The organism is Rhizobium sp. P38BS-XIX, assembly GCF_012641435.1.
GTDB lineage: Bacteria > Pseudomonadota > Alphaproteobacteria > Rhizobiales > Rhizobiaceae > Rhizobium.
This window is the reverse complement of sequence record NZ_JABAIJ010000007.1, coordinates 283600-339359: the sequence shown is the minus strand read 5'-3', so window position 1 is coordinate 339359 and position 55760 is coordinate 283600. Positions and strand designations below refer to the sequence as shown.

Genomic DNA, 55760 nt, shown 5'->3' with positions numbered 1-55760 from the left:
CCTGGGCATCGGCTTCGGCCTGCACTCGTACGGCGTCGGCCTGCGCCTGCGCATCGGCACGACGGGCATCCGCCGCAGCCTGCGCCTGGGTCACTGTAATCTGCGCCTGCACCTTCTCGCGCTCGGCATTCTGGCGCAGCTTCTGCACCTCGACCTCCGCCAGCATGCGCTGCTCGATGCTGTTTTCGTAGACATCCGAGAAGTCGATGTTCTCGACCTGAACGCTGTCGATCTGAACCGGGCCCTGAATGCCCGCCTCGATCGCCGCCTGGACGTCGGTATTGAATTGCGCCCGGTTCTGGATAACCGAGGCAGCGGTGAACTTGCCGAACACGGTCTTCACATCCTGCGGCGCTCGCCGCGCAATCAAGCGAGACTCCAGATTGCCGAGCGAGCCGAACTCCGAATAGACATGCTCCACCGCATCCGCCGGCACATGCCATGAAATCGTCACCCGCATATCGGCCGGCTGCTGGTCCTGCGAATAGGCCTGCATCTGCTGATGTTCGTTGGCCTGGCAGCTCGCACCGTTCTGGCAGGTCCAATAGGTCACCTGCTGCGTCACCGGAATCTTGACGACGGTCTCGATCCACGGGAGCTTGAAATGCAGGCCCGGCTCAGCCGTCCCGACCATGGCGCCGGTGCGCAGAATGACGCCGCGCTCGCCCTGATCGATCGTGTACCATGAGCTCAACACAAGCAGCACGACAGCGATAATGGCGACAACGCCGATGAGCGCCGTCGCACGGCTCTTGTTCGCTATGGACGTTAAGTCGATTTCCCGGTTTGCCATCGATATCCTCACCATTCTCCGATCGCCAAGAAATAGATGAGTCGAATTCAAAATGCACTCGCAACCCTGCGACGCAGGTGCACCATCATCTCATCGACCGACCGCAACGGATATCCGGAAGGCGGAGTGAGGTCAGGCTTCTTCATCTTCCCCAGGCATTCCGACGGAAAAGGCGCAGATGCGTGAGAGATAGGTGAGCGGCAGTTTCGTCTCCGAATGCTAGGCATTGAACTGGTCCTGGATCAGCCGCATGTCCTTCTTGCCCGGCTTGCTCTCCGAGATCGGCAATCCGGAGAGCCGAAGGCAGACGAGAACATCGTGGCTCATGACGAAGCTGTCCCGGCTGATAGCCCGCAGGAAATATTGGCCGCTCATGCCGCCAAGCCGGTCGGCCCGTTTGTCCAGGACGGCAAGCAGGCCGATATGGTCCTCCAGCGGCCAATCCGCGAAGAAACGACCCGCGCTTCCATGCTCGTCGGCAAGCTGACGGATGAATTGCGCATTCGCGCGCACCGACATGATCTTTGCGCCATTGCGCACCACGCGCGCATCCGAGGTCAGGTCATGCCAGTAATCGTCGGGCGCGAGATTGAGAAAGGACGGATCGAAGCCGGAGAAGGCAGCCTCGAACCCGGGCCATTTGGAATCGATGATGTTGCGCACGAAGCCGGCATAGAAGACATAGCGCGTCATCTCCGCCAGCAAGCGGTCGTCCGGCAACGCGCGCAAGGTATCATGGTCGGGCACCTTCGGCATCAGGGCCTGAAGGGCTGCAGCACCTCCCTTGCGCTTTTCCGCCCGCTCCTTGATCTCGGCAAAGCTGCCCATGCGCCCTCTCCTTCAGCTACGTTGTGCGACCAAGCTTTTATGATCCGGCGCCGTCATGCAAGGACCTGCATTCAACACGCGGGCGCAAGAGAACACGACCACGGGCGTTACGACTCTAAAGTTGAAAAAAACTATGGCCTGATTCAGCCTCAGGGCGATTGAAACAGTTCGAAACTGCTCCAGATATCGCCGTTAAATGAACTTGAGATTTCGCGCACCGTGAGGTTAATTCCGGCGGCGTTGGATCGGAGCCTCGTATCATGAGCAATCAGGACTGGAATTATCCCGTCATGGTCAACTGTAAGCGGACCGGAAAGGTCTACACGGTTGCCAACACGAAAGAGGCGCTGGATATGCTGCTCAACGCTTGGCCGGTGGCGGAAGGCAAGGCGTTTCTGATCGCGTTGCAGATCTGTGCCGACGTGGAAAATGGCATTGGACAGGCCATCGACGCGCGCAGCAGCTTCATGGCGGCAGCCGTGGAGGCCGGCGTCCCGCTGGAAGCGCCCGTCGTTCAATAAAATGAGCATCATGGCGTCAACCAAATCGCTGACGCGTCCAGCTCCATGATCGTTGCACTGCTTATCGTGGTTGCGCTCGCCATCGTATTGCGCGGCCTGCTGCGGGCAGTCTTCGCAGGACTGGCGGTTCTGCTGCTATGCGTTCTCGTGGCAATCGCGCTGTAAAGGCTCGCTCCCCGAATAAGGGCTTTCTGTTGCCCTTGAGAATCCACCCAAAAATGGAGCCGCAAGCCGCCTTGTTCTGACGACGGCGCAATATATACCAAGGGCTCCTAAGTCATTTGGGTTTCGGGGATCTGAACATGAAGAAGAATATCCGCGCGGCTCTCGCCGCAGCATTGATTTCGTGCGCCTTCGCCTCATCGGCGCTGGCTTTCGGCGCAATCGCCGTCGACGATGAGCAGGGCATGTCCGCACGCGATGCTGGCTACGGCCTCGGTTGGGGCTCCACCCGCGCGGAAGCCGAGCGCAATGCCATCAAGGAATGCCGCTCGGCGGGCAACGACTCCTGCAAGTCGGCCGTGTGGTTTGAGACCTGTGGCGCCTATGTCGGCGACCGCGTCAACTACGGCATCGGCTATGGCAGGACGAAGCGCGAAGCCGAACACATGGCGCTGGACAATTGCCCCAACTGCAAGGTCGTCGTATCCGACTGCCAATAATCTCGGTCTGAGACCGTCTAACAGCTCAAGATTGCTCGCCGCCGGTAGGGCGAAAACCGTCGGCGGGCACTCCTTTGGATGCTCCAATCAATTTTCCGAAAAGTTTCGAAACTTTTTCCCCCGGCGGGAGTTTCGGTACCGATGTTTGGAGCACCACCGAAATGAACATGATTGTGAGAACCAGCGATGCTCGCTGGCCTGAGCCCGTGTACCTGCGTATCGGCTATGGCATGCCGGAAAAAATAAGAAACCCTCAGGATGCTCTGAACCACCTGCTTTTCCGATGGCCCGCCATGCGCGGCGACAAATACCGGTCAGCAACGGATATTTGCAGCGCCGCAAGCGGAGATCCGCTTCTCTTCGATCGGGCGAGGACGATCTTCATCGAAGCCTGTGTCGAAGCAGAGGTGCTGGACTGAATTGACGGGAAAGAGCCGGCAACGTGTTCCCGCCTGCAGGGTGAGGCAAACGCCCCGGCAAAGCCGCGAGAATGAGCGGCGTTTTGCTCGTGCACCACGCGACCTCAAGCGACATCGCAAATCGATCTGCCGGACCTTCCGGCAAAAGGATTTTGCCTTCAGACCAAGTCGGGCGCCGGCCACGAGAGAGTGGCCGCTTGCGATGATGCCTTCATGGACGCAACTTGAAGAAAATAACGGCGCAAGGACCGGGCGCCTGTCATACGGAATGCTTTTTGCAAGGTTACCGAAGCATTTACGTTGCGGAGGTAATGCGTATTGAAACGAAACACTTTGCGACCTTTTCCGGCCGTCACGCTCGTTCTCGATGAGAGCGGCGATTATCGCCGTGTCAATTCGGTGCATCAGGTTGCTGAGCTCTTGCTTGAACACTGGCCGGTGGAAAACGGCGAGGAATATGTTGCTGCGGTCCGCGTTTGCCTTGAGGCCATGCTGGGAGCGGCGGCGCCCGAGGCCGCAAGGGATGCATTGATCAAGGCTGCGCGGGAGGCCGGCATCGCCGTCATGCAGTGACGGATTCATTCTACTCTGCAAGCGTTTGGAATCTCACAGGAAGCAATTCACCTTTTATGAACCACTGACAGCGATTGTGCCAACAAAGGCAAGGCGATTCGCCTCGCTAATGACGGAGAGATTATGTCGCTTTTAGCATTCCCCGCCGACAGACGGACCAGCGAGATCAGGCGGTGTGCCAACGCCCTGCTGCAGCTTCATGGCGAAGCTGCCAATCGTTTCTGGCGCTCGGAGATGGCGAGCCTTGCAACCGCACTGAAAAGCCAGGGAATGGACGAGAGCGAAATCTCGCGACAGGCAGCCCTTTTCATGCATGCGGTCCAGATGGAACTGCAGCTTGCGTTTGAAGCGGAAGACGTAAACGCCTCCGCCTAAAACGGGACGCAGTTCACACCTGCTATTTCGGCAACCTGCAGGAGGCGATCGACTTATCGCCGCTGGTCGGGGATTTGATCTGCACGGTCCACGCGCCGCCGGGGAAATGATAGCCCTTGGAGGATGCGACACCCACGATCTGGGTACAAGCCTTCCTCGCATCGGCAACCGGCAAATCGATTGTCGCCGTGACGGCGTATTTTCGACTGGAAACCTGGCACGCCGCGGTGAACAAGCCAGTATTGTCGATCATGCGGCAGACGCGGAACGCATTATTTGCGGCATCGTCGGCAGCCATTGCAGAATTGGCGGCCACCAAGACAGTAGCCACCGCTAAAAATAGTTTCATTGAAAACCCCGTTCCCCTGCTGCTGCACGGTGCCAGAGCGTGTTTCGTCTTGCAAGACATGTTCATCGAATTCACGTTGACTGTTTGAAAATACAACGCAAATGAAGGCAACTTGTTCGCCGGCAGACTAAACATCCAGTGTCGATAAAGATGCTGGCTCAACTGATATCAGGGAGGCCGATCATCGCGATGCAAGCGGTTCGGCATCTGCAGCAAGCAGATCGTCATTCGGCACTTCTTGCAAGGGCCACCTTCTGTCTCGTACGGGCCTTTCGAATGTCCGAAAGTCGCTTGGCAGCGGCAAATTAACCTCTTCGATATTAGAATATTTGAAATTAGAAAAAGAGAACTCAGGGGCGATGTGATGACTGAAGTTCGAGCATCCGCACGAAAGCGAACGCTTCTCGGAGCCAAGATCATCTTCAACGACGGACGCTCGATCTTTGATTGCCTCGTCAGAAACCTCTCCGACACCGGCGCGATGATCCAGATTGAAAATCCGCTTGCGGCACCCGACAGCTTTTCGCTGCAGCTCTCGGACCATCGACTGATGGCTTGCAAAGTTCGCTGGCGGAAAATCAACAGCATGGGCATTGAATTCGTGTGACGCCACCCGCACGTCGAAGCTCCCGATGACGGCCCGGTTTAAAAAGCCGACGAGGCGCTCGATCGACCCGCTCAAGCCTGGCACAAGCTGAAAAACCTAGCTTCCGGCCTGAGGGCTAGGGGTCGGAAATGCGTTCGGGCGAGGCAAGTGTTCAGCCAGACGGAAATGCGCTCCACAGCCAGCATCCATTTGCAGGATTGCATCGAAATGCAGTCCCGGGATCTAGGCGCAAGCGCGGCAGCGCTGGGGAACACGACGTGAATACAGCTCCGAACTCCAATCAATTCACTCAGTATCTTATCGGCGCGCCCAATGGACAGACCAGCACGGCGGCCTTCACTCCCGCTCCGCCGCCGGCCGAACCGGCGCGCCCGCTCCCCTCCGTCAGGACGTTCGACGTATTTGACACGCTCATCGCACGCCGGTGCGTCGAGCCTTCCAGGGTGTTCGAGATCGTCGCAAAACGCGCCAACCTGCCCGCCTTTGCCGCAGCACGCAAAGCCGCCGAGGCGAAGATCGCCCAGTACCCCTATAATCTCGACATGATCTACGACGAGCTGAAGATCGCCTTGCAGCTCGACCCGCTTCAGGTCGCAGGTCTGAAAGCGATGGAAATCGATGTCGAGCTGGAACAGGTGATCCCCATCGCCGAAAACATGGCGCGCGTGCGCCACGGCGACGTGTTGATCTCAGACATGTATCTCGGCGCCGATATCATCCGCCGGCTGCTCGACAAGGCGGGCCTTAACAAAAAGGTGAGCCTGATCGTCAGCTCCGATGGCAAGCGTTCGGGCACCATTTGGCCCCAGGTACAGGCAAACCTTGCGGTCGAGGAACATCTTGGCGACAACGCCCACTCCGACGTGGACATGCCACGCCGCTTCAATATTCCCAATCGCCACACCAACACCTTCAGCCCGACCCAGGTCGAGGGTGTGCTCATGCAGATCGGCCTGCGGCAGCTCGCGGAGCTTTGCCGCGAGACCCGCCTGTCTACATGGTCGGCCAATGCACAGACCCGATCGGTCCAGCTCGTCCAGGCAAGCCTCAATTTCCCGATCATGCTGCTGGGAAGCGTTGCGCTGGCGAGGTTCGCCGCACATCTCAACAAGCAATCCATCCTGTTTTCCAGCCGCGACTGCGATTCCTGGCTGCCGCTGTTTGAGAAAGTGTCGCAGCGGATCGGCTTTACATGCAAGGCCACGTATTTCTATACGAGCCGCCTTGCCAAGATGCAGCCATCGTCCAGCTACAAGGCCTATGTGAAGCGTCTGCTGACCGCGGATGCCCTCGTCGTCGATCTCTGCGGCACCGGCTGGTCTCTGGCCAATTTCGCAGCGACCCTGGGGCTCAGCAATCTGCAGGTGTTCTTCCTTCATAAGCTGCCGGCAGCGGCCGCCTATGAAGCCATGGCCGCAACGCCGCAAACCTGCCAGTTCCATACGCTGGTCTCGCCATCGGAAGCAGGTGTCGAGAATACGGTGCTCGAAATGAGCAATTATGCGACGCACGGCATGGTCGAGGATGTGCGGATGCTTCAGGACTTCGCCATCCCTGTCTTTGCGCAGGACAACCGCTCGCCGGAAACATTGGCGATCGTCCAGGCGCAACAGGATTGCTTTGCAACGGCCGTCAGCCTGATGGACAAATACGATCTCCACGAGGTTTTCGGATTGGACAATGCCTCGCTCGCGGCGGTGACGTCAGCGCTTTACGTGATGTTGTCGCAGCAGATGGAACTGCGCTCGATCTACGGCAGCAGCCATACCGCGGAAGAAACCAGCGTCCGCCGCTCGCTCGGCTGCGCCTGATCGCCTCATTTGGGAAAGAATTCGATGCCTGAACTCGTAGAGCTTGCCGACCACTACAAGACCGACAAGGGCACGCAGATCGGCCACGCCCACAACTATGCCGCTCTCTACTCGTTTCTCTTCGAGCAGTTCCGCGACCAGGCTTTTTCCATGCTTGAAATCGGCCTGGAACGAGGTGGTGTGGAAGCCGGCGCCTCCGTCGACCGCGTTGGCGCCGACGTGCCATCCATCCGCATGTGGCTCGACTATTTCCCTCACGCGAAGCTCTATGGCTTCGACCTGTCCGACTTCTCCCACATCCGGTTGGACCGCTTCGAATTTCACCGTGGCGATCTCGGCAGCATTCCCGACCTGGATCGCCTGAGCGCCGCCCTGCCGCCCGTTAAGCTGCTCATTGATGATGGCTCACACGCCTCGTTTCACCAGCAGCTCGCGTTTCTGAAGCTGTTCGACAAGGTCGAGCCAGGCGGCTTCTACGTTATCGAGGATTTTCATTGGCAGCCGCCCTTCGAGAGTTCGCTGCCGCCCTGCAGGAAAAGCGCGGAGGTTTTCGAGATCTTCCTGAAAACCGGCAAGCTCGATATTCCCTTCGCCCATCCGGATTATCTGAGCATGATCGCCTCGCAGATCCAGCAGGTCTACGTCCACCGCAACAATCGTGGCGGTATCAACAATTGGCAATTCAAAATGGTCGCCCTGCAGAAGCGGCTTTGAGCGAAAGGCGAACACATGTCCTACAGCATCGTAACCGGCTGGTACGCGGACCATCAAGCCCGCGGCTACCGCGTGCACGGCAGTGATTTCGTCCGCTCGGTCGAGTGCTTCGATATCTGGTATCACTGTGTTCGCTCCTTCACCTCGCCAAGCAACATCCTGATCATCGATTCCGCCTCGCCTTTGCGGCCGAGCGCGCCGGACGATCCTCGCATCAGCTGGGTCAAGCTGAAGCAGAACTACGGGCATGCGGTTGAGGGCAAAAGCACGCTCTGCGGCTGGTCACGGGCGCTGCTGCTCGGCCTGAGCTATGGTTTCAACAACGGCGATCTCTATACCGTGCTGGTCGAACAGGGCACGCTTTTCTACGGCAAGGACATTATCGAGCGCCAGATCGCAGTTCATCCCGACGCCGACATCATAGCCCCGAGCGGTTTCGGCACCCCGCAGCCTCTGCAGACGGGTATCCTCATCTTCCGCAGCGCCATTATCCCGAAATTCGTTGAAAACTACGTGCGGATCGCGGGCGCGGACGACGCGCTGAGCCCCGAAAAGAAGGTGGCGCTTGCCGGCAACGACATGAAGATCGCCTTCTCAGCCCTACCCTACGGCCGCCGCCGCCCCATCGACGTCTCCGCCGACCACTTCTTCCTGCGCCATTGCGACCTTCCCGAACTCCACGCCTTCACAACCCGCCTTGGTTTCGGCAACGATCTGCTTCCGCGTCCGGAGCATCAGGTCGCCTAATTGTCGCCCGACAGTTAGGCGTTTGGAACACCCCACCGTTATCGGTCGCGTGATTCAGTCAATATTGACCACGCTCGCGAGCCAATTTCGCGCCCATACAATATTGCTAGAAGTGAAGGAGATGCCGACAACCTTCATTAAATCTCGCTATTAGCCAGACTTGGGTCTACTTGTTTTTTTTGCCGACAAGACGACATCACTCAAGATCGAGCGAGATCTTTTCTAGCAGCATTAGGGGTTGGTAGTGCAGCGTGACGAAGTAGCTGATATTTTAAGAGGCCTAGGCATTATCGCGGTTGTCGCCGGCCACGCTGGTACTGATATCGGCATTAAGGTACTGCCTGTCTATTCGTATCACATGCCTTTGTTTTTCTTCGTATCCGGGCTGTTTTATCGTGACGATCGAATATTTCCGATTCTGCCAACATTTTCGAGATTGGCGTCGCGCTTACTCTTGCCGGCTTTGTTTGCTCTCGTAGCTTATGACTTTGTCATTCTACGCGTCCTACATCGCTTCGGACTTCCTTTTGGAGGTGCTTCGATTACACCAAAATTTCTGGAAGGCACGTTCCTCTTCGGTGGTGAATTTAGCGCGGCCTATTGGTTTGTCGGTACCTATCTCTTCATCTATTTGTATTTTCACATTATCCATGTGCGCCTACACCACTGTATGATCGGCCTGATCTCAGGAGCAACCACAACTCGATTGTTTTGGGGAGCGCTTTATCTCACCGCGGCGGCGATAAGCGTTTATCTTTCTGTACGGCTCTACGGTGACGTACAAGAGGAAAATCGACATTTTGTCGTTGCCCAAAACTGGCACTACATAGCAGCATTGCGTTTTGTATTTGGTGCCGGCTTTTACTACCTCGGATCGCTCTTTGCTCGATACAAAGACGATATACCAAGAAAAGCACTCATTCCGATATTTATCGCTGGAGTCGCGTTCGTGGTTGAGGCATTTATTTTCAATAATTTCAGTGTATTTTTCTCAATGCAAATCATGTCATTCCCAAATGTGTACACGCCCATCGCAACAAGCCTCATAGGGATCATAATCTTTTACGCAATTTCAACGGCATTGGCAGGTGGGATTGCTGGTAAGATCCTTTCATCAATAGGCCGCCACTCCAATGCGATCTTCCTAAACCACATCTTCGGGTTCTTTTTATTCAATCTGCTACTCGTATTCGCCGGCGTGGTAAACTTGGTGGACATTACAAGTCCCTACTATCGGTTCCGTGAGTACGACACCTATTCGATCTACATCATTTTTGGAGTTGGATTTTCGTTAGCCATCCCTTTGATATTGAATGGATTGACCGGCAAATTTAAACGGTCCTCAACGAGCTCCGCATATTCCCATAAAGTAGAAACACGATAGCGAAACCACCTACTTGAACGACAATTTCAGCATTGCCCGTTCAAGTGTCCCCCCCGGGACGAAATACTCTCTCAGTGGAGACGCTACGATATTTGGAGGCTTGGCTATTCTTCGTAGCGTACCGGCCTAGCCGACACGCTGCACAAAAGTGCTAAGGCAAAGGAAAACCGTCGGACAATCAGCATTTATCCCGTTGGGGCGAAACCAGCTGTTATTGCGATGGTAGCGGAGGAGGGATTTGAACCCCCGACACAAGGATTATGATTCCTCTGCTCTGACCTACTGAGCTACTCCGCCACGCGGCATTTGATGATTGACATCAAATACAAAGGTCAAACGAACCGGCGCTCGAAAGCGTTAGCTCGTCGGTGAGCGGCTTATAAGGTGCGGTTCGGCTTGGTGTCAAGCGGATGATTTGGAAAAATCGGAGGTTTCTCCAAAGCCTTGTCGTCTGCCCTCAGGCGGCCACCGGGCTTGCCAGCAGCGCCTTGAGCGAAGCCTCTGCCATGGGTTCGCGTTCGGAGCGCTCGATGAAGCCGCCGCCATAGACGCGGGCATCATCGCCGGGGGCGGAGTAGAGCGCGCAGGCCTGGCCGGGAGCAACACCCGCCTCGCCCACCGTGAGATCGACATAGATGCCGCTGGCATCGGCATGCAGCACGGCGGGAGACGGCGCGCGGGTGGAGCGCACCTTGGCGAAACAGGCAAACCCGCCGCCGGAAGCCGCCTGCAGCAACGGTTCGTCGCCAAGCCAATTGACATCACGCAGATAGACGCGGTGCGTTTCCAGCGCCTCCTTCGGGCCGACGATCACGCGGCGCGAGCGGGCATCGAGATAGACCACGTAGAGCGGCTCGCCTGTGGCAACACCGATGCCGCGGCGCTGGCCGATCGTGTAATGCAGAATGCCTTCATGCTGGCCGAGCACGCGGCCGTCGAGATGGACGATCTCGCCGGCAAGCGCCGCATTCGGCTTCAGCTTGGCGATCACGTCGGAATATTTGCCCTGCGGCACGAAACAGATGTCCTGGCTGTCGGCCTTCTTGGCGACGACGAGGCCCATTTCCTCGGCGAGCGCACGCGTCTCGGCCTTCGGCATGCCACCCAGCGGAAAGCGCAGATAGTCGATCTGCTCCTGCGTGGTCGCAAAGAGGAAATAGCTCTGGTCGCGATCGGCATCGGCCGGGCGATAGAGCGCGCGGCGGCCGGGATTATCGGCGGTCGGGTTCGGGCGCGAGCGGATATAATGTCCGGTTGCCAGCGCATCGGCGCCGAGCTCCTTCGCGGTCGCCAGCAGGTCGGCGAACTTGACGGTCTGGTTGCAGGCAACGCACGGGATCGGCGTTTCGCCGGCGACATAGCTCTCGGCGAAGGGATTGATCACCGTTTCGCGGAAGCGCTTTTCGTAATCGAGCACATAATGCGGGATGCCGAGCGTCTCGCAGACGCGGCGCGCATCGTCGATATCCTGGCCGGCGCAACAGGAGCCGGCGCGATGAACGGCCGCGCCATGGTCGTAGAGCTGCAGCGTGATGCCGAGCACATCATAACCCTGTCGCTTCAGAATGCCGGCGACAACGGAGCTGTCGACACCGCCCGACATGGCGACGACGACGCGGGTATCTTCCGGCCTCTTGTCAAAATCCAGTGTATTCACGGTCGTTGCCGCCAGTCTTGAACGATCTTCGATGCTATCGAACGGGATGGCCTTTTTTCGAAACGCCGTCACGCTCTCACGATTTGATTTCGCATGATCTGATCCAAAAACCGCTACACACTTTTTGGTATCATGCTGCTCACCGCCCAATGCCATGCAAAAGCGGCGGTTTTTCATCACGAGGGGCCATTAGCCGCTTTCCGCAGCCAGCCTCAATTGTGGACGGATATAGAAAGGATTGCCAACCCATGCAAGGGGTGAGCGAAATCGCGAATCATCCCTTTGCCTTCAAATGGCGAATGAGATTGCCGCTTCGCCGCAAAACGGTCGCTGCGGACCCGATGGCGATGATCCAGAGCGCGATCGTCAAAACCCAGATGCCGCCGCTCCACAGCGCCTCGACGATCGAGAGCAAAGCTGCAGCGGTTGTCACCGCCATTCGATGCTGCTTTGCCATCGGGCCGCCGAAATCGCTGGGATTGCCGGTGGCGCGTCCAAGCTCGCGGACATAGGCCGTCAGCACGGCAAAGGCGCCGGCCGCCCAGCCGAGCCCCGGCATTGCGATGCCGTAGCCGATACCGGCAAAGATGAGGAGATCGGCGACGCGGTCGGGAAACTCGTTCCAGAATGGCCCGTCGGCCTCGCCCTTCCCGCCTTCCACCGCCACCATGCCATCAAGCAGGTTGCAGAGAAGACGCAGCTGGCAGAACAAGGCGGCGAGGATTAGCAGGACCACCCGCATGCCGACGCTCCCAGCGGTGCCGGAAAGCCAGAATGAAGCCCCGGCCAACAGCGCCATGAGCATGCTCGCCTGCGAGATCTGGTTCGGCGTCACCGAAAGCGCGGTCATGCGGCATGCCAGCATCTGAGCCCACTGAGTGTTGCGGCTCGCCAGCGGCCGCCTGTCGCCTGTTCCCTCGCCGGTCATGCTCCCTCACCTCTCATGGCTTCGCAGCCTTCCGCCCGATATCGAGTAATTGTAGATCGCCGCATAGCTGGAGGAGACCAGCAAAGGCACGGCGATGGTCTTCAGGATCTCCGGCGTGCCGCTCAATGCGTGGATGGCGACCAGGATGGTCGCAGAGCCCAGGCAGGCGATCAGTGGAGGCGCCCAAAGGCGTATGATGCCGCGGAACCGCGTGGACAATGCCTCGACCACCGACTTCAGAAACAACGTCAGGCAAGCCGAAAGCAAACCCTGCACGACACCGGCGATCAAAGGACGCGGCATCGGGTGCATGCGGTTGGCAAAGACCGCCCAGCCGCCCATGGCGAGGAACGCAAAAAGCACATGCACGATGCTGCTGCCGGCAAGCGCTTTCAGCTTTCCGCTCATGAGACGGACCACCAGAAGCGCACGAGATGGAAGAAGATCGGCGCGGAGAAAACGACAGAGTCCAGCCGATCGATCAGCCCGCCATGCCCCTCGATGAGATGGCCCCAATCCTTGACGCCACGGTCCCGCTTGATCGCCGACATGACAAGCCCGCCAAAGAAGCCCATGATGGTGATGACGAAGGCAAGAAGCCCCGCCTGCAGTGGCGTGAACGGTGTCACCCACCACAGCGTTGCTCCGATCAGGGATGCGCTGATCACGCCGCCGACAAAACCCTCGACCGTCTTCGATGGCGATAGACGTGGTGCGATCTTCGTTTTCCCGAACAGCTTGCCCCAGACATATTGCAGGACGTCGCTGAGCTGCACGACGATCACTAGGAAGGCGATCAGCAGCACGTTGCGGCCTTCATAGCCGGGAATATGCAGCGTCAGCAGCGCCGGCACATGCGACGCACAGAAGACGCAGATCATAAGCGCCCATTGCACCTCGGCAATGCGCACCAGAAAGCGCTCGGTATCGCCGCGCAGCACGGCAATGATCGGCATGAACAGAAATGCGTAGACGGGAATGAAGATCGAATAGATGCCGTATTCCTCTGCCCACAGCAGGTAATATTGTACGGGCAGCGCCACGAAGAAGGCCGCAGCGACCGCCCAGTGATCGGCTCGCTTCGTGTTGATCAGCGTCACGAACTCACGCAGCGCCGCAAAGGAGCAGAAGGCGAAAAGCAGAATGACGCCGGCACGCCCGGCAATGAAGGCAATGCCGATCAGCACCACCATCACCCACCAAGCCTTGATGCGCGCGTTCAGGTTTTCGATCGCGGCATTCGATCCATCGGGCGACAGGCGCTGCTGCAGCACATAGCCGACGATCGAGGCGACGATCAGGACCCCGAAAATGCCAAGGACAAGATGAATCAGATCGGCGCTTGCCGCACTCATGCTCAGTCTCCCGCCCGCTTGGGCGCCAGCGCCAAGAGTGCCGCTTCGGCCCTGGCCAGGAATTCCGTCTTTTCCTCGGTCTCGCCGATATGCAGCGCCTCGCCGAAGGTGACGGTGCAGATCAGCGGAATGGGCACGAACTCGCCCTTTGGCATGACGCGGTTCAGATTGTCGATCCAGACGGGAACGAGATCGATATCGGGGCGTGCCTTGGCAAGATGAAAGAGCCCGCTCTTGAACGGCTGCAACGGCTGTTCGGTGAGATTGCGAGTGCCTTCCGGAAACAGGATGAGAGAAGAGCCGGCATCGAGCGCTTGCGTCATCTGCGTGACCGGATCTTCCTTGCGTGCGTCTCGATCCCGCTCGATCAGAACGGCGTTAAAGACATCCCGCCCGATGAAACTGTTCAGCGGCGACTTCAGCCAGTAGTCGGCGCCGGCCACCGGACGCACGCGACGGCGCAATCGAGGCGGCAGGACAGTCCAGATCAGGATGAAATCGCCATGACTTGAATGGTTGGCGAAATAGACGCAGCGGCGCGTGCGCATGCCGCTCTCGGGCCAGATCGCCCGCACGGCGGTGATGGCCCGCGCAAAGAGCACGATCGCCACGGACACCGGTTTGGCCAGCCATTCGATTGGCGTGCCCATTCCTTGCCCAAGTATGTTTTTGCGCAGTGCCTCCATCGCCCAAGAGATAGGCGGGTTTTGCCGGCCTCGATAGCCCACCGGGTAACCTTATCCACAACCCAGGCAATGTTACGGAAAGCCCGGCGCAACTTGCGTCGCGCCGGGCTTTCGGATTGGCTCTTGGGAGGAGCGAACTCTATGGCTAACCGCCCTTCATCGGGGCGGACAGGCTCAGTCGATGTTGAACACCAGCGGCTTTGCCTGGCGGATCGCCTGATGCGCCGTGAGCTTGGCAAGCACGTCGTCGCTGATCGGGCCGTCGACGTAGAGAAGCGCGATGGCATCGCCACCCTGCTTGTCGCGGCCGAGCTGGAAGTTGGCGATGTTGACGCCGGCAGAGCCGAGCGCCGTGCCGATGAAGCCGATCATGCCGGGAACGTCGGTGTTGGCGATATAGACCATGTGGTTGCCCACGTCGGCGTCGAGATTGATGCCCTTGATCTGGATGAAGCGCGGCTTGCCATCCGAGAAGACGGTGCCGGCAACGGAGCGGGTCATGCTGTCGGTGGTGACGGTCAGCTTGATGTAGCCGTCATAAACGCCCGTCTTGTCGCGCTTGACTTCGGCAAGGACGATGCCCTTTTCCTTGATCATGATCGGCGCCGAAACCATGTTGACGTCGGCAACCTGATTGCGGATCAGGCCGGCGAGCAACGCACTCGTCAGGGCCTTGGTGTTCATGTTGGCGGTGACGCCATCATAAAGGATTTCGATTTCCTTGATCGGCTCTTCCGTGACCTGGCCGACAAAGGCGCCGAGAACATCAGCGAGCTTGATGAACGGCTTCAGGATCGGCGCTTCTTCAGCGGTGATCGAGGGCATGTTGATAGCGTTCGAGACGGCACCCTTGACGAGGTAGTCGGCCATCTGCTCGGCGACCTGAAGAGCGACATTCTCCTGGGCTTCCGTCGTGGACGCGCCGAGATGCGGCGTGCAGACGACGTTCGGCAGGCCGAACAGCGGGCTTTCCTTGGCCGGCTCGACTTCGAAGACGTCGAAAGCGGCACCGGCGACATGGCCGGACTTGATGGCAGCGGCAAGCGCTGCCTCATCGACGAGTCCGCCGCGGGCGCAGTTGATGATGCGAACGCCTTCCTTCATCTTGGCAAGCGCGGTTGCGTCGATGATGTTCCGGGTCTTGTCCGTCAGCGGCACGTGCAGCGTGATGAAGTCCGCGCGGGCAAACAGCTCGTCGAGCTCCACCTTGGTGACGCCCATTTCCTCGGCGCGCTCCTTCGACAGGAAGGGGTCGTAGGCGAGGACGTGCATCTTGAGGCCGAGGGCGCGGGTGATCACGATGGAGCCGATGTTGCCGGCGCCGATGATGCCGAGCGTCTTGCCGGTGATTTCGACACCCATGAACTTCGACTTTTCCCACTTTCCGGCCTGCGTCGAGGCGTCGGCAGCCGGAAGCTGGCGGGCAACGGCAAACATCAGCGCGATGGCGTGTTCAGCCGTCGTGATCGAGTTGCCGAAGGGCGTGTTCATGACGATGATACCGCGGCGCGAGGCTGCCGGAATGTCGACATTGTCGACACCGATGCCGGCGCGGCCGACGACCTTGAGGTTCTTTGCCGCTTCGATGATCTTCTCCGTCACCTTGGTGGCGGAACGGATGGCAAGACCGTCATACTTGCCGATCACTTCGAACAGCTTGTCCTTATCCTTGCCAAGCTGCGGCTGGAAATCGACTTCGACGCCGCGATCGCGGAAGATCTGGACGGCGGTTTCCGACAGTTCGTCAGATACGAGAACGCGAGGTGCCATGGAGGCCTCCTGAAAAAGGTCAACTGAGACGAGCAATTCCGGGAAACGTGCGAAGCGGTTTTCCGTATGGAATTGCATGAAAACAACGAGAATTTCGGGATGCTGGGCTCCGCCTGCCTCGGCGGAGCCGTAAACGCTTCAAACTCAGGCAGCAGCCTGGGAGAGCGTCGCCTTCTGCGTTTCGAAAGCCCAGGCGAGCCAGGGCATCAGCTTCTGCATGTCGGAAGCTTCGATCGTGGCGCCTGCCCAGATGCGCAGGCCCGACGGTGCATCGCGATAATGACCGACGTCGAAGGCAACCGCTTCCTTTTCAAGGAGAGCAACAAGGCCCTTGGCGAAATTCGCCTGACCATCGGCGTCGAGGGCGACGACATCCTTGTCGACGATCCTCAGGCAGACGGAAGTGTTGGATTCGGTCTCGGCCTTGACAGCGAGATTGGCAATCCAGTCGTTGGCGGCCACGAAGTCGTGGATGACCTTGGCGTTGGCATCGGCGCGGCCGATCAGCGCCTTCAGGCCACCGAGATCCTTCGCCCACAGCAGAGCGTCGATATAGTCTTCGACGCACAGCATCGAAGGTGTGTTGATCGTCTCACCGGTGAAGATGCCTTCGATCAGCTTGCCGCCGCTGGTCATGCGGAAGATCTTCGGCAGCGGCCAGGCCGGCTGATAGGTCGTCAGACGCTCGACGGCGCGCGGCGACAGGATGATGACGCCATGCGCACCCTCGCCGCCCAGAACCTTCTGCCAGGAGAAGGTAACGACGTCGAGCTTGGCAAAATCGAGGTTCTGAGCAAACGCAGCCGAGGTGGCGTCGCAGATCGTCAGGCCCTTGCGGTCGGCGGGGATGAAATCGCCATTCGGAACGCGGACGCCCGAGGTGGTGCCGTTCCAGGTGAAGACCACGTCGCGGTCGAAATCGATAGCGGAAAGATCGGGCAGCTCGCCGTAGCCGGCTTCAAGCTTGCGGACGTCCTTGAGCTTAAGCTGCTTGACGACGTCGGTCACCCAACCTGCGCCGAAGCTTTCCCAGGCGACCATGTCGACGCCGCGTTCGCCGAGCAGCGACCACAGGGCCATTTCGACAGCGCCGGTGTCGGAAGCCGGAACGATGCCAATGCGGTAGTCCGCCGGCACTTCAAGAATTTCGCGGGTAAGATCAATGGCCTGCTTCAGCTTTGCCTTTCCGACTTTCGCACGGTGCGAACGGCCAAGAGCCGCGTCGGAAAGAGCGTCGAGCGACCAACCGGGGCGCTTCGAGCAGGGGCCAGAAGAGAAATGGGTATTATTCGGACGGATGTCCGGCTTGGCGAGCTTAGTCATAACGCTATCCTCTCAGATAGAAAGCCCTTCGTTGGGGAAGGGTGTCCCGCCGCTGGATATATTGGAAGCCGTGCCCAAGCGCAACAGGAAAATGTGTCGCCCACACATCATCACGAATTCGTGCGAGAGATTTCATGGGGGCAACCCACGCGCAATGAAGTCACGCTAAATTTAGCCGCACAAAAGCTGGTTTCTGCGATAACACGAAATCACATAAGGTTTGGCGCCGACCGATTTGCGCCGATGGAAAAAATAATAAGTGTGCTCGATGTCCCTTTCTGCACTCGACGAAATTTCGTTTCCGCTTGCGCAACCACTCCCGATCTACCTGATCAATATCGAGCGAGCGTCCGATCGATTGGTGGAAATCCAGCGACAGGGCAATGAGTTCGGCCTTCGTTTCGAACGCGTCGATGGCGTCGACGGCGCGCTCATATCGCGTGACGAGTGGACCGATGTCGATCATGCGCGCTTTCAGCGCCGGCACGGAAGGACGATCCTGCCCGGCGAATATGGCTGCTATCGAAGTCACCTGATGGCACTGCGCCAATTTCTATCCAGTGATGACGAGATGGCCGTTATCATCGAAGACGACGTCGCGCTGGACGGAAATTTTCTTGTCCGTGCCATGGCCGCGAAAGATGCGGCCCCGACGGCCGATCTCATCAAGCTGGTGAACCATCGCTGGGGTGGGTTCCGCGCCAGCGCTACGAGCGAAGAAGGCGATGTGGTGGGCCGCTGCCTGTTCGGACCGCAAGGTTCGACGGCGTGCTATCTCGTAACGCGCCGCGGCGCGGAAAAAATCGTAAAATCGCTCGCCGTCATGTCCCTGCCCTGGGATGTCGCGGTCGAACGCGGCTGGGATATGCAGACGTCGATCTTCACGACCCGCAGCAACATCGTCGGATTCAGCCGTCTGCAGCGAAGCACGATGATCGGCTGGCGCCGTGATTACCGCGCCGCCAAGTCGGCGCCGTGGAGGCGTGTACCGGCGCATTTGTTCCGAACCTTGGATTTCTTCCGCCGAATCGCCTACGTGCTGACCGCGCGATAGACACCTTTTACCAGGTGGTGATTCGCAGGCCGACACGAATTTCATGCCGCGACAGCGCCCCATCCCGCCCCATCGTGCCGCCGGCCCCAGCAGCCGAATCGGCGGCGGAGTAGCCGAACATGTCGCCACCGGCGACGTGCGAGAAGCGATAGCCGAGATCGACCTTGATGTTCGGCGCAACCTCATAGGCAACGCCGGCCATCAGTGCATAGGTCATACGCCAGTCGCTGTCCCCGGGGTAGCGGGCGCTGACGGCAGCCGCGCCACCGCAACCTGACATACCATCGACGCACGAGCCGATCGCATTGACATTACTCCAGGATACGCGCGTTGCGCCCAGTCCCGCGCCAACATACGGTGTGAAGCCGGCCAGCGTTCCCAAGTCGACATAACCATTGACCATCAGACTGCCGGCTCGGAACGAGGAACGCGCCTTGGCGGAGCATCCGGTGCCACTGGCACCGCCAGCACAAGGGAAATCGGTCGACAGACGGCCGCTATAGTCGCCCGCGAAGAAATCACCCGTCACGTCGGCACGGAACAAATCGTTGAACTGGTAGCCGACACCAAGGCCGCCGGAAAAATCGCCGCCGAAGCGGTTCGAATCGAAGCGGCCGGGCGTATAGTCGCCGCTGGCCGGATCGTAGGCGTGGAATTTGGTGTCGCTGCGGCTGGCATTGACGGCGTAACCCATATCGCCGCGAACATACCAGCCCTTGGCAGCCTCGACGCTGACTTCCGGCATCTTGATTTCGGGCGGGGTGTCACCGGCGAGGACAACACCCGTCGATGCGCTTGCCATCAGAACGGCCAGCGCCAAAGCGTCGAAACGGATCATTACCCCTCGCCTTTCATCCTCACGCGGATGCCCGCATATCGAACCGGCGGCCCTTCTTTGACCTTTGCAGGACCCGAAAGGAGAGCCCATGACCGGCAAGCCACCATTCTCATTTCATTAACCATAGGGAATTTATGGTTAATGAAGCTTTAAGGCTGGCCAAAATTACTTAATGAGGACGTCAGAAAGCCAAAAGCCGCCCGGTCGAAACCGGACGGCTTTTCAATGGCTTATGCGAAATTATATTACTTGTAGACCGGCTGCTGCAGCGGGATGTCTGCCGGCGGCATGTAGCTTGCCGTCTGGCAACCGCCGAAGGTGTAGCGTGCACCGATGCGCGCTTCGTGCAGGTTGATGCCCTTGTCGTAGCCCGGGCCGCCGTTTTCGGCATAACCGAACATGTCACCACCGGCGACGTGACGATAGCGATAACCGACGTCGGCCTTGAGATTGCAGGTCAGGTCGATCGAGGTACCGGCCATGAGAGCGTAGGTGAAACGCCAGCTGCCGCGGCCATTGTGCGAGACGGTGCCGTCGCAGGAGCTCGGATTGTCATCGGAGCACGAGGTGTTCTTCAGCTTGTCCCACTTGACGTAGGTGCCGCCGAGACCGCCACCGACGTAAGGCGTGAAGACGCCATAGGTGCCGAGATCGACATAGGCGTTGGCGAGCAGGCTGTAGGCCGTGAGAGACGCCAGGTCGCGAGAGGTCGCCGCAGTCGGGGTGAAGCCCGGGCCGCACGCACCGCAATCACCCTTCGTCGAACCCTTGAAGTCGGACTTGAAGAGATAGTCCAGCGTCACGTCCGTACGCAGGTAATTGTTGATCTGATAACCGACACCGCCGCCGAGCGTAACGTTGCCGTCGAGCTTGGCGCGATCGAAATCGACCAGGCTGGAATTGGAGCCCTGGAAGTAGTTTGCGCCGCGCAGGTTCGTGAAGGCATAGCCTACGTCGCCGCGCAGGTACCAGCCGCTGGATTGTGCGACCGCGACTTCCGGCGCCGGCTGTTGAGGCTCTGGTGTATAAAGATCAGCGGAAAAGGCTGACGTGCCGACCAGCAAAGTGGCAAGTGCGCCGATCACGGTTTTCATCATGGCTTTGGCTCCAAATTTCTTGCCATTGGCCGAGCAGATGCTTGCCAATCGAAAAGACATGATGGGGATAATGATGAAAAGGAGTTAAAACCTGATTAACTACGAATGTTTACCCTGTTTATTCACGAATTATACTCCCGCCTCCACATTAGAGATTCTCAATTTCACAATAACGAGAATGACATACGGCAATTGGCCTCTTTTGCCGCAAGTGAAGAGGCGCGCAAATCAGGACAGGCGGGCTGACGTAAATTTCTAAACCAATTGGCAAGAATCGGACCATTACAGTACGGCCGCCGGGAGTTAGATCAGGAGGAAGTCGTTGACTTACCATCGAAGAATATGCGCCGGCCTGTGCCTCCTCTTTGTCTTCCTGAGCTCTGCCGCTCTGGCCGGCACCATGCCCGTAAAGCCTGTCGCAGCCACCGCATGGAACAAGGGACGCGAAACAGGCTTGCCGATCCCTCGCTTCGTTTCGATCAAGGCGCATAAGGCCCGCATGCGGGTCGGCCCATCCACAATCTATGCGACCAAGTGGATCTACATGAAACCGGGCCTGCCGATGGAAATCATCGACGAATACGGCCATTGGCGGCAGGTCCGCGACGATACCGGCGTGACGGGATGGATGCATACCGCCCTGCTCTCCGGAACCCGCACGGCCGTCGTTGCTCCCTGGCTGACAAAGAATGCGATGCTGCGAGCCGATCCGATGTCGTCGGGCACATTGATCGCCGAGCTACAGCCGCGTGTCATGGTTTCGTTGCTGTCATGCACCGGGAGCTGGTGCAAGGTCGCTGTCAGGGAGCATTCGGCAAAGGGCTATGTCAGGCAGGACAGGCTCTGGGGCGCGTATCCCGGCGAAATGTTCCAGTAAGTGCCAAGGTGCGCTACCGCGCCAAAGAAAATGGCCGCTCTCGACAGAGGCGGCCATCGATAAGACTTATAGAAGCGCCGCTCAGGCGGCTGTACGAGCACTCGAGATCACATCGATCAGCTCGCCGACGATACGTTCGATCTGGCCGCGATCGTCGCCTTCCGCCATGACGCGGATCAGAGGCTCCGTGCCCGACGGACGGATCAGCAGACGGCCTTTGCGAGCAAGTTCGCTTTCGGCATCGGCAATCGCCTTCATGACGTGCGTGTCTTCCAGCGGATTGCCGCCGACAATACGGACATTGCGCAGCAACTGCGGCACCGGCTCGAAACGCCGACATACTTCGCTAACCGGCTTGCCCGTACGCTTGACGGCAGCAAGGATCTGCAGAGCGGCGACAAGGCCGTCACCCGTCGTGCCATAGTCGGAAAGCACGATATGGCCCGATTGCTCGCCACCGACATTGTAATTGTTCTGGCGCATATGCTCGACGACGTGACGGTCGCCGACCGCCGTGCGCACCAGCGACATGCCGCGATCGCCGAGGAAGCGCTCCAGCCCCAGATTGGACATGACGGTCGCCACGATGCCATTGCCGCGCAACAGCTGGTTTTCAGCCCAGCTTTCGGCAATGACGGCCATCAGCTGGTCACCATCAATGATGGTGCCGGTTTCATCGACGATGATGACACGATCCGCGTCACCATCCAGCGCGATGCCGATATCGGCGCGGACTTCATGAACCTTCTTCTGAAGGGCCATTGGGCTTGTGGAGCCGCAATTCAGATTTATGTTCGTACCGTTCGGCTCGTTGCCGATGGTGACGATGTCGGCGCCCAGCTCCCAAAGCGCGGCGGGCGCAACCTTGTAGGCGGCGCCATTGGCGCAGTCGATCGCGATGCGAAGGCCTTGCAGCGTCACGTCGCGCGGAAGGGTCCGCTTCGCATGCTCGATATAGCGGTCATATACGCCGTCGACGCGCTTGGCGCGGCCGATGTCTTCCGCCTTGGCAAGGTGTGGAGCCATGTCCTTGTCGAGAAGATCTTCGATCCTCATCTCGATCTCGTCGGACAGCTTGTAGCCATCCGGGCCGAAGAGCTTGATGCCGTTGTCTTCATAAGGATTGTGCGACGCGGATATCATCACGCCGATATCGGCACGCAGCGAACGCGTCAGCATGGCAACGGCGGGCGTCGGAATAGGACCCAGAACGAAGGCATCGACACCCGCTGCGGTGAAGCCGGCCACCATTGCATTTTCCAGCATATAGCCCGAAAGGCGCGTGTCTTTGCCGATGACGACCCGGTGACGATGACTGCCACGCTGAAAAATCGTACCTGCAGCGATACCCACGCGCATGGCAAGATCCGGCGTCATCGGAAAGATGTTGGATTGACCGCGAATTCCGTCAGTCCCGAAATAGCGACGTTTCATATGCACTCCTGTCGTTGCTGCACCCTCGCGGACCATGCAGCGGCATCGAAACCGTTGTTCCAGACCTGGACACACCACGAGTATCGACATGTGTGGCTCATGCCACAGATTGTAAAACTCAGCACTTAAATTACCGAGACCGCCTATTACACCGCGTTACCATTAATAAGCATTAAAAAATGCAAGTCCCCTGCTGAAAGCAACACGGCGTCTCCGTCTATCGGCGTAATACGTGGCACGCTACCTCTAAACTTCGGTGCTTGCGCTCTTTACCATGCCAAATCGCTGCGACGCCAAATCCCAGCAGGCAGCACACAGAATTTTGAAATCGGCGGCCTTGAACCAGTCTTCGTTCCATCCTTGATCCAGCAGCGCCGCTTCGCAATCCTGACACCAGGCATCGGGCCGTGCCATGTCCGTGGCGCTGGAACAATAGCAACCGGAGATCGCCTCTCCGTCGATGGCACCCGCCACATGAATGCAGGCAAGGCCGATCCCCTGATCTCCATGACTGTCGCAGATCACACGCATAACGATCGCCCCATTCTCTCAACCGCACTTGACGCCATTTTACCGACACAGGCTCCTACATCTCTCCACACACAAAAAGGCCAGCTTCCGATCACGAAAGCTGGCCTTCTTGTCTGTTATTTCAGTTCGCCTGATGTCAGCGAGGTTGCGGCTCGAAGCCACCTTCAGGCTCATCGCCTTCCTTGGTGCCGAGAGAACCGTCCTTCTTCGTGCCGGTCTTCGGCACGGCTGAACCACGGCTCGGTGGCGTATCGTCACCGAGATCGCGTGCCGGCTTCTCGCCACGCAGCAAAGCCTTGATTTCGTCGCCGGTCAGCGTCTCATATTCAAGCAGTCCTTCGGCGATCGCCACGAAGCCATCGTGATGCTCCGTCAGGATATCCTTGGCCTGCTTGTAGGCCTGGTCGATCAAGCGGCGCACTTCGTTATCGATCGTCTGAGCGGTCGCCTCGGACACGTTCTTCGACTGCGAAACAGAGTGGCCGAGGAACACTTCCTGCTGGTTCTCGCCATAGGCAACCTGACCAAGCTGATCGGAGAAGCCCCACTGCGTGACCATGGCGCGAGCAAGCTTGGTGGCCTGCTCGATGTCAGACGATGCGCCGGAGGTGATGTTTTCCTTGCCGAACGTCAGTTCTTCAGCAACGCGTCCACCCATCATGATGCAAAGGCGCGACACCATCCACCTATAGCTCATGGAGTAACGGTCGCCTTCCGGCAACTGCATGACCATGCCGAGCGCGCGGCCACGCGGAATGATCGTCGCCTTGTGCAACGGATCGGCAACCGCAACCTTGAGCGCCGTGATCGCATGGCCGGCTTCGTGATAGGCGGTGAGCTTCTTTTCCGCTTCGGTCATCGCCGAAGAGCGGCGCTCGGCGCCCATCATGATCTTGTCCTTGGCGTCTTCGAATTCTTGCATCGTCACCAGGCGCTTGTTGCGGCGGGCGGCCATGAGGGCAGCTTCGTTGACAAGGTTCATCAGGTCGGCACCGGAGAAGCCGGGCGTACCGCGGGCGAGCGTCTTGAGATCGACGTTCGGAGCGAGCGGCACGTTGCGGGCATGAACCTTGAGGATACGTTCGCGGCCGACGATATCCGGGTTTGGAACGACGACCTGACGGTCGAAGCGGCCCGGACGCAGCAGCGCGGGGTCGAGAACGTCGGGACGGTTGGTCGCAGCGATCAGGATGATGCCTTCATTCGCTTCGAAGCCGTCCATCTCGACCAGCAACTGGTTGAGGGTCTGCTCGCGCTCGTCGTTACCGCCGCCGAGACCGGCGCCACGATGGCGGCCGACGGCGTCGATTTCGTCGATGAAGATGATGCAGGGCGCATTCTTCTTGGCCTGTTCGAACATGTCGCGGACGCGGCTTGCACCGACGCCGACGAACATTTCAACGAAGTCGGAACCTGAAATCGTGAAGAACGGCACATTGGCTTCGCCGGCGATGGCGCGGGCCAGAAGCGTCTTACCCGTACCGGGAGGGCCGACGAGCAGAACGCCGCGCGGGATACGGCCACCGAGACGCTGGAACTTCTGCGGATCGCGCAGGAATTCGACGATCTCTTCCAGGTCCTGCTTGGCTTCGTCGACACCGGCGACGTCCTCGAAGGTGACGCGGCCATGAGCCTCCGTCAGAAGCTTGGCCTTCGACTTGCCGAAGCCCATCGCGCCGCGTGAGCCACCCTGCATCTGGCGCATGAAAAACAGCCAGACGCCGAGGATCAGCAGCATCGGCAACAGCGTTCCGAGATAACTCAGGAAACTCGACGAGCCATCCGATTCAGGACGGGCGATAATGTTGACGTTCTTTGTCTGCAGGCGTTCAAGCAGGCTGTCATCGATGACCGGAGCATAGGTCTGGAACGGCGAGCCGTTCTCGACATAGCTACCCACGACGCGATTGCCCGTAACGGTAACGTCACGAACTCGGCCGGAATCAACTTCCCGGAGGAACTGCGAATACGGTATTTCTCTGGAGCCTGTCTGTGCCGGCGCGTTCTGGAACATGCTGAACAGAGCGATCAATAGCAAGGCTATGATTGCCCACAGAGCGAAATTACGAAAATTAGGGTTCATCGAACTCCCCAGCACTGAAACTTCCGCCGCTTGAGCGACGGCATTACTTGATCCCTAACATAGGGTTGCGCCAAGCCGTTGCCAAGGCAAACCGCGTCGGTGCATGTTTTTTCCGTCTATATGACTGAAAGCGGCGGCCGCATATAGTCCTCACCGCGAAAAGCGACCGAAAGCCGCCCCGCGAATTCGAGGTCAAATCGTGTCAGAAAGCGGTCGAAGGGCGCAAGGTACGGCGCAATGGTGACCATCGCTGGAAGCCCCTCTCCGTCCACAGTAATCCGGGGCATGGCGGCTCTCGCGCGCCGAACAGCTCCCTTTGGCAAATCTGCCGGCAAAGCCGTCTCATCCTCACCTCCACTGGCGCTGACGCTGACAACGCCCTCCCCTTGATTAGCCACTTCGAAACGGTCGTCCCATAAGCCTTTTCCACCTGGCGGCAGGGACAAGGGCACCAGATTGCGGCTTTCGCGCATGAGGTATAGCGCCTGACGGCGCAGATCGAACACCACGCCGCCGGCAGTCCGTCGTCCCGGCTTTCCTTCGTTCACAAAATCGAGAATGCGCGTCACTTGTGGGCGAGCGAGCCCATAGGCGTCGCCGCCAAAGACGGCGGCGAGATAGGACAAGGCATAGCTAACGACAGCCGCGTCTTCACAGAGCCCTGCCCGCTCGATCGCACACAGCGCGCCGGAATGGATCGTTACATGCTTGTCGAACCAGAGCGCAGCCCTGGCCGACAAGGCCGCGCGATCCGCGCCTCCGTCAGCGAGAGGACGCGGCAAATTGTCCTGCGCAAGCGCCTGACGCGTGCGCACGCGTTCATAGCGGGTATCCTCGTTGCTCGGATCATCCAGCCAGGACACACCCTGCCGCTCGAGATAGCCTCGAATATCGATGCGCCGGCACGCCAGAAAAGGCCTTAGAACCCAGATGCGGCGATCGAAAAGCAGCGCATCTGCAATGCCGGTGTTGATAAGGCCGTTTCGATCAACATTCCGCGCGGCGCGCATGACAATGGTTTCGTGCTGGTCGTCGGCGGTGTGGCCCGTGACGATCACGGTCGCGGCGATTTCTCGGGCGATATCCGCAAGCAACTCGTAGCGCGCCTCGCGGGCAGCAGCCATGATGCCTGTCTCAGGCTTCTCGCCGTCCCAGCGGCGCACAAAATGACCGATACCATGCCGAGAGCAGAGCGCGGCAACATCTCGCGCTTCATCGGCAGAGGCAGCGCGCAACCCGTGATCGATAGTTGCGGCGGAAAGAGTAACGTCAGAAAGAGAAAGTGATTTCAGCTGCTTGGCAAGGGCGATCAAAAGCCCGGTAGAATCACTGCCGCCTGAAATGGCGACCAGAATATGAGCAGGCTTCACGAGAGAATTCAGAAAATCGGCTGCAGCGACTTCCGGCATCAGGGCTGTGGCAGCACCGGTCACAGCATCATGAACCATCGCAATCAGCAGGCAAGCCGCTTCTGTTCGCTGGCGACCTTGCTGGTCACAGCCTTCGATGCCTTCGGATAGCGCTTGGTGACTTCACGAAGCGTCGCACAAGCCGTGTCCTTGTTGTCGAGCGCAGCCAGGGACATGCCGAGCTTCAGAAGCATTTCCGGCGCCTTTTCGGATGTGCTGTACTTCTGATGCGCGTTCAAGAAGGTCTTGGCGGCATCGTTGTACTTGCCCTGCGAATAAAGCGCTTCGCCGAGCCAGAAATTCGCATCGGCAGACCGCGAGCTGCTCGGGTAGCTGTCGATATACTGACGGAACTCCTGTTCGGCGACGCTATAGTCGCCGGACAGGACGTGGCCGTAGGCGGCCTTGTACTGATCGTTCTCATTACCCAGCGAAGCGGTCTGGGTTCCCGAGCTGGCGCTCGGCGGCGCGCCGGAGCCGTTATTGGCGCCGCTTGCCGAGCTTCCGACCTGTCGGCCGCTCTGATCGAACTGGATCGAGCCGAGTTGCGACGGAGGCTTGCCGTTGCTGCTGTTATTCGGCTGCGCGGCTGCCTGATTGTTCTGAGAATCGCTGATGACGCCGGCAACGTCGTCTTGCTGACCGCCATTGCCCTGGGCCGGAACATCGGCCTCGCTCTTCTTCATCGTGCCGCCGTTCGATGCCGGCGCACTGCCGCCGCGCTTCTCAAGCTGCTGGAAACGGAACTCGTTGTCTTCCTGCGCCTTGCGGATCGTCTCCTGCATCTGCAGCAGCTGATAGCTCATTTCCTCGACGCGGCCGTTCAACTGGCGCATCTGGTCCTCGAGCTGCTGGACTCGAACTTCGGCATCGCTGCTCTGGACGTTGACGATCGGCGCCCGGCCGTATTGCGCTTGTCTCTGATTTGCGTTGTTGGGAGCCGACTGCGAGGCGGCATCACGCCCGCCAAGGTGGATTCCAAACAGCGACAAGGCAGAAGCATCGCGCTCACTACCTGCAAAGGCAGCGAGACAAAGCATGCTCGCCACGACAAGTTTTCTCATATGGATCGTCCTGTCTCATTGATTCTTCGGGCCACGGGGCTCGAACAGGAGATTTTTACAATTGCTCTCAAAAAGCAACGGAGTTCGGCCAAAGTGTGGTCAAAAAAGTAAAGGCGGCCACGGGGGCCGCCTTTCTATATTCGGACCGGCTTTCGCCTATCAGGAACCGGCGCCGTTCAGGACAGTGACGGCACGACGGTTCTGCGACCAGCAGGAGATATCGTCGCAGGTCGCGACCGGGCGTTCCTTGCCGTAGGAGATCGTCTTCATGCGCTTTGCAGGCACACCGCGGGAAGCGAGGTAGTCCTTGGCAGCAGCGGCACGACGAGCGCCGAGAGCGAGGTTATATTCGCGCGTGCCGCGTTCGTCGGCGTGGCCTTCAACCGTGATGGCGTAGTTCGGATAACGGGCAAGCCACTGAGCCTGACGATCGAGCGTCTGGGCAGCATCGGCACGGATCGAGGTGCTGTCGGTGTCAAAGAAGATGCGGTCGCCGACATTGACCGTGAAGTCCTGCGGCGAACCCGGGGTCGCATTGCCAGCACCGTTCAGGCCAAGACCGTTGGCGTCGTTGGGCAGACCCTTCTTCGAAGCGCAGCCGGCCAGCGAAAGGCCAACGAAAAGCGCGATCATGATCGGGTTGCGAGCGAGTTTCTGCATGTGGCCAACGGCCGGATTTGCGATGCGGCTCATGGCCGGTCTCTCCTTAGTCTCTAACAGGGTTGCCAGAATGTAACCGCGTTCGGTTAATCCGATTCCAACGAATATGGTTAATGATGTCCTAAAATGGTCCAGTCACAGGACTTTGCGGCGATAAAGTGGCAAGCCCCGCACTACTCGAGAAGCGGCGACCAGGCCGGGTCGGAAGCGAAGCCCGGAGTCGGGATCTTCTGCTCGTTATAACCGGTCAGATCGATCGAGTAGAGCTGCGGTCCACCGGAGCCGGCCGGCTGGCGGAAGAACATGATGACACGGCCGTTCGGGGCCCAGGTCGGACCTTCGTTGTGGAAGCCTGTGGTCAACAGGCGCTCGCCCGAACCGTCCGTCTTCATGACGCCGATGGAGAAGCTGCCGCCCGCCTGCTTGGTGAAGGCGATGAGATCGCCGCGCGGCGACCAGACCGGCGTGGAATAGGAGCCGTCACCGAAGGAAATGCGGCGCTGGTTGGAACCGTCGGCATTCATCACGTAGATCTGCGGCCTTCCGCCGCGGTCACTTTCGAAGGCGATCTGCGTGCCGTCGGGGGAATAGGACGGCGACGTGTCGATGGCAGCCGTCGACGTCAGACGAGTCGTCGTGCGCGAGCGCAGATCCATCGTGTAGATGTTGGCGTTGCCTTCTTGCTGCAAGCTCATGATCACACGCTGGCCGTCCGGCGAGAAGCGCGGAGAGAAAGTCATGCCGGGGAAATTGCCGACCAGCTCACGTTGACCGGTCTGCAGCTGCAGCAAATAGACGCGCGGCTGCTGGTTGGCAAACGACATGTAGGTCACTTCCTGCCGGCTGGGCGAGAAGCGCGGCGTCAGCACAAGGTCGCTGCCGTCGGTCAGCATGCGCACATTGGCGCCGTCCTGATCCATGATGCCGAGTTGCGTCTTGCGGGCAGTCTTCGGGCCGCTTTCGGCGACGAAGACGACGCGGGTATCGAAATAGCCCTTTTCACCGGTGATCTTCTGATAGATCGCGTCGGCAATGATGTGGGCGACACGGCGCCAATTGTCCGGCTGCGCATAGAACTGCTGGCCGATCATCTGGCTGTTGCCGAATGTGTCCCAAAGGCGGAATTCGGCGCGAAGACGGCCGCCTTCCTGCGTCACGCGGCCCGTTACCAGCGCCTGCGCGTTGATCGAGGTCCAGTCCGGAAAGCGCGGAGTGGAATCGGGATTGGTGATCTTCTCGATGAAGGCCTGCTTGTTGATCGGCGCGAAAAGGCCCGAACGCTGCAGATCGGCGGCAATCACGCCCGAGATCTGCGGACCGAGGCTGTCGTTCGACAGAAGATCGGTGATCGCGATCGGCATGGGCTGGACATTGCCCTTGTTGATGTTGAGCTCGACCACGGCATAGGCCGGGGTAGCGAACGCTGCCATCAAACCTGCCAGCACCAGCAGGAGACGGACGAAGGATTTTCTGATCATATGTGCCAAGCCTTTCAGCATTAAAGCGCCATGTCGCCGGGTTCGAAGTTTAAAATGACCTCGACCGAACTAGTTTCATTGTCGAATTGAGCTTGCGGCAGATTCCCGAAGGGTGCCGCCCTGAGTACGGCACGCAAAGCGCTTGCCGCGATGGCTGATTGGGTCGATTTCGGACCGCCATGCGTGGTGGTCTGCGGCTCGCCCATAATCTGACCACTGCGATCGAGCTTCAAGCGGATCTGAACGTGAACGTCCTTTAAGCCGGGTAGTCCGGGCGCGACATTCCAGTTTTCGGTGACCTTGTTGCGAATAGCTGCGGCAGTGGCTTGATCAAGCGCATGCGTACCGGCCGCAACGTTGGTGGACTGCGCTGCAGACACCGAGCCTGCAAACGCGATCCCCAACGCCACAAGCAAGCTCATGCCGAAACGAGGACAGTGGTTCGCCGAAAGCCGCACGCCCCGCATTACATCCCCATATCCGCTGCACTGAAGTTCACGACGACTTCCTGCCAGTCTTCATACTTGTCGGCCGGAAGTATGCTCAGGTACTCGGATTGTGCCCGAAGCACGGCGCGCACGGCAGCGCCCTGCATGGCAGCCTGCGTGGATGGCGGGCCGCCACTCGTCGTCGCCTCCGGTTCGCCGACGATCTGTCCGGACTTGTCGAGCCTGAAATGTACCTTCACGCGCACGTCACCGGCGCCTTCGAGACCGGGCGTCAGGTTCCAGTATTTCTGGATCAAGTCGCGCAGACCATCCTGCTGGCTCTGGCTGAGTTTGCCGGCGCCAAGTGATTTCATGCCGCCCCGCGTGTTCACCTGCGTATCGGCACCTGCGGAAGCCTGTTTGGTCGAGCGCGCGGCGCCGCCCTTGGATGACGTGTTGTTCAGGACGTTGGCGATCTGGTCAGCCAGTCCGTCATCCAGCCCCTTATTGGAAGCCTTGGCGGTCTCGCGCTTCTTGTCCGCGTCCTTCTTACCGTCATCGGGCGATGTGGTTTTGCTCGTGCTCTGAGTGGTCGTCTTGTCAGTCGGCTTGGCGTCGGCCACCTTCACATCCGGCTTCGGCGCAGGCTTAACTTCCGGCTTCTGCTCGGCGGCTTTCGGCGGCGTCGGCTGCGGCTTGATATCCGGCACCGGGACATTGTTCGGCACGGGGATTTCAGCCTGCTGTTCGGTCGGCGGCGGCGTCGGTGTCGCATCTGCCTTCGGAGTGGGCGGCGCAGGATCCGTCTTCGGTGTCGGAGTGGGCGTCACATCAGGCTTTTGCTGCGGAACGGCAGCCACTTCTTTGGGCGCAGCCTCGGTGTCCTTCTGCTCGACCGTCTTCACATCATTCGGGCGCGGATCGTTCTGCGGAACGGGCGCATCGACCTTTTTCGGCGCCAATGCCGCAGTATCGCTTTCCGGCCGCTGGGTGGGCACGACCGGATTCTTGATATCAACCTTGTTCTCGCCGACGTTCTGGGCGTTGGCCACCTGATCTTGCTTCGTGGTCTGCTTGCGCGAGACGTGATCCGTCACCGGCGCTTTCTTTTCACCCTGCTGAAGCTGATCGGCCTGCACGATATCGACGTCCATAGCCGTGCTTTCCGGCGTCTCCAAAGGCGCCGGCGCACTCAGCGTCACCATGGCGCCGATCAGCACCAAGATGTGAAAAACCGCAGATGTAGCAAGACTGCGCTTCATGGCGATCCGTCAGTGATCCGTTGTCTGCTGCTGTGTAACCAGGCCGATGTTCTTATAACCGGCCTCCTGAATGCGCGACATGACATCGGCGATGACGCCGTAAGGCGCCTTGCCGTCGCCACGTACGAAGATGCGTTCGCTGTAACCAGTGGTCGCGATCGCCTTCAGCTTGTCGGCGATTTCGGTGGTCTGAATCTGAGATTCTCCGATAAACACCTGACCGTCGGCCTTGATCGAGATGGTGATCGGCTGGGTCTGGGCGTTGAGCGCACCGGCCTGCGTCTGCGGCAGATCGATCGGCACGCCCGATGTCATCATCGGCGCCGCCACCATGAAGATGATCAGCAGCACGAGCATGACGTCGACCAGCGGCGTCACGTTGATATCGGCGATCGGGCCGCCTCGGCCTCCACCGCGGCGACCGCCCCGGCGGCCACCGCCGCCACCCTTGCCTCCAACAGACATTGCCATGTGAATTACTCCGGTTCTGTCCGCGACTTACTGTGCTGCCTGGCGAGGCTGCAGCTTCTCATCGATCTGGCGCGAAAGAATGGCGGAAAATTCATCCGCGAACCCTTCCATGCGTGCCGAGAGCTTGCCGGCATCGCCGGAGAACTTGTTGTAGGCGATAACGGCCGGGATAGCGGCGACCAGACCGATGGCGGTTGCCAGCAGCGCTTCCGCGATACCGGGCGCAACGACCGCAAGGTTGGTCGACTTCGAGCCGGCGATCGCCTGGAACGAGGTCATGATACCGACGACCGTGCCAAACAGGCCGATGAACGGACCGGCCGAACCGATAGTGGCAAGCGATGCCAGACGGGCGACCAGATGTTCCGATTCGCGGGCCAGGGTTACGTCCATGGCGCGGTCGATACGCATCTGCAGGCCGATCGGCGAACGGGCACCGCGCTCGAAGGACTTCTTCCATTCGCGCATCGCTGCAACGAAAATGGCGCTGAGGCCCGTATTGTTCCGCTCGGAAAGCGTGCGATACAATTCCTCGAGCGACTGGCCAGACCAGAAGACCTGCTCGAAATGATCGAACTGGCGGCGTGCCCGCGCGAAGTTCAGATATTTGTCGATCACGATCGCCCAGGTCCATACGGACGCTGCCAGCAGACCGATCATGACGAGCTTGACCACCAAGCCCGCCTGCATGAAGAGCGACCAGAGCGTGATGTCCGGTGTGGTGGCCGCCGCCAATGCTACTTGTTCCATTGATCCAAAATCCCCGAATCCAAACGCCCGGCGCTAGACCGGGCGGCTAAAAGTGATCTCACAAGAAATGTTTGGCAGCCGCCGCTGAACGCCCTGGTCAAGCCTTCCAAGCTTACAATTGCCTTCTTGCCGTCAAATTTGGTCAAAGGAAGGCGTGCACCGCACAAACTCCGACAGAACCAGTAAGACACTATTATGGTTAAAAGAATGTTAGCGTCGAAACAGGAAAATTTTATTGGCGGCGAAGGCTATTCTAGCTCCTGGGAAGAAATGACCGGAGACGAAACCGGCTGCTAACGCAGGCAGATCTTGCGCGGCGAATTCCTTCACACAAAACTCAAGTTTTTGCAAGCGCCCGTTGGCAATCGTAGTATCCTTGCAAATAGATGATGACCGCTGACCTGCCAGAACCCTTGCTAGCCAGCGGGTTCCGATGCCGCGAGCATCTGCGCGGCGAGCTTTTCCGGCAGCCGGCGCGGCCGGCCCTTCGCGTTGATCACGGCGATGATGACCTTGGCTGCGATCAACAATACATCGTCGCGGCGGATCTCCTGGGACAGTACCATCTTGGCGCCGCCTGCCTTTTCGGTGACGGTGCGGATCGTCAGCACGTCATCCATGCGTGCCGGACCTTTGAAGTCGATTTCCATGCGGTGGACGACGAAGACCAGCCCCTCCTCATCGGCGTTCAGGAGCTCACGCTGTTCCACTCCGAGACACCGAAGATAGTCCGTGCGCCCCCGTTCCAGGAAATGGAGATAGCGCGCGTGATAGACGAGGCCGGAAAAATCCGTATCCTCGTAGTAGACTCGCTGCACCAGCCGGTGGCTGCCGGCTTCCAGTTCCCCAGCTATCAGAAAGGGGCTGTTCATCGTTGCCGCATCTCCTTGAATGTCCGGCACCTCTTTGGCCGAAGTTCTGCCATCAAGCAAGCTTTGAACAATTGTCATAAACTCCGACTATCCGGAATGGTGCCGGCTAGCGGATCGGCGCAGAAGGAAATATCTCATGAAAATAGCGGTTATGGGCGGCGACGGATTCATCGGCTGGCCCACCTCGCTCCATCTCTCCGACGCCGGTCATGAGGTGCATATCCTCGACAATCTTTCTCGCCGATGGATCGATACCGAATTGGGCGTCCAGTCCCTGACGCCGATGGATTCGATTCAGGAACGCACCCGCATCTGGCACGCCGAAACCGGCCGCCGCATCTATTTCAACCTCATCGACCTCGCCAAGGATTATGAGCTTCTGAAAAAATGGCTGGCCGAGCATCGCCCGGATGCGATCGTGCATTTTGCCGAGCAGCGCGCCGCCCCCTATTCGATGAAGAGCGACCGCCACAAAAACTATACGGTCAACAACAATGTCAGCTCCACGCACAACCTGCTGAACGCGCTGGTCGAGCTCAATCTCGACGCACATCTCGTGCATCTCGGCACCATGGGCGTCTATGGCTATTCGACGGTCGGCGCCGCCATTCCCGAGGGCTATCTGCCTGTCGGCATCGAGACGGCCGATGGCCAGACGGTGAGCCAGGAAATCCTCTATCCCGCCAATCCCGGTTCGATCTATCACATGACGAAGTGCCTGGATCAGCTGCTGTTCCAATTCTATGCCAAGAACGACGGCCTCAGGATCACCGACCTGCATCAGGGCATCGTCTGGGGCACGCATACCGAGCAGACGCGCCGGCACGAGCAGCTGATCAACCGCTTCGACTATGACGGCGACTATGGCACCGTCCTCAACCGCTTCCTGATCCAGGCGGCGATCGGCTATCCGCTGACGGTCCATGGCACCGGCGGCCAGACGCGTGCCTTCATCCATATTCAGGATTCGGTGCGCTGCATCGAACTTGCCTTGAAGAACCCGCCGCAACGCAATGCCCGTGTCGAGATCTTCAACCAGATGACGGAAACGCACCGCGTCCGCGATCTCGCGGAGATGATCGCCAAGATCAGCGGCGCCGAAATCGTCCGGCTTCCCAACCCGCGCAAGGAAGCCGCCGAGAATGAGCTGATCGTCAAGAACGACAAGTTCCTGGGTCTCGGTCTCGATCCAATCACACTGAAAGCCGGCCTGTTGAGCGAGATCGTCGATGTCGCCAAGAAATACGCCTATCGCGTCGACCGCTCGCGCGTCCCGGCCGTCTCGGCCTGGACAAAGGATCTCGCCGCGACGGTCAACCACGATCCCGAGGGCAAGAGATTGAAGTCCGTGTCATGATGCCGGGAAGCGAAATACTGCAGGGGCTGCGTCCACACAGCCGCCCGCATGCCAGGCAGGCATTCGTGACACTCGTCACGAATGCCGACTACGCCATGGGAGCATTGGCACTGGCGCGCTCGATTGCCCGCAGCGGCACCAGAGCCGATATTGTGGTGCTGCACACGGCGGGCGTTCGCGAAAGCGATCTAGCCCCGTTGCTGGCTCTGAATTGCCGGTTGATCGAGGTCGAGCATCTCCCGCTTTCGGACGCCTTCAACGAGCGGCATGCGCGTGGCAACCTCCATGCCGCCGCGCCTTTCACCAAGGGCCGCAAGCCTTCCTTTCACACGCCGCTGGATAATTTCTGCAAGCTGCGGCTCTGGCAGCTCATCGAATACGACACCTGCGTCTTCATCGATGCCGACGCGCTGGTGCTGAAGAATGTCGACAAGCTGTTCGATTATCCGGAATTTTCGGCAGCCCCGAATGTCTATGAGAGCCTTTCGGATTTTCACCGGCTGAATTCCGGCGTCTTCGTCGCCAAGCCGTCGCTTCTGACTTTTCAGGACATGCTGCAGCGGCTCGACCGCCCGGACGTCTTCTGGCGGCGCACGGACCAATCTTTTCTCGAAGCCTTTTTCCCCGATTGGCATGGCCTGCCTGTCTTCATGAACATGCTGCAATATGTCTGGTTTAGCATGCCTGAACTCTGGAACTGGAACAGCGTCTCCATCCTGCATTACCAGTATGAAAAGCCCTGGGAGGAAAATCACCCAAAGGCCGATCGGCTGAGACCGTTGATCGACTTGTGGCACAGCTTCCACACCGGGCGGGATATGCCTGATATCGCCACGCTGGCAAATCCGAAGGCAGCGGCATGAGAGTCCTCCTCTCGGGCGGTACGGGCCTCGTCGGCCGATATATCGCCGAGGAGCTGTTGTCCGCCGGATACAAGGTCGCGATCGGCGGGCGCACACCGCCAGATCCTGATTTATTTTCCCGGCCGGTATCTTTCGTACCGTTGAGCCTAGATCCCGCCGCAGACCAGCGTTATGCCTTTGACGACGCCTATCTCTTCGTCCACGCAGCCTTCAGTCATCTGCCGGGCAAATATCGCGGCGGTGAAGGAGACGACCCTGAAGCTTTCCGCCGTCTCAATCTGGACGGCACGGTCAGACTATTCGAAGCGGCCCAAAAGGCCGGCATTCGTCGTTGCATCTTCCTGTCCTCCCGCGCTGTCTATGGCGATCAGGCGGGCACGGAACAGGTGACGGAGACGGCAAAGCCCGCCCCAAACACGCTCTACGGCGCGGTCAAACGCGATGCCGAACACGCTCTTTTCTCCCTCTCGGCACCCGGCTTCGCCACGGCAAGCCTCAGGGCGACCGGCGTCTATGGCGACTTGCAGCCGAACAAATGGGACACGTTGTTCAGTGATTATCTGAATGGCAGACCGGTTGCCTCGCGGGCAGGCACGGAAGTGCACGGCCGCGATCTCGGCCGCGCTATTCGCCTGCTCCTGGAAACGGAGGCAGGCCGCATCGACGGCGAAGCCTTCAACCTCTCGGATATAGCGACCGATACCCACGAAATCCTGCAACACCTTCAGGCGGCAACACACTGTCGGCATCCCCTGCCCGCACCAGCGCCCGACGCGCCGACCGGCATCATGAGCACGGCAAAAATCCGTTCTCTCGGCTGGCAGGGCGGCGGGAAAGCATTGCTGCAGATGACGGTCGAGACACTCGCAAAGTCCGCTATTCTGCACCAGCGCCAGATCAGCGCATCAGCTTGATCTCGTCCCAGCCGAGAGCAGCCAACTCCGCACCCCTGAATTGGGCATCATCAGCCACGACGAATTCATCAAGCTGCGGCGGGGCAACGCTTGTTCCGGCCAGCATCGCATGCACCTGCCCGCGGTGATGCGTCTGGTGTTGGAACAGGTGGTTCAGCACGTCGTCTGCCCTCTCCCGCTGTATCCTGCCGCTGCGTTGGATATCGATCACCCTCAAGGCTTCTTCCGGCGTCAGCGCCTCGCAGAATGCGACCAGCCGGCGGTCGACCTCCGCCTGCTCCCAGCTCAAATCATCCAGCCGGTCGTAGGGCTCGTCGACCTCGAAGGCTTGAAGACCCAAAGAGCCGCCTTCCAGCGCATCGACATAGAACCAATCAACCGTGAGGTTATGATTGAGCGTCGCCTTGATCGACGGAAAAAAGCTGACCCGCGCGGCCTCGAATTCTCCGGGCTTCAGCGCCGTACAGGCCCGATAAAGCCGAACATTCGCCAGCGCATTGTTATAGGCAAGCTTTCGCACGCTTCGGAGTGGATCGTAATCGGGCATCGGACAACCCCTTAGGCTTTGTCGAGATCGCCATCACGCCAGACGAGATGACGGGGTGTTGCAGGCAGATTTTCGATTTCCTCGGCAATGAAGTAGGGCGGGATATCCAGCTCAACCAGAGCCTCCCGCGTTGCCCGTACCCATTTGAATTCCAGCTCGCTATCGCCATCCTGAATGCGATGCACGACATCGCGCGCATGGAACGGAAAGCCCGTGGGGATTTCCATCAGGTAGTAGAGGCCGAACTCGTGCCAGTCACGCTGCTCGTAGTGAAAGAAGTTCTCCACCGACCAGAGAAGGCGCTCGACGGTCACCTCGGTATCGAGCTCCTCCATCATTTCCCGCCTCAGCGTTTCCTCGGAGGTCTCGCCGATTTCGGCCCGGCCACCGGGAAAGGTCCAGAAGCTTTCGTGGACGGCTCGATGAACAAGCACATGACCGTCGCGAAAAGCCAAGCCCGCCACCCGCATCTGAAAACGCGTGTCACCGGCATTCAGTCTGATGAGCCTGCGTTTCGGCATCATGTTCACCCAAGGTCGATGACGACGATTTCGGGCGGCACGCCGAAGCGAACCGGCGCGATGGAGCAGCCGAGACCGCCGGAAACGATGATATGGCGCTCCTCCTCGACGATATGGCCATAGACATATCGGTCGCCATAGCGCGATGGCGAATAGGGCGACCAACCCAACACCCGCACCTGTCCGCCATGCGTGTGTCCGGACAAGGTCAGCGACACCCGCGACGGAACGCTCGGAAAGATATCGGGTTCATGCGCAAGAAGGATGACGGGCGCATCGTCGGTCACCTGGGCCAGCGTACCGCCGAGATCGTCCAGCCCCCTGGTCACGGCCCGCTTCCACCGCATGCTGCGGCGCAGGGCAAGCTGATCTTCCACACCCGAAAGCCAGAATCCCTGACCGTTCTTTTCAAGGCGTGCCGAGCGGTTGGAATAGACATCGATACCGGCGCCGGCCAAGGCGCGATGACTGAATGTCGGGCCATGGCCGTTTCTCTGTGCCGTCGCATCGTGCCACCAGTCATGATTGCCGACGATGGCATGTACGCCGAGCGGCGCCTGCAGCTTCGCAAGTTCTGCCGCCCAGATGCTATGATCGACGCGGGCGGTGATGAGATCGGTTCCCGACGTATAATCGCCAAGCAGAACGATGATATCGCCGCCAAGATCATTGGCGTGCGCACAGATCGAGGCAATGCGTTCGGCGCTCATCCACGGTTCGCAGGCGTGGAAATCGGCAAGCGCGACGATCCTGAGCTTCAGCCCCGGCGTCCAGCCAGGCGGGGTCAGCGCATAGCGAGTGACACTCAGGCGAACGACCGGCTCATATCCGAGGGCATATCCGCCAAGTGCCATCACACCGAAAATGCTGCCACCGAAAAGCTTCAGGAAGCGGCGACGGCTGATCATTCATCGGCCTCCCGGAACAGCCGGAACTGCGCCGCCTCAAGATCCTTGGGCGGCTGCAGGCCAAGATGTTTCCAGGCAATTGCGGTCAGGACGCGCCCGCGTGGCGTGCGCTGGATGAAACCCTGCTGGATCATGTAGGGCTCGATGATATCCTCGATTGCGTCGCGTGGCTCCGACAGGCCGGCCGCGATGGTCTCGATGCCGACGGGGCCACCGCCGAAATTGACCGCGATCATGTTCAGATAGCGCTTGTCGAGCTGATCGAGACCGACATTGTCCACCAGAAGACGCGTCAGGGCCTCGTCGGCGATCTCGCGCGTGACGGCCTCAGCCTTGGCGACCTCGGCGAAGTCGCGCACGCGCCGCAAGAGCCGACCGGCGATACGCGGAGTGCCTCGGGCGCGGCGGGCAATCTCGCGCGCGCCTTCATCCGTCATGCCTAGGCCCATCAGTCTTGCGCCGCGCCGGACGATCAGCTCCAGCTCTTCCACGGTATAGAAACTCAGCCGCACGGGGATGCCGAAACGGTCACGCAACGGCGTCGTCAGCAGGCCAAGGCGGGTTGTGGCGGCCACCAGCGTGAACTTGGCAAGGTCGATCTTGACCGAACGCGCCGCCGGCCCCTCGCCGATGATCAGATCGAGCTGAAAGTCCTCCATCGCCGGATAGAGAATTTCTTCCACGGCCGGGTTGAGACGGTGAATTTCGTCGATGAAGAGCACATCGCGCTCTTCGAGATTGGTCAAAAGCGCCGCCAGATCGCCTGCCTTGGCGATGACCGGCCCGGAAGTCGAGCGGAAATTGACGCCGAGTTCCTTGGCCATGATCTGCGCCAGCGTCGTCTTGCCGAGGCCGGGCGGGCCGACGAACAGCACATGGTCCAGCGCCTCGCCGCGTCCCTTGGCCGCCTCGATGAAGATCTTCAGGTTGGCGCGCGCCTCCGCCTGGCCGGTAAATTCGTCCAGCGATTGCGGCCTGAGCGTCACATCGATGTCTTCGCCACGCTTTTCAGGCGATATCAGACGTGCGGCTTCACTCATGTCAGCGGTTCCATTTCAGATATGCGTTTCGCAGCCCCCAAGCAAAAGGCGGTATATTATCTACCGCCTCGAAACAGGCTTTGACCAGGGAACGCCGAACCTCGATCTCTCGACTTTGCGACAATAGTAAGGATTGCGGAAGGTGCAAAGCCTCACCGCGACAGTTCCCTCAGGCCGAGACGGATCAACTTGGCGCTGTCCGCGTCCTCGCCCGCCGTCTTCATTGCCGCCGCAACCGCATTGGCCGCCTGATCACGGGAGTAGCCGAGGTTGGTCAGCGCCGACACGGCATCGGCAACAGGTGCGGAGGCAACCCCCTCGCCCAGTTCCTGCTTGAGCCCGATATTGGCCGCATCGCCCGCAAAGGCAGGCGCCTTGTTCTTCAGTTCCGTCACGATGCGCATGGCGACCTTGGGACCGACACCCGGCGCCCTTGAGACGGCGGCGCGATCCTGCAGCGCGATCGCGTTGGCAAGTTCAGCCGGCGTCAGCGTCGATAGCAGCGCCAGCGCCACCTTGGCACCCACGCCCTGCACCGTCTGCACGATGTTGAACCACTCACGCTCCAACGCAGTCATGAAACCGAAAAGCCGGATCTGATCTTCCCGAACGTAGGTCTCGATGAAGAGGATACAGGCTTCGCCTGCCAGGCCCAGCTTCGAAAGCGTTCGGGCCGAACAATAGGCGACGTAACAAACACCATGCACATCCACGAGCACATAGTCTTCGCCGATCTCTTCAATTGTGCCTTTCAGCTTGCCGATCATGGATGAGGTCCGTCAGGAGTGCGTTTCAAGAAGACAGGAACAAACAATGTTCGATCGATCAAGAGGCTTTGGCGGATGCCAGCAACGATGCCTGCCGCAGCCGGCTGGCGCCGCGGTTGTGGGCATGACAAATCGCGATGGCGAGCGCGTCCGCGGCGTCATTGCCCTTGAACTCGACCTTTGGCATCAGGATCTTCAGCATCACATGGATTTGCTGCTTTTCGCCGTGGCCGACGCCGATGACGGCTTTCTTGACCGCATTCGGCGCATACTCCGACACCGGCAGGCCTGCGCGCGCTGGAACCAGCATAACGACGCCACGCGCCTGGCCGAGCTTCAGGGTTGCAACCGCATCCTTGTTGACGAAGGTCTGCTCGACAGCAGCTTCATCGGGCTGATAGCTGTGAACGACTTCGGCAAGCCCGTCATGCAGCTGGCAGAGACGGGATGCGAGATCCATGTCGCCATCCGACGTCACGGTTCCCGACGCCACGAAGCGCAGGGAATTGCCGAGCGTATCGATGATACCCCAGCCGGTGCGGCGCAAGCCCGGATCGATGCCGATGATGCGAATCGTATTTTGCATGGGTCACCCTAACTTTCAGGCCTGACATGTGCCAGCAAAATGTGAACAAAACAAAAACAACGCACAATTCCTGATACGGAGCGGCCGACTGAAAACATCGTGACGAAATTGCGGCGCGGGGTTTGGAATGCACGGACAGCGCTCCTACATGTGCAAGCGACCCTCCTTTCCACCACGCAGGTTTCTTGCCATGGTTCCATTTTCCATCCTCGATCTTTCGCCCGTTGCCGAAGGCAGCACCATCCGCCAATCCTTCGATGGCTCGAAGCGCATGGCGCAAAAGGCGGAGGAACTTGGCTACAACCGATTCTGGCTGGCCGAGCATCACGGCATGCCGGGCGTTGCAAGCGCCGCGACCTCCGTCGTCATCGGCCATATCGGCGCAGCAACCTCGCGCATCCGCATCGGTTCGGGTGGCGTCATGTTGCCGAATCATTCGCCGCTCGTCATCGCCGAGCAATTCGGCACGCTGGAAGCGCTGTTCCCCGGCCGTGTCGATCTCGGCCTCGGTCGGGCACCGGGCACGGACATGCGCACGGCGCAGGCTCTGAGACGCAACATGGAGGCGGGAGCGCAGAGCTTCCCCAACGATATCGTGGAGCTCCAGCATCTCTTCAGCCCCGCCGACGAGGGACAGATCATCCTCGCGGTTCCCGGTCACGGCGCCAGTGTGCCGATCTGGCTGCTTGGCTCGAGCCTCTACAGTGCGCATCTCGCCGGCATGCTCGGCCTGCCCTACGCCTTCGCCTCACATTTCGCGCCGGAATCCCTGTTCGATGCTATCGGCATCTACCGGGATCGCTTCACCCCGTCTGCCACGCTCGACAAACCTTATGTGATGGTCGGCGCGATGGGCGCGGTGGCGGATACCGATGAGGAAGCACAATTTCATTTCACCTCGGCACAACAACAGTTCGTCAATCTGCGCCGCAACGTCCGCGGCCCCTTCCCTCGTCCGCGCAACGACATGGATGACTTCTGGACGCCGATGGAAAAGATGAATGTTGAAAACACGCTGCGCTATGCGGTGGTCGGCTCGCCTGAAACAGCCGAAAAGAAGCTATCGCAGTTCATCAAGGATACCGGAGCCGACGAAGTCATCATTTCGATGCCGATCCATGACATCGAAGCGCGCCTGAAGTCGGTCGAGCTCTTTGCGACCTTGCCAAGCTTCCAGAAGGTCTCCTGATTTCAGGAGAAAGTAGCTGCGCCGGTGAGCCGCGATTGGAAGGCGGCTCACCGGCTGATCGGATGGTTCACGCGACGAGCCTCGTCTTCCAGATACGACGGACCAGCATGTCCGCCGACAGCCTGCCGGCGCCGGCAACGATCAGGACGAACATGCCGCCGGCAATCGCCAGATCCTTCTCGAAATGCAGCAACTCGTTATGGCTGGCAAAGTTCGTGTGAAAGAGCATCGCCGTCAGCAGACAGAACAGACCGAGGCCGAAGGCGGCCAGCCGTGTCATCAAGCCGATCACGATGGCAATACCGGCAGCCAGCTGCAGCAAGATGGTCGAAATTGCGATGGGGGTGGCGACGCCAAGCTTCGCCATGGCGTCCATCGAGCTGTCAAAATTACTCGCAAGTTCGATGCCCTCCTCCAGGAAAAGCAGCGACAGCAGGATGCGGCCGAACAGCAGAGCCATATCCGTCAAATTGACAAGAACGACACTCTCCTCCTCGAATTCCATGACTTATCTCCTTCCCGTTGATATCCGCAGGCTTCCGATCTCGGCCGGCGACGTTTCCGCAACTTGATCGAGTGAAACGTCGCCGACCCGGGTGCAGCCGCGGGCTAGTTGGTGCTCTTGGCAGCGATCGCCTTGGTCAGATCCTCAAGCTCTTCGCATCCCGCCGGGCAGAGCTTGGTCAGCGTTGCCAGCTGTTCGCGAGCCTTGGGCATGTCGCCGGTCTCGACATAGAGTTCGCCGAGATACTCATGCGCGCCCTTGTGATCCGGCTGCAGCTCCAGCGCCTTGGTGTAGTAGGTGAGCGACGTCTTGAAATCGCCGGTCTTGCGCAGCGTGAAGCCCATCAGGTTGTAAACGTCGGCCTGCTGATGTTCCTCGGCAATATCTCGAAGCTCCACCAGCGCGCCGGCATAATCCTTCGCGTCGATTTTGGCGCGAACCGAGGTAAGGTCCGGTGCATCGGCCGATTCCATATTGTCGACGGCGAAGGCAACGCTTGCTGTTGTGACCGGAAGGATGGCGACGGCGCACAGGCCGGCGATCCCGAAAATGACATGTCTGAACATGGTATTTGCTCCTGTTTTGGCCGTTCAGGCCTGGGTGGTGGGGGTGAAGCCGTAGGCATTGCCGTCCTTGACGAAGGTGCCGGAGCCCGGGAACGGAAAATGCGAGCCGCAAATCCTGATCTTGTCGGCAATGACGCGGTCGATCAGCCTGCGGCGGGTGGCGACGGCCATCGGACCGTCCTGGTCGTAGGTGCCTTCCCATTCCGGATGAGGTGCGAGCAGCGCCGGCACATACATGATGTCGGCCGATACCATCAGCTGCTCGCTGCCGCCGTCTATGAGGAAGACGGAATGGCCCGGCGTATGACCGTAAGCGGCCAACATGTGCACGCCGGGCGCCACCTCGGCATTATCCTCGACCAGCTTCCAGTTCTTCCACGTCGGGAAGACCGAAGCGATGCGCCGGCCGGCTTCCTTGCGGCCCTCCGCCAGCTTGTTGACGCGGCCGGGATCGGTCCACCAATTATATTCGGCAGCATTGACGATCAGTTCGGCATTCGGGAAGATCGCCGCGTTCGTTCCCTTTTCCATCAAGCCCCAGACATGGTCCGGATGGAAATGCGAGATCATGATCGTATCGATCTTCTTGTAGTCGATACCGGCGGCGGCCATGTTGGCCGGCAGATGCGTGGCATTGGTCTGCCACTGCCCGACACCCGAGCCGGCATCCATCATGATCTTGCGGCCGCCGATGTCGAGAACGACGACAGTCAGCGGAATGGGCATGAAGTCCGTCGTCAGGCCGGCCTTGGACAGCGCTTCCTTCGTGTCTTCGACGGAGGCATTCTTGATGAAGGCCGGATCGTGCGGCTTGCGCCAGATGCCATCGTAAATGGCCGTGACTTCGATCGAACCGACCTTGTATTTGTAAAAGCCGACCGCCGGCTCCAGCGGCGTTGCGGCCAGGGCTTGCGGGATGAATTCGAGCTTTGACGACAGCCCGAAGGCTGCCGCAGCTGCAGCCGTGCCGAGCACGGCGCGGCGGGTCATAGCAAACATCGCAATATCTCCTCAGGGTTATGGCTTTTCGGGCCAGGCGGGCGGCGCTTCAAATCGCGGCCGTCCACTGAGGAAGAAGATCGACGGCCGCGGCCGCTTATTCCCCACCACAGGAAGATTTCTGGCAAGTAATTGAAAATTATACAATTATTTTGATGGGCACTGATCGTGAAAGCAGGATCGCAATCATCCGCGCTCTGCGCCTCGGGATTTTTTTCATGCAATCGGGAATAAAACCCGTGCGCGGGCGATCTAGCTTCTCAGGCAACATTGCAAGCGCCCTATCCGAAGCTTACACTCGATGACGGCGTTTTGCGGGGATCACGATGACAGACGCCCGAATAACACGTTCGATGACACTTGACGGCGAGTTCCCGGCATGGAGCTGGCGGCCGCCACAGGCGACCGCGATTGGCAGGCTTGCGTCGCTTCTGAACCGCCTGCGTGCTCTCCTGGCAGGACCGGGAGCGAGCCGGCACAAAATCCTCACCGCGATGGCGGAGCCATCGTCGCGCGCTGTGCCCTCACAGCACATGGTCTCCTCGCCTGACGAAACCATGCGGCGCTTTCAGCGCACGATCATCCCGCACTTGGATGCTGCCTATAATTTCGCGCGCTTCCTCAGCCGCGATGCCGATGCTGCCCAGGATATCGTGCAGGAGGCATATCTGCGCGCCTATCGCGGCTTCCACGGCTTTCGCGACGGCGATGCCCGCGCCTGGACCTTCACCATCGTCCGCAACTGCTATCATGCATGGCTGCAGGAGGGCCGCCGCAAGACCCGTTACGAGCAGCCGATGGCCGACGAAAGGGAGACGGATGAAGGCTCGCCTTCCACCGACCCCGCCTCTGAAGAAGACACGCCGGAGGCGGCCTTCATCCGCAAATCGGAAACGCAGCGGGTGCGCGAGGTCATCAACCAGCTGCCCGATGCCATGCGCGAAGTTCTGGTTCTGCGCGAACTCGAAGACCTGTCCTACAAGGAGATCGCCGAGATCATCGACGCGCCGATCGGCACCGTCATGTCGCGCCTTGCCCGTGCCCGCCGTGATTTCGGCGAGGTCTGGCGCAGCCTCGAAGGACGAGAGGCGGCACGATGAGCGGCGGAGAGCACAATGAACATCACGAATGGAACGATCTGCTGCACGGCTTCATCGATGGCGAACTGGATGCAGCCAATGCTGCCCGCTTCGAAGCACACTTGGCCACTTGCCGGGAATGCACCGACGAGATGGAGAATGCCCTGATGGTCAAGCGTCTTTCCGCCCAGGAAGGCGTGAAATGGCACGCGCCGGATGCGGTGCATGCCAGCGTGCAGGCGGCACTTTCGCTGGAACAGGCCATGATGGCGCGCGCTGCAACGGCGACATCCCAGGCTGAAAACCCATGGCAGCGCGCTTGGCGGCTGCTGCGCGAATGGAGCTTCGTGCCTTCGCTCGCCGTCCTTGCCGCCAGTCTCATGCTGGTGCTGAACGTGCCGCAGCAGAGCCAGACGATCGAGGATCAGCTTCTTGCGAGCCATGTCCGTTCGATGCTTGCCGACCATCTGACCGATGTGCTGACCTCAGACCAGCACACCGTCAAGCCATGGTTCAACGGCAAGATTGATTTCTCGCCGCCCGTAGTCGATCTGGCGACACAGGGCTTCCCCTTGGTCGGCGGCAGGGTGGATTATCTTGATGGCCGGGTGGTGGCGGCGCTGGTCTATCGCCGGCACGGACATGTCATCAATCTCTTCATCTGGCCGGGCACATCCGGAACCCACGGCAATGCCGAGAAAGATGGCTACAATTTCGTCGAATGGCGTGCGGACGGCCTGGTCTTCTGGGCCGTTTCAGACGTCGCAGCGCCGGATCTTTCCGCCTTCCGGGACGATTTCACCCGAGCGACCAACCCATAACGAAGAAAGCCGGCCGCATCTCTGCGGTCGGCTTTCTTGAAGAATTACGAAGGATCAGGCCGAGAGCTTGGCCAGCACTTCTTCCGAAACTTCGAAGTTCGAATAGACGTTCTGGACGTCGTCGTCGTCTTCGAGATTGTCGATGAGCTTCAGCAGGGACTCAGCCTTTTCTTCGTCGACCGGCACGTTGTTTTGCGCGCGCCAGATCGCCTTGACGGTTTCGGCTTCGCCCAGCGTCGCTTCGAGCGCCTTGGCAACTTCGCCGAGGGATTCGAAGCCACAGATGATTACGTGGCCTTCGTCATCGCTTTCGACGTCATCCGCACCGGCTTCGATCGCCGCTTCCATGACCTTGTCGGCATCGCCAACGGTCGACTTGTAGGTGATTTCGCCGACGTGATCGAAGGAGAAGGACACCGAACCGGTTTCGCCGAGCGCACCGCCGGCCTTGGTGAAGATCGAGCGGACGTTGGAGGCCGTGCGGTTGCGGTTGTCGGTCAGCGCTTCGACGATGATCGCCGTGCCGCCCGGGCCGTAGCCCTCGTAACGGATGGCGTCGTAGTTTTCGGTGTCGGCACCGGACGCCTTCTTGATGGCGCGATCGATATTGTCCTTCGGCATGGACTGCGCCTTGGCGTTCTGAATCGCCAGGCGCAGGCTTGCGTTCATGGTCGGGTCGGGCAGGCCCGATTTGGCAGCGACGGTGATTTCGCGCGCCAGCTTCGAGAACATTTTCGAACGCACCGAGTCCTGACGACCCTTGCGGTGCATGATGTTTTTAAACTGTGAATGGCCAGCCATGGCACCCCTGTTCACGTCTTTTGTTGGGAATGGCTGCCTTATAAGAGCGAAGCGGCCTTCATTCAAGTAAAAAGCCGGGTAATGGGCGTTGTCAGCCGCGCATATCGGGGCGATCGCGGAAGCGCGCCATAACGCCTACAGTCCCTTGAGCACATAAATCAGCGGCTTGCGCGGCAAGGTCTTCACCGACACCGTCACGCTCGGCGTCGGCGCGTAGCCGACATCGAATTCCGGGCCGAAGAGCGCCAGGAACTGACTGATCGGCGGCCCCCAGCGATGCATCGGCAGGATCAGCGACGAACGCAGCCGTTTGACGACGCGGCTCATGCTGTCAGCTCCCATCGTCAAGCCACCGTCGACCGGCACCATCACCACATCCAGACGGCCGATCTCAGCATATTGCTGGTCGGTAAGTTCGAAATGCAGATGGCCGAGATGGCCGATGCACAGGCCGGCCACTTCGAATATGAAGATCGAATTGCCGTTGGGTTCGATGCCGCCGCCCCAAGAGCGAATATCCGTCACGACATTGCGGATTAGCGTATCGCCGACAGTCATATGGATCTTCGCTGGCTCGCCGGGCACATCGCTCCATCCATGCAGCACATATTTGATCGCCGGATCCGGCGTCAGCGTGTAGTGCGTGATATGCGCCTTGTTCATCGTCACGACTTCCGGCGTGTAGGGCGGCGGGTAGGCCCCGCTGTAATCCGTAGCGATGGAAACGCCGCCGGGCGTCTCGATGAACAGTGTGGCATGGCCAAGGAAGGTGATCTTCACGTCGCCGTCGACGGGATCACTGGCAAGCGTAGGACCTGGTGGAGAAAAACTCGCGAATGTCGCCTTGGGCAGCGATTGCGCGATCGCCTGACATTGGCTCGGCTGCGGACGCGAAGGCTTTTGCTGGGCGTCAGCTGCGCTCCAGGCGAAAATCACCGACAGGAACATCACGGCAAGGACAGGAAATCGCGGCATCATGCCACCTCCTCACGCCCGATAGTGGCGAAAGGATGCGGCACGCGCCGGGATAGGTCCAGCGACAATCAGACGCTGCGGCTCACAATCGCGTCATCACAGGCGCAGGGTGATCGGACGCGCTCAGCGCCAGAAATCGGGAATAGTTTCCGCAAGCCGTGGTCCGATGCGCAGCGGCGCGATCTTTTCCGCCAGTCCGGTCGCATCGGAAATCTCCACGCCCACGCCACAGATCGTCGCCGGGCCGGAGGCCGCTTCGAAGCGACCCTTCGGCATCTTCGAAATGAACCGGTTGAGCGGCTCTTCCTTCTCCATGCCGAGCGAGGAATCATAGTCGCCGCACATGCCGGCATCCGACATATAGGCCGTGCCGCCGTTCAGGATTTGCGCATCGGCGGTCGGCACATGCGTATGCGTCCCGACGACGAAGCTGGCGCGACCATCCACGAAATGCCCGAAACACTGCTTTTCGCTCGTCGCTTCCGCATGGAAATCGAAGATGATCGCATCGGCCTGCTCCTTCAGCGGGCAGGCATCGAGAATGGCCTCCGCCGCCTTGAAGGGATCGTCCAGCTCAGGATGCATGAAAACGCGGCCCATGATGTTGGCAACGAGCACGCGGGCGCCGTTGCGGGCATAATAAAGGCCGGAGCCGCGGCCGGGCGTGCCGGCCGGATAGTTGGCGGGGCGCAGGAACTGATCGTGGCGCTCGCAGAAGACCACGGCTTCCTTCTGGTCCCAGACATGATTGCCCGTCGTCACGACGTCTGCGCCAGCATTGATCGTCTCAAGGAAGATATCTTCGGTGATGCCGAAACCGCCGGCCGCATTCTCGCCGTTGACGATGACGAAATCGAGCTTCAGGTCGGACACGAGCCCCGGTAAACGGTCCCATACCGCAACCCGTCCGGTCTTCCCAACCATGTCACCCAGAAAAAGCAGCCGCATTCGCTATCCAATCACTTCCGAAACGAAATTGAGCCCGCTCTCGGTCAAAATCGCGTCAAGACGGATATCATGCGGCTCAGCGGGTACTGATGGCACTTCTTGGCAATCGAATGCAATGCCGATCAGCCGCGGATTCAAGCCTTTTTGATGCAATCGATCGATCGCGCGGTCGTAATACCCGGCGCCGTAGCCGATGCGATGGCCTGTTCTATCGAAAGCGGAGAGCGGCACCAGCATCACATGCGGATCTAGCTCGGCCGCGTCTGGTCCTGGCCCGAACGTGCCGAATCCCGAAGAAACAAGCAGTGCACCGGGCACGAGCTCACGAAAGACGATCGTGCTGCGATCTAGGATCACGGGCACACAGAGCCGGGCACCCCGCTCTCTCAGGCGGGTCATCAGCGGCCTGATATCGGCCTCGGATCGGATCGGAAGAAAACCGGAAACGATCTCCCCCGGCTCTAAATCGATGCCATCACCATGGTCGGCGATGGCGAGGCCCTTCTCTATACGATCTTCCGGCGCGATGGCGTCGCGCTCGGCAAGTTGCTCCTTGCGATATTGGGCTTTCAGCTCTTTGAGGCTCATCTGATCTTCGCAAATATCTATGATATCACGAAAACATAGTGAGCCGGCAGCCCATTGCAAAGCGCGAAAGCGACATGTCTGTGTCGCAACCGCAGGCCGATGTTATCAGCCCTTGGGCAGGATCGACAGCTTGCCGGCGCCATCCACGTGCGCGCGGACATTGTCGTAGTTGCGCAGCGTGGAATGGCTCGTTTCCAAGGGATGCGAATGGGTAGCGGTGATCACCATGATATCCGCACCAGCCGCCTCGCCGGCCTTTACACCGGCCATGACGTCTTCGAACACCAGGCATTCAGACGGGCTGAGGCCGAGGCGCTGCGCGCCAAGGATATAGCCCTGCGGATCGGGCTTGCCGACCTTCACGTCCTCGGCCGTCACGATGAAGCGCGGCATCGGAATTCCTGCGGCATCCAGCCGTGCCAGCGCCAGACGATGGGGCGATGAGGTCACGATCGCCCAGCGTTCCGGCGGCAATGACGCGAGGAAATCCACGGCACCCGGAAGCGCGATCACGCCTTCGACATCGGCAATCTCGGCTTCGGTAATTTTCTGCGCCTCAGCGACCGGATCGACGCCGGGCAAGTGCAGCTGGCCGATTGTGTCGACACCGCGCTTGCCGTGCATGGTCGGCATGAACTTCTCGACATCGAGACCCTGCGCACGCGCCCAGTTGCCCCAAACGCGCTCGGCGGCGGCGATCGAATTGATGATCGTACCGTCCATATCGAACAGGAAACCGGAATAGGTCTTGGTGAAGGCGGAAGCGGGTGTAGCGGACAAGGATGGACCTTTCTGGCAGGACGGTGAACGGTCGCAGCGGGAAACCGGCCGTCAATGAAGCTTCTTCCATCCGGTGACATCAGGCGCAAGAAGCAAATGAAAACTGGGAGGGCGTGCGAAAGCCGCGAGATCGGCGATCTTTCAAATCCCATGGAGATGTAGGGACAACACGACACAAAAGGAAGCTGCGCGCGACAAACTTGCCGCGCGCAGCCAATCGATCACTCGCCGAGGCGGCTCTTCAGACCACTGATGATGTGGTTTGCCAATGCCTCGTAATCGTCGTCGAAGTGATGGCCGCCATCCATGGCGATGATTTCGGCGCCGCTGCCCTTGAGCAGCGGGCAAGCGACGTCTTCGTCGTCATCCTTGCCATAAACGCACTGCACCATCTTCGGATTGACCGCCTTGAGATCCTTGATGGGATCGCCACCCTTGCCCTCGCTGGAAGCGCCCAGCCAACCCATGACCGAGATCACGTAATCGACCTTTTGCGACAGGGAGAGCAGCGACATCTGGACGATCTTGTCCTTGTCCGGCTGCTTCAGGCGGTTGTAGCTCGCAGGCAGCACGTCGGCGCCGAACGAATAACCGACCAGCACCACATGCTTCACCTTGAAGCGCTTGGTATAGAACTGGATGATGCGCGCGAGATCGTCTGCCGTCTGCTGCGGATCCCGCTCCGACCAGAAGTAATGCAGCGAATCCACGCCCACGACAGGAATGCCCTGATCCTGCAGATAGCTGCCGACTTCCTTGTCGATATCGCGCCAACCGCCGTCACCGGAATAGACGATCGCAAGCGTGTCCTCGGTCGGCGTGGTTTCCATGACGTCGAGCGGCAGGCCGAGCGGCGACTTGGAGCTGTCGATCGACTTCATCAGATCGCTGAGCGAAGCCTCGAGCGTCGCATAGGTATCGGCATTGTCCGATTCCGTGCTCTGAACCTCGGGATGCTCCTTCTGGATATCCTCGACATGCTCGCGGCCGTCCTTCGGTGCATTCGGCGTATAGGTCACGAGGATCGGGTTCGGCAGTGCGCCATCTTGGAGGCCGAAGGAAACGATGTCGCCATCCGACTTCTTCTCGGCCGGCGTGCAGAGCTCCTGCTTCAGCGCGATGCCCGCAGCCGGGTCGACAGCAAGTGTGCCGGCAACCGTCGCGTCCGGCGTCTGTGCCGCGATCGTCAACGCCATGGCGCCGCCGGCGCCGACACCGGCGATAACAGGCAGCTGATAGGTGCTGTCGGCAAAGGAGCGCTGCACCTGTTGGCTCAGGGATTCCAGATCCGCAACGATATAGATGCAGCCGTCGTTCTGGGTGACGTCGTACTTGTTGAGCGAGGCAAGAAACGAGGGGTAGTCGATACCGATGACGAGTGAACCGTCGTTGACGAGCTTGTCGGCAACCGCCTTTTCCTTGTCGCCCCAGCCGGCAGCGTCGGAGATCAGAACGACTTCGCTGGTCACCTTGCCCTTCGGGCGCAGGATATGCGGCGCCGGGATCATGCCCAGATCGTACTTAGTGTCGTCTTCGTCTGCTCTTGCGGCGCCGGACGCCAGCAAGCCTAAAGACAGCATGCATGCGAAAGCCAATGACATTGCGTATTTCAAGATCATTTCCTCACGACCCCCTTAAGTCCGCCCCCGATGAGGAATGTGGCATCCATCAACGCGATCATGGGACTCACACCTCCCGATACAGCCAGATAGCGCGGCTGCCATTCGGGATGGAACTTGGATTTAAAGGCACGAAGCCCTTTGAAATTGTAGAAACGCTCGCCGTGCTCGAACACGGTGCCTCCGACGCGATCCCATACGGGCGCCGATTCCCGTCTCGACATGCCCGATAGTGGCGCCATGCCGAGGTTGAAACGGTGAAAGCCCTGGCCCCTCAGATATTCGAGGATCTGCACAAACAGAAAATCCATCGATCCTTTGGGAGCATCGGGCGAAAAACGCATCAGATCGACGGAACCTTCTTCCTTGGTTTCCGTCATGAGGATATTCGCGAACGCGACGATATTACCATCCTTCTTCAAGATGCCGATCGGCTGCGAGCCCACATAGTCCGGATCGAACGCGCCCAGCGAGAAGCCTTTTTCCTTGGCATTGTGGTCTGAGAGCCATGCATCGGAGACGGCGGCCAGCTGATCCATGATTTCAGGGACATCTTGAGGCTCGATAACGGCAAATTCTAGTCCGTCGCGAACCGCGCGGCTTGCCGTCTGCCGGAGATTGGCCCATTTGCCGCCCTTCAGCTCGAAATTCGAGAGATTGACGACCGCCAGCTCGCCGAGCTTGAAGGCGCGCAAGCCCGCATCCGCGCAATAGGACAGAAGTGCCGGCGAGATCTGATAGAAGACCGAGCGGCAGCCGGCAGCCCGCGCCGTCTCGACAAACCGCCAGACGAGCTCCGGCAGCGCATGGCGCGGACCGACGGGATCGAAAAGCGCGATCCAGGAGCGGCCCTGCTTGCCGTACATGATGAAGGCATCGCCCTTTTCAGAGAACATAATGCTCTTGTCACCCATGCGCACGAGATTGGCGTCGGCAAAGCCCTGCTTGCGCACGACTTCGACAGCATGGGCCACGACGTCCTCGGTGACGGGCTCCAGCCGTTTCGTCGCGGGCCGCAGCAGGCTGAAAATCGCGATCGCCGACGAGAGGATGGAAATGCCGAGGGCTGCGCGCAGACCGCGCGGCGCTTCGTCGGCAAATTCGAACTGCCACCAAAGCTGGTTGCTATATCCCACATCGCGATAGACGAAGAACAGAACGACGATAGCGCCGATACAGATGACGGCAATGGCCGTCAGCCATCCGGCCGTCAGTGTCTGGCTCAGCAGCGATGCCGGCCGGTTGAACAGCCGGCGGCTGACGACAAGGCTGAAGACCAGGAACGCCAGCAGCCCGGCTTCGACGATCGCGATAGCCTTGAGCAGCGACAGCAACAGCGCAAGCGCTGCCGAGAACACCAATACCCACCAGGCGCCGTCGAGGCGCTGTCCGAGGCCGCGCGCGGCAACAACCATGGTCAGGCCAAGAAGGCTCGAAAAGAAGTGGGCACTTTCGACGATCGGCAAAGGAATGAAGTCGGAAAGGACGATCAGGTTCTGATCCGGCGTCGGCGTCACGCTCGAAAAGATCAGCATCATGCCGAGCAGCAGGGCGAAGGCTGACAGCAATTGCGGCATCAGGCGGCCGCCGACGCGACGCATGCTGGATGCCGCCGGATGATCGACGAAGCGACGCAGCTCCGCCACCGAGATCGCCGCGATAGCAATGACCAGCGGAATAACGTTGTAGATGACGCGGTAAAGGACGAGCGAGCTCAGCACCGCGTCCTCGTTCACCGAGCTGCCGAGCCAGGCGATGATGATCGTCTCGAAAACGCCGAAGCCGGCCGGAACGTGGCTCAGGACACCGAGGCCGACGGCAATGGCGTAGATCGCCAGAAAGCCCGGCCAGCCGATGGAGGAGTCCGGCAGCAGCACATAAAGCACGGAGGCGGATGCCGCGATATCGAAGGCCGTGACCAGGAACTGACGCGACCATGTGCGCGAATCCGGCAAGCGCACGGCGATCGGCCCGATGCGCACCTCGCGCCCATTGCGGCCGACGAAAACCACGAAGGCAAGCGCCGCCAGGATCGCAACCGCGACGAGGCGCAGCCAGAGCCCATCGACGCCGATCAGCGGCCCGATCTCATCGGCGATGACAAGCAGCGCGATGGCGCCGACGGCGGCAAGACCGAGGCCGAAGGCAAGCGTCACGAAGGCGATGACACGCGTGATATCATCGGGAGAAAGGCCGAGTCGGCTATAGGCACGATAACGGATCGCGCCGGCGCTGAGAGCGCCGAAGCCCGCCGTGTTGCCGACCGCATAGGCACTGAACGAGGTCAGCGCCACATGCGGGAACGGCACGCGTTTGCCGATATATTCCAGCGCATTCTGGTCGTAGAAGATCAGCGACGCAAAGCTCAGACCCGTAAACAGAAGAGCGAGCAGCACCGAGGAAATCTTCGTCGTTGTCAGCGCGTGCACGACGTCGTCGTAGCGGACTTCGTTGGTGAGATCGAAGATGGCGTAGGCTGCGATGCTGAAGACGGCGACGGTCAGGACGGCGGCGATCAGCGTGCGGAATCGGTTGAGGAAACCGACAATACCGCCCCGTTCTTCCAATTCCTCATCGGCTTTTTCCAGATCGATTGGGCTCGACATGCTCTACCTGTTTATATTGACCTTCGCCGGTCCCGATTATCGGATGTTCAGTAACACGGACGATGTGTCTTCGTGTCGCCGCTGTATATTTCGCTCGACGGGCACGTTGTTAAGCGCGCTCCCATCATTCTGAATTTAGGCAATTTTGGCGCAGACCCCATTTCGCCCGCAACAAATCCGCCTTTATTAAAAGGAATTTGTCGCTCACCCGGCTTTTAAACTAACCCACACGCAAAAGTGATCACGCATCCCACCTTAAGCGCAGCTCCCTATCAGGAATTTAAAGCCCGGTCACCTGCCCCTTAACGCCTTTAAGATGAACATTTCCTGACAGCCGGGCGGATGATAGTGACGCCACCGCAACCACACTCCGAATACGACTTCGTGACGCGTACCGCCCAGACAAAACCGGCCGCGCATCATTCAACCGAAAATGCTTATACAACGCAAGATAGGCAACGATACTATGGGGTCAACCATCATCATGCCGACGCGCTGGAGCGGCGTGGCGGATGATCAACCCGCCGTTTCCGCCTCGGCTTGAAGCTGCGTCAAAATCTCGATGAGCTGCGGCGCCATGTCGCGAATTTCGCGCAGGTGAATGGCGCTCAACCGCAGCAGCACGTCTTCCGAGCGGTCTGTCAGCTGCAGCGTTTGACGGCGCTTGTCGACGGGATCGGGGTGGCGTGTCACATAGTCGGCATCGGCCAAGCGCCCGACCAGTTCCGTCGCGGTGTGCGGGGCAATCCGCAGCCGCTCCGCCAGCATGCCGATCGTCATCGGCGTATCCTGACGATTGCCTTTGATCGCCAGCAAGGCCTGATGCTGCTGCGGCGGCAGGCCGGCCTCCTGCGCGGCGGACGTGCTGAAATCCATGAATTTACGGAGCGTGTAGCGCAAGTTTGCCAGTGCCTCGTAATCCGCCTGCGACAGGGTTTCGTCCAAACTCCGCACCATCAAAATCGTCCTCT

58 protein-coding genes, 1 tRNA gene and 1 pseudogene (1 of these 60 running past the window's edge) are annotated in these 55760 nt (G+C 59.6%); 19 read left to right on the top strand and 41 right to left on the bottom strand.

The genetic code is table 11. The features are described 5' to 3' along the window. Both HGP17_RS23270 and HGP17_RS23265 read right to left on the bottom strand, forming a co-directional pair. Positions 1-793, bottom strand: partial view of a prohibitin family protein gene (locus tag HGP17_RS23270; RefSeq protein WP_168812823.1) — the 5' portion only. Its footprint begins 206 nt before the window's first position; only the first 793 of its 999 coding nucleotides appear in the window; its start codon is at positions 791-793; the stop codon falls past the left edge of the window. Positions 794-1015: 222 nt separating this feature from the next. Further along, a pseudogene (locus HGP17_RS23265) lies at positions 1016-1621 on the bottom strand (DNA-3-methyladenine glycosylase I); the annotation flags it as partial. A gap of 260 nt (positions 1622-1881) precedes the next feature. On the opposite strand from HGP17_RS23265, the gene HGP17_RS23260 reads away from it, so the two are divergent. The 11 genes from HGP17_RS23260 to HGP17_RS23210 all read left to right on the top strand — a co-directional run bounded on the left by HGP17_RS23260 (position 1882) and on the right by HGP17_RS23210 (position 9783). Further along, positions 1882-2142, top strand: a complete 261-nt coding sequence (locus HGP17_RS23260) for a DUF982 domain-containing protein (protein ID WP_168812821.1) — start codon at positions 1882-1884, stop codon at positions 2140-2142. 302 nt (positions 2143-2444) lie between these two features. Next, positions 2445-2804 (top strand): DUF4189 domain-containing protein, encoded by a 360-nt coding sequence (locus tag HGP17_RS23255; RefSeq protein WP_168812820.1) that lies wholly within the window; start codon positions 2445-2447, stop codon positions 2802-2804. A 74-nt stretch (positions 2805-2878) separates the two neighbouring features. Next, entirely contained in the window at positions 2879-3223 is a 345-nt protein-coding gene (locus HGP17_RS23250; RefSeq protein ID WP_168812819.1) for a DUF982 domain-containing protein, read from the top strand. Between the two features lie 318 nt (positions 3224-3541). Beyond that, positions 3542-3796 carry a DUF982 domain-containing protein gene (locus HGP17_RS23245; RefSeq protein WP_168812818.1) on the top strand — a complete coding sequence of 85 codons (255 nt, stop codon included), beginning with the start codon at positions 3542-3544 and terminating at the stop codon, positions 3794-3796. Between the two features lie 123 nt (positions 3797-3919). Then, positions 3920-4171, top strand: coding sequence for a DUF6074 family protein (locus HGP17_RS23240; protein WP_168812817.1), 252 nt, complete (start codon positions 3920-3922; stop codon positions 4169-4171). Between the two features lie 116 nt (positions 4172-4287). After that, positions 4288-4608, top strand: coding sequence for a hypothetical protein (locus HGP17_RS23235; RefSeq protein WP_168812816.1), 321 nt, complete (start codon positions 4288-4290; stop codon positions 4606-4608). Between the two features lie 276 nt (positions 4609-4884). Further along, positions 4885-5127 (top strand): PilZ domain-containing protein, encoded by a 243-nt coding sequence (locus HGP17_RS23230; protein ID WP_168812815.1) that lies wholly within the window; start codon positions 4885-4887, stop codon positions 5125-5127. A 257-nt stretch (positions 5128-5384) separates the two neighbouring features. Continuing rightward, on the top strand, positions 5385-6938 hold the full coding sequence (locus tag HGP17_RS23225) for a hypothetical protein (RefSeq protein ID WP_168812814.1): 1554 nt from the start codon (positions 5385-5387) through the stop codon (positions 6936-6938). A 24-nt stretch (positions 6939-6962) separates the two neighbouring features. Next, positions 6963-7652 carry a hypothetical protein gene (locus HGP17_RS23220; protein WP_168812813.1) on the top strand — a complete coding sequence of 230 codons (690 nt, stop codon included), beginning with the start codon at positions 6963-6965 and terminating at the stop codon, positions 7650-7652. 15 nt (positions 7653-7667) lie between these two features. Beyond that, positions 7668-8399, top strand: a complete 732-nt coding sequence (locus tag HGP17_RS23215) for a hypothetical protein (protein ID WP_168812812.1) — start codon at positions 7668-7670, stop codon at positions 8397-8399. A gap of 244 nt (positions 8400-8643) precedes the next feature. Further along, complete coding sequence (locus tag HGP17_RS23210) at positions 8644-9783, top strand: acyltransferase family protein (protein ID WP_168812811.1); 1140 nt, start codon at positions 8644-8646, stop codon at positions 9781-9783. A gap of 220 nt (positions 9784-10003) precedes the next feature. On the opposite strand, the gene HGP17_RS23205 is transcribed toward HGP17_RS23210, so the two are convergent. From HGP17_RS23205 to HGP17_RS23170, 8 genes are all read right to left on the bottom strand, one after another. After that, positions 10004-10080, bottom strand: a tRNA-Met gene (locus tag HGP17_RS23205). Between the two features lie 160 nt (positions 10081-10240). Continuing rightward, a complete protein-coding gene (gene mnmA / locus HGP17_RS23200; RefSeq protein ID WP_168812810.1) occupies positions 10241-11440 on the bottom strand; it encodes a tRNA 2-thiouridine(34) synthase MnmA in 1200 nt (399 codons plus the stop codon). Positions 11441-11714: 274 nt separating this feature from the next. Next, entirely contained in the window at positions 11715-12368 is a 654-nt protein-coding gene (locus HGP17_RS23195) for a CDP-alcohol phosphatidyltransferase family protein (protein ID WP_168812809.1), read from the bottom strand. Positions 12369-12374: 6 nt separating this feature from the next. Further along, the gene (locus tag HGP17_RS23190) at positions 12375-12776 is read right to left on the bottom strand and encodes a hypothetical protein (protein ID WP_168812808.1); all 402 of its coding nucleotides are present in this window, start codon (positions 12774-12776) and stop codon (positions 12375-12377) included. Further along, positions 12773-13723 (bottom strand): phosphatidate cytidylyltransferase, encoded by a 951-nt coding sequence (locus HGP17_RS23185; RefSeq protein ID WP_168812807.1) that lies wholly within the window; start codon positions 13721-13723, stop codon positions 12773-12775. Before HGP17_RS23185 ends, HGP17_RS23190 begins: the two co-directional genes overlap by 4 nt. A gap of 2 nt (positions 13724-13725) precedes the next feature. Continuing rightward, positions 13726-14373, bottom strand: a complete 648-nt coding sequence (locus HGP17_RS23180; RefSeq protein WP_168812806.1) for a lysophospholipid acyltransferase family protein — start codon at positions 14371-14373, stop codon at positions 13726-13728. A 210-nt stretch (positions 14374-14583) separates the two neighbouring features. After that, positions 14584-16179: a phosphoglycerate dehydrogenase gene (gene serA / locus HGP17_RS23175; RefSeq protein ID WP_168812805.1), complete on the bottom strand. Its 1596-nt coding sequence runs from the start codon at positions 16177-16179 to the stop codon at positions 14584-14586. 144 nt (positions 16180-16323) lie between these two features. Then, positions 16324-17502 carry a phosphoserine transaminase gene (locus HGP17_RS23170; RefSeq protein ID WP_168812804.1) on the bottom strand — a complete coding sequence of 393 codons (1179 nt, stop codon included), beginning with the start codon at positions 17500-17502 and terminating at the stop codon, positions 16324-16326. A 268-nt stretch (positions 17503-17770) separates the two neighbouring features. On the opposite strand from HGP17_RS23170, the gene HGP17_RS23165 reads away from it, so the two are divergent. Continuing rightward, positions 17771-18556, top strand: a complete 786-nt coding sequence (locus tag HGP17_RS23165) for a glycosyltransferase family 25 protein (RefSeq protein WP_168812803.1) — start codon at positions 17771-17773, stop codon at positions 18554-18556. A 7-nt stretch (positions 18557-18563) separates the two neighbouring features. On the opposite strand, the gene HGP17_RS23160 is transcribed toward HGP17_RS23165, so the two are convergent. Then, positions 18564-19394 (bottom strand): outer membrane protein, encoded by an 831-nt coding sequence (locus HGP17_RS23160; protein WP_168812802.1) that lies wholly within the window; start codon positions 19392-19394, stop codon positions 18564-18566. 245 nt (positions 19395-19639) lie between these two features. Further along, the gene (locus HGP17_RS23155; protein ID WP_168812801.1) at positions 19640-20491 is read right to left on the bottom strand and encodes an outer membrane protein; all 852 of its coding nucleotides are present in this window, start codon (positions 20489-20491) and stop codon (positions 19640-19642) included. A gap of 322 nt (positions 20492-20813) precedes the next feature. On the opposite strand from HGP17_RS23155, the gene HGP17_RS23150 reads away from it, so the two are divergent. Continuing rightward, positions 20814-21368, top strand: coding sequence for an SH3 domain-containing protein (locus tag HGP17_RS23150; protein WP_168812800.1), 555 nt, complete (start codon positions 20814-20816; stop codon positions 21366-21368). Positions 21369-21449: 81 nt separating this feature from the next. Here the strand turns inward: HGP17_RS23150 and glmM are convergent, their stop codons facing one another. The 12 genes from glmM to ybgC all read right to left on the bottom strand — a co-directional run bounded on the left by glmM (position 21450) and on the right by ybgC (position 33810). Continuing rightward, positions 21450-22802: a phosphoglucosamine mutase gene (gene glmM, locus HGP17_RS23145; protein WP_168812799.1), complete on the bottom strand. Its 1353-nt coding sequence runs from the start codon at positions 22800-22802 to the stop codon at positions 21450-21452. Between the two features lie 246 nt (positions 22803-23048). Next, positions 23049-23333, bottom strand: a complete 285-nt coding sequence (locus tag HGP17_RS23140; RefSeq protein ID WP_168812798.1) for a hypothetical protein — start codon at positions 23331-23333, stop codon at positions 23049-23051. 136 nt (positions 23334-23469) lie between these two features. After that, positions 23470-25416, bottom strand: a complete 1947-nt coding sequence (gene ftsH, locus HGP17_RS23135; protein WP_168812797.1) for an ATP-dependent zinc metalloprotease FtsH — start codon at positions 25414-25416, stop codon at positions 23470-23472. A 116-nt stretch (positions 25417-25532) separates the two neighbouring features. Further along, positions 25533-26864: a tRNA lysidine(34) synthetase TilS gene (gene tilS / locus HGP17_RS23130; RefSeq protein ID WP_168812796.1), complete on the bottom strand. Its 1332-nt coding sequence runs from the start codon at positions 26862-26864 to the stop codon at positions 25533-25535. 5 nt (positions 26865-26869) lie between these two features. Then, positions 26870-27889, bottom strand: coding sequence for a tol-pal system protein YbgF (gene ybgF, locus HGP17_RS23125; RefSeq protein WP_168812795.1), 1020 nt, complete (start codon positions 27887-27889; stop codon positions 26870-26872). A 159-nt stretch (positions 27890-28048) separates the two neighbouring features. Further along, positions 28049-28582, bottom strand: a complete 534-nt coding sequence (gene pal / locus HGP17_RS23120) for a peptidoglycan-associated lipoprotein Pal (protein ID WP_168812794.1) — start codon at positions 28580-28582, stop codon at positions 28049-28051. A gap of 140 nt (positions 28583-28722) precedes the next feature. Next, the gene (gene tolB / locus HGP17_RS23115; RefSeq protein ID WP_205926088.1) at positions 28723-30027 is read right to left on the bottom strand and encodes a Tol-Pal system beta propeller repeat protein TolB; all 1305 of its coding nucleotides are present in this window, start codon (positions 30025-30027) and stop codon (positions 28723-28725) included. 20 nt (positions 30028-30047) lie between these two features. Beyond that, positions 30048-30449, bottom strand: coding sequence for a TonB C-terminal domain-containing protein (locus tag HGP17_RS23110; RefSeq protein WP_168812792.1), 402 nt, complete (start codon positions 30447-30449; stop codon positions 30048-30050). A gap of 44 nt (positions 30450-30493) precedes the next feature. Beyond that, on the bottom strand, positions 30494-31717 hold the full coding sequence (locus tag HGP17_RS23105) for a hypothetical protein (protein ID WP_168812791.1): 1224 nt from the start codon (positions 31715-31717) through the stop codon (positions 30494-30496). A gap of 9 nt (positions 31718-31726) precedes the next feature. Beyond that, positions 31727-32188: a protein TolR gene (gene tolR / locus HGP17_RS23100; RefSeq protein ID WP_075851547.1), complete on the bottom strand. Its 462-nt coding sequence runs from the start codon at positions 32186-32188 to the stop codon at positions 31727-31729. Positions 32189-32215: 27 nt separating this feature from the next. Next, complete coding sequence (gene tolQ, locus HGP17_RS23095) at positions 32216-32938, bottom strand: protein TolQ (protein ID WP_168812790.1); 723 nt, start codon at positions 32936-32938, stop codon at positions 32216-32218. 416 nt (positions 32939-33354) lie between these two features. Then, on the bottom strand, positions 33355-33810 hold the full coding sequence (gene ybgC / locus HGP17_RS23090; RefSeq protein WP_168812789.1) for a tol-pal system-associated acyl-CoA thioesterase: 456 nt from the start codon (positions 33808-33810) through the stop codon (positions 33355-33357). A 136-nt stretch (positions 33811-33946) separates the two neighbouring features. Here ybgC and HGP17_RS23085 point away from each other — a divergent pair, with 136 nt between their 5' ends. Genes HGP17_RS23085 through HGP17_RS23075 form a run of 3 tightly spaced genes read left to right on the top strand, consistent with a single transcriptional unit; the run spans position 33947 to position 36944 of the window. Then, a complete protein-coding gene (locus HGP17_RS23085; protein WP_168812788.1) occupies positions 33947-35167 on the top strand; it encodes an NAD-dependent epimerase/dehydratase family protein in 1221 nt (406 codons plus the stop codon). Continuing rightward, positions 35164-36030 carry a glycosyltransferase gene (locus HGP17_RS23080; RefSeq protein ID WP_168812787.1) on the top strand — a complete coding sequence of 289 codons (867 nt, stop codon included), beginning with the start codon at positions 35164-35166 and terminating at the stop codon, positions 36028-36030. Before HGP17_RS23085 ends, HGP17_RS23080 begins: the two co-directional genes overlap by 4 nt. Further along, positions 36027-36944, top strand: coding sequence for an NAD(P)-dependent oxidoreductase (locus HGP17_RS23075; protein WP_168812786.1), 918 nt, complete (start codon positions 36027-36029; stop codon positions 36942-36944). Before HGP17_RS23080 ends, HGP17_RS23075 begins: the two co-directional genes overlap by 4 nt. On the opposite strand, the gene HGP17_RS23070 is transcribed toward HGP17_RS23075, so the two are convergent. From HGP17_RS23070 to ruvC, 6 genes are all read right to left on the bottom strand, one after another. Then, a complete protein-coding gene (locus tag HGP17_RS23070) occupies positions 36928-37491 on the bottom strand; it encodes a DinB family protein (protein WP_168812785.1) in 564 nt (187 codons plus the stop codon). The two genes, HGP17_RS23075 and HGP17_RS23070, sit on opposite strands and share 17 nt — an antisense overlap. A gap of 11 nt (positions 37492-37502) precedes the next feature. After that, positions 37503-38012: an NUDIX hydrolase gene (locus HGP17_RS23065; RefSeq protein ID WP_168812784.1), complete on the bottom strand. Its 510-nt coding sequence runs from the start codon at positions 38010-38012 to the stop codon at positions 37503-37505. A gap of 5 nt (positions 38013-38017) precedes the next feature. Beyond that, complete coding sequence (locus tag HGP17_RS23060) at positions 38018-38920, bottom strand: metallophosphoesterase (protein ID WP_168812783.1); 903 nt, start codon at positions 38918-38920, stop codon at positions 38018-38020. Continuing rightward, the gene (gene ruvB / locus HGP17_RS23055; protein WP_168812782.1) at positions 38917-39960 is read right to left on the bottom strand and encodes a Holliday junction branch migration DNA helicase RuvB; all 1044 of its coding nucleotides are present in this window, start codon (positions 39958-39960) and stop codon (positions 38917-38919) included. The genes HGP17_RS23060 and ruvB overlap by 4 nt, the downstream gene beginning before the upstream one ends. A gap of 152 nt (positions 39961-40112) precedes the next feature. Then, positions 40113-40727, bottom strand: coding sequence for a Holliday junction branch migration protein RuvA (gene ruvA, locus HGP17_RS23050; protein ID WP_168812781.1), 615 nt, complete (start codon positions 40725-40727; stop codon positions 40113-40115). Between the two features lie 58 nt (positions 40728-40785). After that, complete coding sequence (gene ruvC, locus HGP17_RS23045; RefSeq protein ID WP_168812780.1) at positions 40786-41313, bottom strand: crossover junction endodeoxyribonuclease RuvC; 528 nt, start codon at positions 41311-41313, stop codon at positions 40786-40788. 190 nt (positions 41314-41503) lie between these two features. Between ruvC and HGP17_RS23040 the strand changes: the two genes are divergently transcribed. Beyond that, positions 41504-42502, top strand: a complete 999-nt coding sequence (locus HGP17_RS23040) for an LLM class flavin-dependent oxidoreductase (RefSeq protein WP_168812779.1) — start codon at positions 41504-41506, stop codon at positions 42500-42502. 67 nt (positions 42503-42569) lie between these two features. On the opposite strand, the gene HGP17_RS23035 is transcribed toward HGP17_RS23040, so the two are convergent. The 3 genes from HGP17_RS23035 to HGP17_RS23025 all read right to left on the bottom strand — a co-directional run bounded on the left by HGP17_RS23035 (position 42570) and on the right by HGP17_RS23025 (position 44572). Beyond that, complete coding sequence (locus HGP17_RS23035; protein ID WP_168812778.1) at positions 42570-43007, bottom strand: DoxX family protein; 438 nt, start codon at positions 43005-43007, stop codon at positions 42570-42572. A gap of 104 nt (positions 43008-43111) precedes the next feature. Further along, complete coding sequence (locus HGP17_RS23030) at positions 43112-43573, bottom strand: tetratricopeptide repeat protein (protein ID WP_168812777.1); 462 nt, start codon at positions 43571-43573, stop codon at positions 43112-43114. A 24-nt stretch (positions 43574-43597) separates the two neighbouring features. After that, positions 43598-44572 carry an MBL fold metallo-hydrolase gene (locus tag HGP17_RS23025; RefSeq protein WP_168812776.1) on the bottom strand — a complete coding sequence of 325 codons (975 nt, stop codon included), beginning with the start codon at positions 44570-44572 and terminating at the stop codon, positions 43598-43600. Between the two features lie 326 nt (positions 44573-44898). Between HGP17_RS23025 and HGP17_RS23020 the strand changes: the two genes are divergently transcribed. Both HGP17_RS23020 and HGP17_RS23015 read left to right on the top strand, forming a co-directional pair. Then, positions 44899-45672: a sigma-70 family RNA polymerase sigma factor gene (locus HGP17_RS23020; protein ID WP_168812775.1), complete on the top strand. Its 774-nt coding sequence runs from the start codon at positions 44899-44901 to the stop codon at positions 45670-45672. After that, positions 45669-46472 carry an anti-sigma factor gene (locus HGP17_RS23015; RefSeq protein ID WP_168812774.1) on the top strand — a complete coding sequence of 268 codons (804 nt, stop codon included), beginning with the start codon at positions 45669-45671 and terminating at the stop codon, positions 46470-46472. The genes HGP17_RS23020 and HGP17_RS23015 overlap by 4 nt, the downstream gene beginning before the upstream one ends. Positions 46473-46526: 54 nt before the next feature. On the opposite strand, the gene HGP17_RS23010 is transcribed toward HGP17_RS23015, so the two are convergent. The 8 genes from HGP17_RS23010 to HGP17_RS22975 all read right to left on the bottom strand — a co-directional run bounded on the left by HGP17_RS23010 (position 46527) and on the right by HGP17_RS22975 (position 55746). Continuing rightward, the gene (locus HGP17_RS23010) at positions 46527-47273 is read right to left on the bottom strand and encodes a YebC/PmpR family DNA-binding transcriptional regulator (RefSeq protein ID WP_168812773.1); all 747 of its coding nucleotides are present in this window, start codon (positions 47271-47273) and stop codon (positions 46527-46529) included. 135 nt (positions 47274-47408) lie between these two features. After that, complete coding sequence (locus tag HGP17_RS23005; RefSeq protein ID WP_168812772.1) at positions 47409-48251, bottom strand: MBL fold metallo-hydrolase; 843 nt, start codon at positions 48249-48251, stop codon at positions 47409-47411. Between the two features lie 120 nt (positions 48252-48371). Continuing rightward, entirely contained in the window at positions 48372-49196 is an 825-nt protein-coding gene (locus tag HGP17_RS23000) for a TIGR00282 family metallophosphoesterase (RefSeq protein WP_168812771.1), read from the bottom strand. A 3-nt stretch (positions 49197-49199) separates the two neighbouring features. Then, positions 49200-49784: a 5-formyltetrahydrofolate cyclo-ligase gene (locus HGP17_RS22995; protein ID WP_168812770.1), complete on the bottom strand. Its 585-nt coding sequence runs from the start codon at positions 49782-49784 to the stop codon at positions 49200-49202. Between the two features lie 105 nt (positions 49785-49889). Next, entirely contained in the window at positions 49890-50564 is a 675-nt protein-coding gene (locus HGP17_RS22990) for an HAD family hydrolase (protein ID WP_168812769.1), read from the bottom strand. A 221-nt stretch (positions 50565-50785) separates the two neighbouring features. Beyond that, positions 50786-52183, bottom strand: coding sequence for a virulence factor family protein (locus HGP17_RS22985; RefSeq protein WP_168812768.1), 1398 nt, complete (start codon positions 52181-52183; stop codon positions 50786-50788). After that, positions 52180-54789 (bottom strand): bifunctional lysylphosphatidylglycerol flippase/synthetase MprF, encoded by a 2610-nt coding sequence (gene mprF, locus HGP17_RS22980; protein ID WP_168812767.1) that lies wholly within the window; start codon positions 54787-54789, stop codon positions 52180-52182. The genes HGP17_RS22985 and mprF overlap by 4 nt, the downstream gene beginning before the upstream one ends. Before the next feature lie 516 nt (positions 54790-55305). Beyond that, complete coding sequence (locus HGP17_RS22975) at positions 55306-55746, bottom strand: helix-turn-helix domain-containing protein (RefSeq protein WP_168812766.1); 441 nt, start codon at positions 55744-55746, stop codon at positions 55306-55308. Positions 55747-55760: the final 14 nt, after the last annotated feature.

Excerpts from the sequence above, each read along its gene's own strand:
- HGP17_RS23260 (WP_168812821.1), top strand. The coding sequence starts at position 1,882 with ATGAGCAATCAGGACTGGAATTATCCCGTCATGGTCAACTGTAAGCGG.
- HGP17_RS23020 (WP_168812775.1), top strand. The coding sequence starts at position 44,899 with ATGACAGACGCCCGAATAACACGTTCGATGACACTTGACGGCGAGTTC.
- HGP17_RS23000 (WP_168812771.1), bottom strand. The coding sequence starts at position 49,196 with ATGCGGCTGCTTTTTCTGGGTGACATGGTTGGGAAGACCGGACGGGTT.
- HGP17_RS23085 (WP_168812788.1), top strand. The coding sequence starts at position 33,947 with ATGAAAATAGCGGTTATGGGCGGCGACGGATTCATCGGCTGGCCCACC.
- tolR (WP_075851547.1), bottom strand. The coding sequence starts at position 32,188 with ATGGCAATGTCTGTTGGAGGCAAGGGTGGCGGCGGTGGCCGCCGGGGC.
- HGP17_RS23220 (WP_168812813.1), top strand. The coding sequence starts at position 6,963 with ATGCCTGAACTCGTAGAGCTTGCCGACCACTACAAGACCGACAAGGGC.
- pal (WP_168812794.1), bottom strand. The coding sequence starts at position 28,582 with ATGAGCCGCATCGCAAATCCGGCCGTTGGCCACATGCAGAAACTCGCT.
- HGP17_RS22985 (WP_168812768.1), bottom strand. The coding sequence starts at position 52,183 with ATGATCTTGAAATACGCAATGTCATTGGCTTTCGCATGCATGCTGTCT.
- tolQ (WP_168812790.1), bottom strand. The coding sequence starts at position 32,938 with ATGGAACAAGTAGCATTGGCGGCGGCCACCACACCGGACATCACGCTC.
- HGP17_RS23255 (WP_168812820.1), top strand. The coding sequence starts at position 2,445 with ATGAAGAAGAATATCCGCGCGGCTCTCGCCGCAGCATTGATTTCGTGC.
- glmM (WP_168812799.1), bottom strand. The coding sequence starts at position 22,802 with ATGAAACGTCGCTATTTCGGGACTGACGGAATTCGCGGTCAATCCAAC.
- HGP17_RS23035 (WP_168812778.1), bottom strand. The coding sequence starts at position 43,007 with ATGGAATTCGAGGAGGAGAGTGTCGTTCTTGTCAATTTGACGGATATG.
- HGP17_RS23010 (WP_168812773.1), bottom strand. The coding sequence starts at position 47,273 with ATGGCTGGCCATTCACAGTTTAAAAACATCATGCACCGCAAGGGTCGT.
- ruvA (WP_168812781.1), bottom strand. The coding sequence starts at position 40,727 with ATGATCGGCAAGCTGAAAGGCACAATTGAAGAGATCGGCGAAGACTAT.
- HGP17_RS23060 (WP_168812783.1), bottom strand. The coding sequence starts at position 38,920 with ATGATCAGCCGTCGCCGCTTCCTGAAGCTTTTCGGTGGCAGCATTTTC.
- HGP17_RS22995 (WP_168812770.1), bottom strand. The coding sequence starts at position 49,784 with ATGAGCCTCAAAGAGCTGAAAGCCCAATATCGCAAGGAGCAACTTGCC.
- HGP17_RS23140 (WP_168812798.1), bottom strand. The coding sequence starts at position 23,333 with ATGCGTGTGATCTGCGACAGTCATGGAGATCAGGGGATCGGCCTTGCC.
- HGP17_RS23165 (WP_168812803.1), top strand. The coding sequence starts at position 17,771 with ATGTCCCTTTCTGCACTCGACGAAATTTCGTTTCCGCTTGCGCAACCA.
- HGP17_RS23015 (WP_168812774.1), top strand. The coding sequence starts at position 45,669 with ATGAGCGGCGGAGAGCACAATGAACATCACGAATGGAACGATCTGCTG.
- ruvB (WP_168812782.1), bottom strand. The coding sequence starts at position 39,960 with ATGAGTGAAGCCGCACGTCTGATATCGCCTGAAAAGCGTGGCGAAGAC.
- ybgF (WP_168812795.1), bottom strand. The coding sequence starts at position 27,889 with ATGAGAAAACTTGTCGTGGCGAGCATGCTTTGTCTCGCTGCCTTTGCA.
- HGP17_RS23005 (WP_168812772.1), bottom strand. The coding sequence starts at position 48,251 with ATGATGCCGCGATTTCCTGTCCTTGCCGTGATGTTCCTGTCGGTGATT.
- HGP17_RS23190 (WP_168812808.1), bottom strand. The coding sequence starts at position 12,776 with ATGAGCGGAAAGCTGAAAGCGCTTGCCGGCAGCAGCATCGTGCATGTG.
- HGP17_RS23080 (WP_168812787.1), top strand. The coding sequence starts at position 35,164 with ATGATGCCGGGAAGCGAAATACTGCAGGGGCTGCGTCCACACAGCCGC.
- HGP17_RS23155 (WP_168812801.1), bottom strand. The coding sequence starts at position 20,491 with ATGATGAAAACCGTGATCGGCGCACTTGCCACTTTGCTGGTCGGCACG.
- mprF (WP_168812767.1), bottom strand. The coding sequence starts at position 54,789 with ATGTCGAGCCCAATCGATCTGGAAAAAGCCGATGAGGAATTGGAAGAA.
- HGP17_RS23025 (WP_168812776.1), bottom strand. The coding sequence starts at position 44,572 with ATGTTTGCTATGACCCGCCGCGCCGTGCTCGGCACGGCTGCAGCTGCG.
- HGP17_RS23180 (WP_168812806.1), bottom strand. The coding sequence starts at position 14,373 with ATGGGCACGCCAATCGAATGGCTGGCCAAACCGGTGTCCGTGGCGATC.
- HGP17_RS23070 (WP_168812785.1), bottom strand. The coding sequence starts at position 37,491 with ATGCCCGATTACGATCCACTCCGAAGCGTGCGAAAGCTTGCCTATAAC.
- HGP17_RS23195 (WP_168812809.1), bottom strand. The coding sequence starts at position 12,368 with ATGACCGGCGAGGGAACAGGCGACAGGCGGCCGCTGGCGAGCCGCAAC.
- HGP17_RS23075 (WP_168812786.1), top strand. The coding sequence starts at position 36,027 with ATGAGAGTCCTCCTCTCGGGCGGTACGGGCCTCGTCGGCCGATATATC.
- ftsH (WP_168812797.1), bottom strand. The coding sequence starts at position 25,416 with ATGAACCCTAATTTTCGTAATTTCGCTCTGTGGGCAATCATAGCCTTG.
- HGP17_RS23065 (WP_168812784.1), bottom strand. The coding sequence starts at position 38,012 with ATGCCGAAACGCAGGCTCATCAGACTGAATGCCGGTGACACGCGTTTT.
- HGP17_RS23105 (WP_168812791.1), bottom strand. The coding sequence starts at position 31,717 with ATGAAGCGCAGTCTTGCTACATCTGCGGTTTTTCACATCTTGGTGCTG.
- HGP17_RS22975 (WP_168812766.1), bottom strand. The coding sequence starts at position 55,746 with ATGGTGCGGAGTTTGGACGAAACCCTGTCGCAGGCGGATTACGAGGCA.
- tilS (WP_168812796.1), bottom strand. The coding sequence starts at position 26,864 with ATGGTTCATGATGCTGTGACCGGTGCTGCCACAGCCCTGATGCCGGAA.
- HGP17_RS23170 (WP_168812804.1), bottom strand. The coding sequence starts at position 17,502 with ATGACTAAGCTCGCCAAGCCGGACATCCGTCCGAATAATACCCATTTC.
- ruvC (WP_168812780.1), bottom strand. The coding sequence starts at position 41,313 with ATGCAAAATACGATTCGCATCATCGGCATCGATCCGGGCTTGCGCCGC.
- HGP17_RS23160 (WP_168812802.1), bottom strand. The coding sequence starts at position 19,394 with ATGATCCGTTTCGACGCTTTGGCGCTGGCCGTTCTGATGGCAAGCGCA.
- HGP17_RS23110 (WP_168812792.1), bottom strand. The coding sequence starts at position 30,449 with ATGAGCTTGCTTGTGGCGTTGGGGATCGCGTTTGCAGGCTCGGTGTCT.
- HGP17_RS23030 (WP_168812777.1), bottom strand. The coding sequence starts at position 43,573 with ATGTTCAGACATGTCATTTTCGGGATCGCCGGCCTGTGCGCCGTCGCC.
- HGP17_RS23185 (WP_168812807.1), bottom strand. The coding sequence starts at position 13,723 with ATGAGTGCGGCAAGCGCCGATCTGATTCATCTTGTCCTTGGCATTTTC.
- HGP17_RS23230 (WP_168812815.1), top strand. The coding sequence starts at position 4,885 with ATGACTGAAGTTCGAGCATCCGCACGAAAGCGAACGCTTCTCGGAGCC.
- HGP17_RS23040 (WP_168812779.1), top strand. The coding sequence starts at position 41,504 with ATGGTTCCATTTTCCATCCTCGATCTTTCGCCCGTTGCCGAAGGCAGC.
- ybgC (WP_168812789.1), bottom strand. The coding sequence starts at position 33,810 with ATGAACAGCCCCTTTCTGATAGCTGGGGAACTGGAAGCCGGCAGCCAC.
- tolB (WP_205926088.1), bottom strand. The coding sequence starts at position 30,027 with ATGATCAGAAAATCCTTCGTCCGTCTCCTGCTGGTGCTGGCAGGTTTG.
- serA (WP_168812805.1), bottom strand. The coding sequence starts at position 16,179 with ATGGCACCTCGCGTTCTCGTATCTGACGAACTGTCGGAAACCGCCGTC.
- HGP17_RS23215 (WP_168812812.1), top strand. The coding sequence starts at position 7,668 with ATGTCCTACAGCATCGTAACCGGCTGGTACGCGGACCATCAAGCCCGC.
- HGP17_RS23240 (WP_168812817.1), top strand. The coding sequence starts at position 3,920 with ATGTCGCTTTTAGCATTCCCCGCCGACAGACGGACCAGCGAGATCAGG.